The organism is Rhodococcus sp. NPDC003318 (genome assembly GCF_042879035.1).
Taxonomy (GTDB): Bacteria; Actinomycetota; Actinomycetes; order Mycobacteriales; family Mycobacteriaceae; genus Rhodococcus_G.
This window is the reverse complement of the sequence record NZ_JBIAOU010000010.1, coordinates 1-55,217: the sequence shown is the minus strand read 5'-3', so window position 1 is coordinate 55,217 and position 55,217 is coordinate 1. Positions and strand designations below refer to the sequence as shown.

The 55,217-nt window shown below is 68.0% G+C and carries 55 protein-coding genes and 2 pseudogenes (1 of these 57 running past the window's edge); 24 read left to right on the top strand and 33 right to left on the bottom strand.

The features are described from left to right. Positions 1 to 158 carry the 5' portion of a helix-turn-helix domain-containing protein gene (locus tag ACFYVR_RS16965; RefSeq protein WP_387475365.1) on the bottom strand. The gene continues 577 nt to the left of window position 1, outside the view, so only the first 158 of its 735 coding nucleotides appear in the window; the start codon lies at positions 156 to 158; the stop codon falls past the left edge of the window. A 205-nt stretch (positions 159 to 363) separates the two neighbouring features. On the opposite strand from ACFYVR_RS16965, the gene ACFYVR_RS16960 reads away from it, so the two are divergent. The 4 genes and pseudogenes from ACFYVR_RS16960 (at position 364) to ACFYVR_RS16945 (ending at position 4,864) form a co-directional block, all read left to right on the top strand. Beyond that, a complete protein-coding gene (locus tag ACFYVR_RS16960; protein WP_387475115.1) occupies positions 364 to 903 on the top strand; it encodes an AMP-binding protein in 540 nt (179 codons plus the stop codon). A gap of 72 nt (positions 904 to 975) precedes the next feature. Further along, positions 976 to 2,548: pseudogene (locus ACFYVR_RS16955) on the top strand (DUF3556 domain-containing protein). Further along, positions 2,545 to 3,957: a phytoene desaturase family protein gene (locus tag ACFYVR_RS16950; protein ID WP_387475113.1), complete on the top strand. Its 1,413-nt coding sequence runs from the start codon at positions 2,545 to 2,547 to the stop codon at positions 3,955 to 3,957. The pseudogene ACFYVR_RS16955 and the gene ACFYVR_RS16950 overlap by 4 nt, the downstream one beginning before the upstream one ends. A gap of 28 nt (positions 3,958 to 3,985) precedes the next feature. Then, positions 3,986 to 4,864, top strand: a complete 879-nt coding sequence (locus ACFYVR_RS16945) for a hypothetical protein (protein ID WP_387475111.1) — start codon at positions 3,986 to 3,988, stop codon at positions 4,862 to 4,864. 6 nt (positions 4,865 to 4,870) lie between these two features. On the opposite strand, the gene ACFYVR_RS16940 is transcribed toward ACFYVR_RS16945, so the two are convergent. Next, positions 4,871 to 5,842, bottom strand: a complete 972-nt coding sequence (locus ACFYVR_RS16940; RefSeq protein ID WP_387475109.1) for a LacI family DNA-binding transcriptional regulator — start codon at positions 5,840 to 5,842, stop codon at positions 4,871 to 4,873. Between the two features lie 93 nt (positions 5,843 to 5,935). Here ACFYVR_RS16940 and ACFYVR_RS16935 point away from each other — a divergent pair, with 93 nt between their 5' ends. The 4 genes from ACFYVR_RS16935 to ACFYVR_RS16920 all read left to right on the top strand — a co-directional run bounded on the left by ACFYVR_RS16935 (position 5,936) and on the right by ACFYVR_RS16920 (position 8,333). Beyond that, complete coding sequence (locus ACFYVR_RS16935; RefSeq protein ID WP_387475107.1) at positions 5,936 to 6,868, top strand: zinc-binding dehydrogenase; 933 nt, start codon at positions 5,936 to 5,938, stop codon at positions 6,866 to 6,868. A 71-nt stretch (positions 6,869 to 6,939) separates the two neighbouring features. Next, positions 6,940 to 7,455, top strand: a complete 516-nt coding sequence (locus tag ACFYVR_RS16930; protein WP_387475105.1) for a putative immunity protein — start codon at positions 6,940 to 6,942, stop codon at positions 7,453 to 7,455. A gap of 47 nt (positions 7,456 to 7,502) precedes the next feature. Then, positions 7,503 to 7,844 (top strand): ArsR/SmtB family transcription factor, encoded by a 342-nt coding sequence (locus tag ACFYVR_RS16925; protein ID WP_387475103.1) that lies wholly within the window; start codon positions 7,503 to 7,505, stop codon positions 7,842 to 7,844. Between the two features lie 3 nt (positions 7,845 to 7,847). Further along, the gene (locus tag ACFYVR_RS16920; RefSeq protein WP_387475101.1) at positions 7,848 to 8,333 is read left to right on the top strand and encodes an SRPBCC domain-containing protein; all 486 of its coding nucleotides are present in this window, start codon (positions 7,848 to 7,850) and stop codon (positions 8,331 to 8,333) included. Between the two features lie 99 nt (positions 8,334 to 8,432). Here the strand turns inward: ACFYVR_RS16920 and ACFYVR_RS16915 are convergent, their stop codons facing one another. The 3 genes from ACFYVR_RS16915 to ACFYVR_RS16905 form a co-directional block, all read right to left on the bottom strand. Then, positions 8,433 to 8,627 carry a hypothetical protein gene (locus ACFYVR_RS16915; protein WP_387475099.1) on the bottom strand — a complete coding sequence of 65 codons (195 nt, stop codon included), beginning with the start codon at positions 8,625 to 8,627 and terminating at the stop codon, positions 8,433 to 8,435. A gap of 95 nt (positions 8,628 to 8,722) precedes the next feature. Further along, positions 8,723 to 9,823, bottom strand: coding sequence for a HoxN/HupN/NixA family nickel/cobalt transporter (locus ACFYVR_RS16910; protein ID WP_387475097.1), 1,101 nt, complete (start codon positions 9,821 to 9,823; stop codon positions 8,723 to 8,725). Between the two features lie 250 nt (positions 9,824 to 10,073). After that, positions 10,074 to 10,286: a helix-turn-helix domain-containing protein gene (locus ACFYVR_RS16905; protein WP_387475364.1), complete on the bottom strand. Its 213-nt coding sequence runs from the start codon at positions 10,284 to 10,286 to the stop codon at positions 10,074 to 10,076. On the opposite strand from ACFYVR_RS16905, the gene ACFYVR_RS16900 reads away from it, so the two are divergent. The 4 genes from ACFYVR_RS16900 (at position 10,239) to ACFYVR_RS16885 (ending at position 12,842) form a co-directional block, all read left to right on the top strand. Next, the gene (locus ACFYVR_RS16900) at positions 10,239 to 10,481 is read left to right on the top strand and encodes a hypothetical protein (RefSeq protein WP_387475363.1); all 243 of its coding nucleotides are present in this window, start codon (positions 10,239 to 10,241) and stop codon (positions 10,479 to 10,481) included. The genes ACFYVR_RS16905 and ACFYVR_RS16900 overlap by 48 nt on opposite strands. Positions 10,482 to 10,604: 123 nt before the next feature. Further along, positions 10,605 to 10,817 (top strand): hypothetical protein, encoded by a 213-nt coding sequence (locus tag ACFYVR_RS16895; RefSeq protein WP_387475095.1) that lies wholly within the window; start codon positions 10,605 to 10,607, stop codon positions 10,815 to 10,817. Positions 10,818 to 10,852: 35 nt separating this feature from the next. Beyond that, entirely contained in the window at positions 10,853 to 11,632 is a 780-nt protein-coding gene (locus ACFYVR_RS16890) for a phenylacetaldoxime dehydratase family protein (RefSeq protein WP_387475093.1), read from the top strand. Between the two features lie 316 nt (positions 11,633 to 11,948). Beyond that, a complete protein-coding gene (locus tag ACFYVR_RS16885; RefSeq protein ID WP_387475091.1) occupies positions 11,949 to 12,842 on the top strand; it encodes a hypothetical protein in 894 nt (297 codons plus the stop codon). On the opposite strand, the gene ACFYVR_RS16880 is transcribed toward ACFYVR_RS16885, so the two are convergent. From ACFYVR_RS16880 to ACFYVR_RS16870, 3 genes are all read right to left on the bottom strand, one after another. Then, positions 12,830 to 13,708, bottom strand: a complete 879-nt coding sequence (locus ACFYVR_RS16880; protein WP_387475089.1) for a sulfurtransferase — start codon at positions 13,706 to 13,708, stop codon at positions 12,830 to 12,832. The genes ACFYVR_RS16885 and ACFYVR_RS16880 overlap by 13 nt on opposite strands. A 155-nt stretch (positions 13,709 to 13,863) precedes the next feature. Then, positions 13,864 to 14,901 (bottom strand): zinc-binding dehydrogenase, encoded by a 1,038-nt coding sequence (locus ACFYVR_RS16875; RefSeq protein WP_387475087.1) that lies wholly within the window; start codon positions 14,899 to 14,901, stop codon positions 13,864 to 13,866. A gap of 26 nt (positions 14,902 to 14,927) precedes the next feature. After that, positions 14,928 to 15,821, bottom strand: a complete 894-nt coding sequence (locus ACFYVR_RS16870; protein ID WP_387475085.1) for an aldo/keto reductase — start codon at positions 15,819 to 15,821, stop codon at positions 14,928 to 14,930. A gap of 236 nt (positions 15,822 to 16,057) precedes the next feature. Between ACFYVR_RS16870 and ACFYVR_RS16865 the strand changes: the two genes are divergently transcribed. Both ACFYVR_RS16865 and ACFYVR_RS16860 read left to right on the top strand, forming a co-directional pair. Continuing rightward, a complete protein-coding gene (locus ACFYVR_RS16865; protein ID WP_387475083.1) occupies positions 16,058 to 16,975 on the top strand; it encodes a helix-turn-helix transcriptional regulator in 918 nt (305 codons plus the stop codon). A gap of 22 nt (positions 16,976 to 16,997) precedes the next feature. Beyond that, entirely contained in the window at positions 16,998 to 17,381 is a 384-nt protein-coding gene (locus tag ACFYVR_RS16860) for an enoyl-CoA hydratase-related protein (protein ID WP_387475081.1), read from the top strand. Here ACFYVR_RS16860 and ACFYVR_RS16855 read toward each other — a convergent pair. The 6 genes from ACFYVR_RS16855 to ACFYVR_RS16830 form a co-directional block, all read right to left on the bottom strand. Continuing rightward, positions 17,330 to 19,201, bottom strand: coding sequence for an ABC transporter ATP-binding protein (locus tag ACFYVR_RS16855; protein WP_387475079.1), 1,872 nt, complete (start codon positions 19,199 to 19,201; stop codon positions 17,330 to 17,332). The genes ACFYVR_RS16860 and ACFYVR_RS16855 overlap by 52 nt on opposite strands. Continuing rightward, a complete protein-coding gene (locus ACFYVR_RS16850; protein ID WP_387475077.1) occupies positions 19,198 to 19,755 on the bottom strand; it encodes a hypothetical protein in 558 nt (185 codons plus the stop codon). Before ACFYVR_RS16850 ends, ACFYVR_RS16855 begins: the two co-directional genes overlap by 4 nt. Before the next feature lie 18 nt (positions 19,756 to 19,773). Beyond that, positions 19,774 to 22,992 (bottom strand): type 2 lanthipeptide synthetase LanM family protein, encoded by a 3,219-nt coding sequence (locus tag ACFYVR_RS16845; protein ID WP_387475075.1) that lies wholly within the window; start codon positions 22,990 to 22,992, stop codon positions 19,774 to 19,776. A gap of 11 nt (positions 22,993 to 23,003) precedes the next feature. Continuing rightward, positions 23,004 to 23,300, bottom strand: coding sequence for a hypothetical protein (locus ACFYVR_RS16840; protein WP_387475073.1), 297 nt, complete (start codon positions 23,298 to 23,300; stop codon positions 23,004 to 23,006). A 246-nt stretch (positions 23,301 to 23,546) separates the two neighbouring features. Continuing rightward, entirely contained in the window at positions 23,547 to 24,230 is a 684-nt protein-coding gene (locus ACFYVR_RS16835) for a DUF998 domain-containing protein (protein WP_387475071.1), read from the bottom strand. Between the two features lie 396 nt (positions 24,231 to 24,626). Beyond that, the gene (locus ACFYVR_RS16830) at positions 24,627 to 24,938 is read right to left on the bottom strand and encodes a hypothetical protein (protein ID WP_387475069.1); all 312 of its coding nucleotides are present in this window, start codon (positions 24,936 to 24,938) and stop codon (positions 24,627 to 24,629) included. A gap of 502 nt (positions 24,939 to 25,440) precedes the next feature. Here ACFYVR_RS16830 and ACFYVR_RS16825 point away from each other — a divergent pair. Further along, on the top strand, positions 25,441 to 25,941 hold the full coding sequence (locus ACFYVR_RS16825; RefSeq protein ID WP_387475067.1) for a hypothetical protein: 501 nt from the start codon (positions 25,441 to 25,443) through the stop codon (positions 25,939 to 25,941). 96 nt (positions 25,942 to 26,037) lie between these two features. Here ACFYVR_RS16825 and ACFYVR_RS16820 read toward each other — a convergent pair whose 3' ends face one another. From ACFYVR_RS16820 to ACFYVR_RS16805, 4 genes are all read right to left on the bottom strand, one after another. Beyond that, the gene (locus tag ACFYVR_RS16820; RefSeq protein ID WP_387475065.1) at positions 26,038 to 27,411 is read right to left on the bottom strand and encodes an MFS transporter; all 1,374 of its coding nucleotides are present in this window, start codon (positions 27,409 to 27,411) and stop codon (positions 26,038 to 26,040) included. Between the two features lie 359 nt (positions 27,412 to 27,770). Further along, on the bottom strand, positions 27,771 to 28,004 hold the full coding sequence (locus tag ACFYVR_RS16815; RefSeq protein ID WP_387475063.1) for a hypothetical protein: 234 nt from the start codon (positions 28,002 to 28,004) through the stop codon (positions 27,771 to 27,773). Then, the gene (locus tag ACFYVR_RS16810; protein WP_387475061.1) at positions 28,004 to 28,708 is read right to left on the bottom strand and encodes a nitroreductase; all 705 of its coding nucleotides are present in this window, start codon (positions 28,706 to 28,708) and stop codon (positions 28,004 to 28,006) included. Before ACFYVR_RS16810 ends, ACFYVR_RS16815 begins: the two co-directional genes overlap by 1 nt. 75 nt (positions 28,709 to 28,783) lie before the next feature. Next, the gene (locus ACFYVR_RS16805; RefSeq protein ID WP_387475059.1) at positions 28,784 to 29,752 is read right to left on the bottom strand and encodes an NADPH:quinone oxidoreductase family protein; all 969 of its coding nucleotides are present in this window, start codon (positions 29,750 to 29,752) and stop codon (positions 28,784 to 28,786) included. A 178-nt stretch (positions 29,753 to 29,930) separates the two neighbouring features. On the opposite strand from ACFYVR_RS16805, the gene ACFYVR_RS16800 reads away from it, so the two are divergent. Next, a complete protein-coding gene (locus ACFYVR_RS16800; protein WP_387475057.1) occupies positions 29,931 to 30,545 on the top strand; it encodes a TetR family transcriptional regulator in 615 nt (204 codons plus the stop codon). Positions 30,546 to 30,916: 371 nt separating this feature from the next. On the opposite strand, the gene ACFYVR_RS16795 is transcribed toward ACFYVR_RS16800, so the two are convergent. From ACFYVR_RS16795 to ACFYVR_RS16750, 10 genes are all read right to left on the bottom strand, one after another. Next, positions 30,917 to 31,273 carry a VOC family protein gene (locus ACFYVR_RS16795; protein ID WP_387475055.1) on the bottom strand — a complete coding sequence of 119 codons (357 nt, stop codon included), beginning with the start codon at positions 31,271 to 31,273 and terminating at the stop codon, positions 30,917 to 30,919. 127 nt (positions 31,274 to 31,400) lie between these two features. Next, positions 31,401 to 32,066: a methyltransferase domain-containing protein gene (locus ACFYVR_RS16790; RefSeq protein ID WP_387475053.1), complete on the bottom strand. Its 666-nt coding sequence runs from the start codon at positions 32,064 to 32,066 to the stop codon at positions 31,401 to 31,403. Between the two features lie 81 nt (positions 32,067 to 32,147). Further along, positions 32,148 to 33,179, bottom strand: coding sequence for an alpha/beta fold hydrolase (locus ACFYVR_RS16785; RefSeq protein ID WP_387475051.1), 1,032 nt, complete (start codon positions 33,177 to 33,179; stop codon positions 32,148 to 32,150). A gap of 100 nt (positions 33,180 to 33,279) precedes the next feature. After that, on the bottom strand, positions 33,280 to 33,486 hold the full coding sequence (locus tag ACFYVR_RS16780; RefSeq protein WP_387475049.1) for a hypothetical protein: 207 nt from the start codon (positions 33,484 to 33,486) through the stop codon (positions 33,280 to 33,282). A gap of 50 nt (positions 33,487 to 33,536) precedes the next feature. After that, on the bottom strand, positions 33,537 to 34,574 hold the full coding sequence (locus tag ACFYVR_RS16775) for a 2Fe-2S iron-sulfur cluster-binding protein (protein WP_387475047.1): 1,038 nt from the start codon (positions 34,572 to 34,574) through the stop codon (positions 33,537 to 33,539). 80 nt (positions 34,575 to 34,654) lie between these two features. Then, the gene (locus ACFYVR_RS16770; protein ID WP_387475045.1) at positions 34,655 to 35,359 is read right to left on the bottom strand and encodes a TetR/AcrR family transcriptional regulator; all 705 of its coding nucleotides are present in this window, start codon (positions 35,357 to 35,359) and stop codon (positions 34,655 to 34,657) included. A gap of 77 nt (positions 35,360 to 35,436) precedes the next feature. Beyond that, positions 35,437 to 36,924 carry a pyruvate, phosphate dikinase gene (locus ACFYVR_RS16765; protein ID WP_387475043.1) on the bottom strand — a complete coding sequence of 496 codons (1,488 nt, stop codon included), beginning with the start codon at positions 36,922 to 36,924 and terminating at the stop codon, positions 35,437 to 35,439. Next, complete coding sequence (locus ACFYVR_RS16760) at positions 36,921 to 37,727, bottom strand: coniferyl-alcohol dehydrogenase (protein ID WP_387475041.1); 807 nt, start codon at positions 37,725 to 37,727, stop codon at positions 36,921 to 36,923. The genes ACFYVR_RS16765 and ACFYVR_RS16760 overlap by 4 nt, the downstream gene beginning before the upstream one ends. Continuing rightward, entirely contained in the window at positions 37,724 to 39,154 is a 1,431-nt protein-coding gene (locus ACFYVR_RS16755; protein ID WP_387475039.1) for an aldehyde dehydrogenase family protein, read from the bottom strand. Before ACFYVR_RS16755 ends, ACFYVR_RS16760 begins: the two co-directional genes overlap by 4 nt. Beyond that, positions 39,147 to 40,349 carry a cytochrome P450 gene (locus ACFYVR_RS16750; RefSeq protein WP_387475037.1) on the bottom strand — a complete coding sequence of 401 codons (1,203 nt, stop codon included), beginning with the start codon at positions 40,347 to 40,349 and terminating at the stop codon, positions 39,147 to 39,149. Before ACFYVR_RS16750 ends, ACFYVR_RS16755 begins: the two co-directional genes overlap by 8 nt. Positions 40,350 to 40,497: 148 nt before the next feature. On the opposite strand from ACFYVR_RS16750, the gene ACFYVR_RS16745 reads away from it, so the two are divergent. Together ACFYVR_RS16745 and ACFYVR_RS16740 are read left to right on the top strand one after the other, a co-directional pair. After that, positions 40,498 to 42,006, top strand: a complete 1,509-nt coding sequence (locus ACFYVR_RS16745; protein WP_387475035.1) for an AMP-binding protein — start codon at positions 40,498 to 40,500, stop codon at positions 42,004 to 42,006. 41 nt (positions 42,007 to 42,047) lie between these two features. Then, the gene (locus ACFYVR_RS16740; protein WP_387475033.1) at positions 42,048 to 42,680 is read left to right on the top strand and encodes a MarR family transcriptional regulator; all 633 of its coding nucleotides are present in this window, start codon (positions 42,048 to 42,050) and stop codon (positions 42,678 to 42,680) included. A gap of 162 nt (positions 42,681 to 42,842) precedes the next feature. On the opposite strand, the gene surE is transcribed toward ACFYVR_RS16740, so the two are convergent. Then, positions 42,843 to 43,631 carry a 5'/3'-nucleotidase SurE gene (surE, locus tag ACFYVR_RS16735; RefSeq protein WP_387475031.1) on the bottom strand — a complete coding sequence of 263 codons (789 nt, stop codon included), beginning with the start codon at positions 43,629 to 43,631 and terminating at the stop codon, positions 42,843 to 42,845. A 382-nt stretch (positions 43,632 to 44,013) separates the two neighbouring features. Between surE and ACFYVR_RS16730 the strand changes: the two genes are divergently transcribed. From ACFYVR_RS16730 to ACFYVR_RS16715, 4 genes are all read left to right on the top strand, one after another. Beyond that, on the top strand, positions 44,014 to 45,768 hold the full coding sequence (locus tag ACFYVR_RS16730; protein ID WP_387475029.1) for a PEP-utilizing enzyme: 1,755 nt from the start codon (positions 44,014 to 44,016) through the stop codon (positions 45,766 to 45,768). 12 nt (positions 45,769 to 45,780) lie between these two features. Beyond that, positions 45,781 to 46,875 (top strand): phosphotransferase, encoded by a 1,095-nt coding sequence (locus ACFYVR_RS16725; RefSeq protein ID WP_387475027.1) that lies wholly within the window; start codon positions 45,781 to 45,783, stop codon positions 46,873 to 46,875. 34 nt (positions 46,876 to 46,909) lie between these two features. After that, positions 46,910 to 47,947, top strand: a complete 1,038-nt coding sequence (locus tag ACFYVR_RS16720; RefSeq protein WP_387475025.1) for a TIGR03857 family LLM class F420-dependent oxidoreductase — start codon at positions 46,910 to 46,912, stop codon at positions 47,945 to 47,947. A gap of 148 nt (positions 47,948 to 48,095) precedes the next feature. Then, a complete protein-coding gene (locus tag ACFYVR_RS16715) occupies positions 48,096 to 48,647 on the top strand; it encodes a dihydrofolate reductase family protein (RefSeq protein WP_387475023.1) in 552 nt (183 codons plus the stop codon). Between the two features lie 68 nt (positions 48,648 to 48,715). Here ACFYVR_RS16715 and ACFYVR_RS16710 read toward each other — a convergent pair whose 3' ends face one another. Then, complete coding sequence (locus ACFYVR_RS16710) at positions 48,716 to 49,432, bottom strand: DUF899 domain-containing protein (RefSeq protein WP_387475021.1); 717 nt, start codon at positions 49,430 to 49,432, stop codon at positions 48,716 to 48,718. A gap of 262 nt (positions 49,433 to 49,694) precedes the next feature. Continuing rightward, positions 49,695 to 50,105 (bottom strand): hypothetical protein, encoded by a 411-nt coding sequence (locus tag ACFYVR_RS16705; protein ID WP_387475019.1) that lies wholly within the window; start codon positions 50,103 to 50,105, stop codon positions 49,695 to 49,697. A 186-nt stretch (positions 50,106 to 50,291) separates the two neighbouring features. On the opposite strand from ACFYVR_RS16705, the gene ACFYVR_RS16700 reads away from it, so the two are divergent. Further along, the gene (locus ACFYVR_RS16700; protein ID WP_387475017.1) at positions 50,292 to 50,960 is read left to right on the top strand and encodes a hemerythrin domain-containing protein; all 669 of its coding nucleotides are present in this window, start codon (positions 50,292 to 50,294) and stop codon (positions 50,958 to 50,960) included. Here the strand turns inward: ACFYVR_RS16700 and ACFYVR_RS16695 are convergent. Then, entirely contained in the window at positions 50,938 to 53,241 is a 2,304-nt protein-coding gene (locus ACFYVR_RS16695) for an ATP-binding protein (protein ID WP_387475015.1), read from the bottom strand. The genes ACFYVR_RS16700 and ACFYVR_RS16695 overlap by 23 nt on opposite strands. A gap of 540 nt (positions 53,242 to 53,781) precedes the next feature. Further along, positions 53,782 to 54,423 carry a hypothetical protein gene (locus ACFYVR_RS16690; protein WP_387475013.1) on the bottom strand — a complete coding sequence of 214 codons (642 nt, stop codon included), beginning with the start codon at positions 54,421 to 54,423 and terminating at the stop codon, positions 53,782 to 53,784. Positions 54,424 to 55,112: 689 nt separating this feature from the next. On the opposite strand from ACFYVR_RS16690, the pseudogene ACFYVR_RS16685 reads away from it, so the two are divergent. Next, positions 55,113 to 55,217, top strand: a pseudogene (locus tag ACFYVR_RS16685) (helix-turn-helix domain-containing protein); the annotation flags it as partial.

Sequence of the window (55,217 nt, the reverse complement as noted above, 5' to 3'; positions counted from 1 at the left end):
ACCGGGTACTGGCGGGCCACTCCGTGTCCGGCGCGGAGTTCGCGGCGGGCACCGGTTACCGGCTCGACCCTCACCGTGTTCCGATGCAGTACAAGCGCTTCGGACGTCCGCGCAAAGCTGCCCCCGGTCCGGAGGAAGACGCGCAGCGTTTCGCGCATCCGCTCGGCCTCGGTGTCGGCGGCCATCGGGCCGAGCACCTCACCGACCCAGGCCCGCGTGGCGGCCAGGTCCTTCACCAGCACCGACACCACCGCCACTCCGTCGTCGTCGTAGTACACCGTGCGGCCTTCGGGTGTAAGTACCGAATCGGCAAGGCGGAGCGGGAGCGCGGGCGCCCCGACCGGGGGCCGCCCGAGCATCGCCGTGGACGAACTCGCGCGCACCGGAGAGGGCCCCGATGCGGTCGAGTTGACCGGTGACGAGCTGAGTTTGGTGATCTACACCAGCGGATCCACCGGAAGGCCCAAGGGCGTCATGCTCGACCACTCCCACGTGGAGGCGATGTCGTCGACGATGTCGGCGCACCTCGGTCTCACCGGCGACGTCGGCATCCTCGACGCGGACGGATCCCTGCGCATCGTGGATCGCTTGAAGGACATGATCATCCGCGGCGGCGAGAACATCAACCCCAAGGAGATCGAGGCGGTCGTGACCGAACTCGACGACGTGCTCGAGGCCGCTGTCGTCGGCGGACCCGACACCGTCCTGGGGGAGGTGCCGATCGCCCACGTGTCCCTCTATCCCGGCTCCACGCTCACCCCCGCCGACCTCGCCCGGCACTGCCGAGCACACCTGACCCGGGTCAAGGTGCCCGAGCGCATCGAGATCGTCGAGGCGTTGCCGAAGAATCCCGTCGGCAAGATCGACAAGCCGCGTCTGCGGCCTGGGCTGCACCCGGCCTGACCTCCACTCACCCGTCGACCTCACGCGAGCGGACCTCGCGCCGATGGCCCCTGCGAAAACCTATGATATACAATGTGTTTCACCACGGCTGACATGCCACCCGTCGACCCGGCCACCTATGACGAGACGCCGTTCACGGCACGCATGCGCGTGCTGGCCACGCACTGGGCCGAGTACGGCTTCGGCAGCCCGAAGAAGCTGCACATGCTGTACGTCTACAAACTGATCGTCTACATCGTTGGCGGCGTCGCGATCGTCGGGTTCACCACGCCCGTAGTGGGATTCGGCGACCTCGGAGCATGGTGGGGCGAACCGATCGTCTACCAGAAGCCGATGGTGTGGACGTTGCAGTTCGAGATCACCGGCCACGCATCCTCGTCCGGCCCGCTGGCCTTCAAGTTCACCCCGTTCACCGGCGGCTGGCGTTACTGGACCCGCCGCGGCACGCTGCGGCTGCCACCGTGGCCGCGGGTCGTGCCGTTCACCAAGGGCGACCACCGCACGACATGGGATGTCACAGTGTATTTCGCGCTGCTCGCGACGCTGCTGTTCCTGCTGCTTGCCGGGGTGTCGAAGTTCGGCCACCACTTCACCAACGTGATCCCGCCGATGCTCAGCAACACCCCGTGGCTGACCTCGAAGCGGTTCAAGCGGGCCCTGTACCGGGACTTCCCGAACGACCTGCGCCCCTCCAGGGTCGCCTGGGCGTCCGGACACGTCGGCGGCACCGTTCTCGAGCTGACTTCCTGTGGTGCTGCTCTTCTCGACGAACACGACCCTGACGTGGCTGGCGATCGTCGGCATCATCGCGTTCCACGTGACCATCACCTCGACCTTCCCGCTGGCCGTCCCGCTGGAGTGGAACGTCTTCTACATGTTCGCGGCGGCGTGGATCTTCGGCGGCTTCCCGGCCGGCGAGGGATTCTCGCTCGCCGACGCGAGCTCACCGTGGGTGCTGGTGGCGATCCTCGCCGCGTTCCTCACCTTCCCGATACTCGGCAACCTGCGGCCCGACCTGGTGTCGTTCCTGCCGTCGATGCGCCAGTACGCTGGGAAGTGGGCCTCTGCGACGTGGGCCTTCCGTGGCGACGACGCCGAGGACAAGCTGAACCGGCACCTGGTCAAGTACAACGACAACCAGGTCGACCAGTTGACGGCGGCGTTCGGCAAGGAGGTCGCCGAGATCTTCCTGCAGAAGGCGATGGCCTGGCGGACCATGCACAGCCAGGGGCGTGCGCTGATGTCGCTCGTGATGCGCCACCTGGACCGGTTGGAGAACTACCGGATCCGGGAGGGCGAGTTCACCTGCACCACTCTGGTCGGATGGCAGTTCGGCGACGGTCACCTGCACAACGAACAGACGATCACGGCGGTACAGAAACGCTGCAACTTCGAACCCGGGGAGTGCGTGGTGGTGTGGATCGAATCGCAGCCGATCCATCGGACCACCCTCGAGTACAAGGTGATCGACGCGGCGATCGGTGTGGTCGAGCGCGGGTACTATGACGTCAGGGACGCCGTGGAGGAGCAGCCGTGGCTGCCGAACGGGCCGATCCCGCACACCGTCACCTGGCGGATGGCCGGTTACACACCGGCGGGTGACGCCGTCGAACGTACGAAAACTGTTGTCAGGATTCAGGAATGACCGAGGCAGTCGTGGTCGGCAGCGGGCCCAACGGGCTCGCTGCCGCCGTCACCCTCGCCGCGGAAGGCATCACCGTGCGGGTGCTCGAAGCCGCGGAGGCCGTCGGCGGCGGCACCCGTTCCGCCGAGTTGACGTCACGGGGGCTCCTGCACGACGAGTGCAGCGGCTTCCATCCCCTCGCGGTGGACACCCCGTTCAGCCGTCGTTTCGACCTCGGGGCCCACGGCCTGACGTGGCGCTGGCCCCACGTGCAGTACAGCCACCCCCTCGACGGCGGGCGCGGGGCGGCGGCGTACCGGTCGGTCGCGGACACCGCCGCCGGTCTCGGCGCCGACGGCGCGGCCTGGCGTCGCGTGTTCGGCTCGCTCACCGAACGATTCGACGGCATCACCGCGGACTTCCTGCGGCCGATGCTGCACGTGCCGACGCATCCGCTGCTGTTGGCTCGATTCGGCGTCTACGCCGCGACCCCCGCCGCACTGCTCGCCCGCCGCTGGTCGACACCGGAGGCTCGGGCGCTGTTCGGCGGTGTCGCCGCACACGCGTTCCGGCCGCTCGGCACACCGATGTCTTCGGCCATCGGGGTCGCGCTCGGCACCGCGGCGCACGCCTACGGGTGGCCGGTCGCCGAGGGCGGCTCGCAGGCGATCGCCGCGGCGATGGTGTCTCTGCTCGAAAAGCACGGTGGCACAGTGCAGACGGGGGTGCGGGTGGAGTCGCTCGACGAACTCGGCGCGCCGGACATCGTCATGCTCGACACCTCCCCGGCCGCCGCTGCACGGATCGCCGGCAACCGCATGCCGGACCGTGTCGCCCGGGCCTACCGCCGGTACCGGCACGGGCCGGGCGCGTTCAAGGTGGACTACGCGGTCGAAGGCAGTGTGCCGTGGACGCACGAGCCGTCCCGGCGTGCCGGGACCGTGCACGTCAGCGGGTCCTTCGCGGAGACCGCCGCGGCGGAGCGGCTGGTGCACCGGGGTCAGATGCCGGACCGCCCCTTCGTCCTCGTCGGGCAGCAGTTCCTCGCGGACCCGTCGCGGTCGTCGGGGAACCTGCACCCGCTGTACGCGTACGCGCACGTCCCGGCCGGGTACACCGGGGACGCCACCGAGGCCGTCACCGCGCAGATCGAACGCTTCGCGCCCGGCTTCCGCGACACGGTGCGTGCGGTCCACGTGCGGTCCACGACCGAGATGTCCGTGCACAACGCCAACTACGTGGGCGGCGACATCGTCACCGGTGCCAACGATCCGTGGCAGCTGGTCTTCCGGCCCCGCGTTGCCCTCGACCCCTACGCCACCGGCATACCCGGGGTGTACCTCTGCTCGGCGGCGACGCCGCCCGGCGCAGGCGCGCACGGCCTGTGCGGCTACAACGCCGCAAGATCGGCACTCGCCGTCCTCGGGTGACCACGGACGGCGTTCGGGGACGGGCGCGATGCCACAATTGGTCGTGGACTTCGACAGCGTCGCCGACGAGCTGTACGGGCTCGAACCGTCCGAGTTCGTCGCCGCCCGCCGCGCCGCGGTGGCACGGGCCAGGGAGGCCGGTGACAAGGCGCTGGCACGCGAACTGGGTGCACTGCGGAAGCCCACGACGACGGGGTGGGCGCTGAACGCGCTCGTCCGCGCCGACCCGGACGGAGTCGACCGGCTGCTCGACCTCGGCGCGGCGCTGCGCGCGGCGCAGCAGGCCTTGCGTGCCGACGAATTGCGATCGCTCGCACAGCGGCGTGGCGCCGAACTCTCGGCCCTGACCGAGCGGACGGCGGAGGTCGCCGCCGCGCGCGGCCACGCCGTGACCGAGTCCGTGCTCCGCGAGGTCGGTCAGTCGTTGTCGGCGGCCCTCGCCGACCCCGACATCGGTGCGGACCTGCGGCGCGGCCGGATGCTCGGTGCGGTGTCCTACAGCGGATTCGGGCCCGCCGTCCTCGCCGCGGTGCCCACACCGCCCGAGGCCGACACCGACCGGGAGCCGCCGCCGGCGCACCCGGTCGACGATGCGGGACGAGCCGAGGCGCGAGCGGTCGACGACGCCGCCGCCCGGGAGGCCCGCGCCCAGGCCGAACGCGCGGCGCGTTCGCGCCTGTCGGCCGCCGAGGACGCCGCGCGGACCGCCGCCGCCGACCTCGACGCGGCCACCGAACGCGCCGAGACCGCGGTGCGCCGCGCGGAGGAACTCCGCGACGAACTGTCGCGGGCCGAGCAGGAAGGGCGGTTCGCCGACTCCGCCCGACGCTCCGCGGAGGAGACCGCCCGGCGAGCGGCCGCGGAGCTGGGCCGGGCACGCGATCACGCCGCCGAGTTCGACGCCTGAGGCAATCTAGGTCGTCCTCCGGGTGATCACCTCGGACGGTGGCTGGGTCCACGGTCCGGCGTCCAGCCCCAACGAGATCCGGGCGGCGCGGCGACCGTAGACGGTCGCGTTGATGCGCACCGTGGTGAGCGGCGGCTCCCACAGGGCGGCGTGGCGTCCCTCGTCGAAGCCGATGACGGCGAGATCCGTCGGTGCCCGGTAACCGATCCGCCGCATCGCCGCGAGCACCGCCAGCGCCACGTCGTCGTCGAACGCGGCGACGGCCGTGACGTCGGTGTCCTCCACGAGGTGCCGGACCGCCGCGGTGGACCCGCGGTCCTCGGTGGCCGCGTCGAGGGCGACCACCTCGAGGGGAGGCAGGTTCAGTTCCTCCGCGATGCGTTCCGCATGCGCGAGTCGGGTTCGGCCCAGGCCTTCGGCCTCGGCCGCCGGGAGCACGACAGCGATGCGGTGGTGACCGCGTTCGGTGAGGTAGCGCAGCTGGGTGAACGTGTGGAACGGCATGCCGACGTGGTAGCCCTCGGTGATGCCGGAGATGGGGTCGTCCTCCTCCGTACCCGTCGCGACCTTCGTCAGATCGAGGACGGCCCGTGGCGCCACGGCCGCGAGAACCGAGGGATCGATACCACCGGGGGTGGTGGTGACCAGCAGGACGTGGTCGTGGTTCCGGAGCTCGTCGGACATCCCGGTGACGAAACTGTCGAGGCTGTTGCCCGCCACCAGCGAACCGGTGTTGAGCAGCACGATCCGTGAGTGACCCGCCCGCAGGGTGCGGGCCACACCGTGCGGGATGTAACCGAGCTCGGCCGCCGCCCGGCGGACCCGGGCGCGCGTGCCCCCCGTGATCGTCTGGCCGGGGGTGTCGTTGAGGACGTAGCTCACGGTCGCCGTGGAGACGCCGGCCGCGGCGGCGACGTCACGGATCCGCACCCGCGGGGCGTCGGTGCTCGTCGATGCGCTTCGTCGTCCTCTGGCCATCGTCGCATACTAACGCTTAACCGATTAAGTGGCTACCGTCGAGATAGCGTGGGCCGGAACAGGTCGGCCCGATCGTCACAAAGAGGTGAAGCAGTGAAGGCATGGCAGTTCGAAGGTGAAGGCAAGCCGATCTCGCTGAACGAGGTGCCGGAACCGACGCCCGGTCCGGGCGAGGTCGTCATCGACGTGAAGGCGGCCGGACTGTGTCACAGCGACATCATGTACATGGAGCGGGGCGAGTCGATGCCGTTCCACCCGATGACCCAGGGGCATGAGAACGCCGGGGTCATCAGCGCGCTCGGCGAGGGTGTCGAGGGATGGAAGATCGGCGACGTCGTGGGCGTCTGCTCGTCCGGTGTGCGTCCGCCGCTCGGCATGTTCACCCACGGCGGGTTCGCCGACAAGCTCGTCGCGGACGCCCCCGACCTCGCCCGTGTCCCGGAGGGGCTCGACCTGGCGCTGGCGGCGCTCGCCACCGACGCGGGCATGACCTCGTACCACGCGATCATCAAGGAGGGTCGCGCAACGACCGGGATGAAGGTCGGTGTCATCGGCTTCGGCGGTCTCGGCCAGATCGGTGCCCGCGCGGCGGTGCTCGCGGGCGCCGAGGTGCACGTGGCCGAAACCAAGGAATCGGTGTGGGACCTCGCTCGGAACGCCGGTGCCACCGGGCTCGTGCGGGACGCCTCCGAGTGGGCCGGGCAGGGCTTCGACCTCGTCGTCGACTACGCCGGCTTCGACACCACGCAGAAGGCGCTCGACGCGATCAAGCGCGGCGGCACCGTCGTCCAGGTCGGTCTGGGCCTGCCGACGTTCACTGTCAACACACCGAACATCCTCGGCCGGACCCTTGTCGGCTCGCTCGGCGGCACGGTCCAGGACATCGAGGAGGTCTTCGACCTGTTGCTCGCCGGCGAGATCCAGCCGGCGTACACGGCGATCGCATTCGAGGAGATCGGCGACGGTCTGGAGCGGCTGCGCCGCAACGAGGTCACCGGACGCCTGGTCGCGCGCTTCGGCGACTGAGCGGGTACCCGGGTGGCGTCACCGTCGCCGGTGGCGCCGCCCGGGGTTCGTCCTGACAGGGGTGCCGAACCATGATCCTGCCGAAGGTCCGCGATCCTCGCTTCGTGACCATCCGCCGGGGCGGGACTCTCACGGATCCGGATCACCATCTCCTCGCGCTGTGGGCGGCGTCGTGCGCGGAACACGTGCTCGGCCTCTTCGAGTCGGTCCGGCCCGAGGATTTGCGGCCGCGTGAGGCGATCGAGCACGCCCGCGCGTGGGTGCGGGGCGAGGTCACGATGATGCAGGCGCGGGCGGCGGGTGGTCACGCGATGGGCGCGGCGCGCGACCTGAGTGGGGCGGCGCGTCATGCCGCGTACGCGGCCGGGCAGGCCGGGGCCGTCGCTCACGTCGCCGCGCACGAGCTCGGTGCGGCCGCCTACGCCATCAAGGCCGTCCGGGCAGCGGCTCCGAGCGGTGAGAGCGACGACGCGGGACGGCGGGAGTGCCGGTGGCAGCGTGATCAACTCCCGGACGCGATCCGCGAGCTGGTACTCGACGACCAGCGGTTGCGGAACGCCATCTGCTGGTCGGTGTTCGAATGCTGAGCACGCCGAGGCCTTGACATACAACCAATTGGTTGTATGTTTGGGGTGTGAACGGAGACGACGAGGACCGGGCCGACGCCCTGTTCCACGCGCTCGCCGACCGCACCCGGCGCGACATCATGCGTCGCGTGCTGGCCGGGGAGCATTCCGTTTCCGCACTGGCGGCGCGGTACGACATGAGCTTCGCCGCGGTGCAGAAACACGTCTCCGTGCTGCAGAAGGCCGGCCTGCTCACCAAGCGACGCAGCGGTCGGGAGCAGTTGGCCAGTGGCGACGTGGCCGCAGTCCGCTCGGTGGCATCGATGCTCACCGAGTTGGAGCAGGTGTGGCGCGGTCGCATCGCACGTATCGACGAACTCATCGCACTCGACACGACCAGGGAGGACTGAGCAATGCCTGTTACCGACGTCAAGCACGATCTCGACACCCGCACCCTCACCATCACCGCCGACTTCGCCGCGCCGGTGGAGCGGATCTGGCAGATCTACGCCGACCCGCGTCAACTGGAGAAGGTGTGGGGTCCGCCGACGTTCCCCGCGACGGTGGTGGACCACGACCTCACGCCCGGCGGCCGCGTCACCTACTTCATGACCGGCCCGGAGGGTGAGAAATTCGCCGGCTACTGGGAGGTCACGGCCGTCGACGAGCCGCGGAGCTTCTCGTTCACCGACGGCTTCGCCGACGAGGACTTCAACCCGAATCCCGAACTGCCGGTGTCGACGAACGTCTACACCTTCACCGAGCACGACGGTGGCACGCGGGCGACGTACGTCGGGACCTACGACACCGCAGAGGCACTGCAGAAGGTGCTGGACATGGGTGTGATCGAGGGGTCCAGGTCGGCGATCGACCAGATCGACGAGCTGCTCGCGTCCTGACCGCGCACCCGTCCTGCCCACACACTGCGGCCGACCGTCCCGGCAGCGGGGCGGTCGGCCGCAGTGTGCGATCGCGGCAGGATCGCCGGGGGATGCGCCTCAGTCCGGCGCCTGATCGTCCGGAACGATCGGCTCCTGCTTCGCGCGTTCCGCGGCGTTGCCCGGAACGCCCTTCTTCTCGCGCTCGTCCTCCACCCGCTTCTCCATGTCGTCGACCAACTGCTCCAACTCCTCACGCTTCGCCGTGGTGGGATCGATGTCGGGACGCCCGGTGCGGGGGTCTGCGCCGTTCACGATGACTCCCTTCGGATCGTTTGGCACCCGCCACGGGTGCCCCGCGAACGCGCGCACCAATCACCCGGCCCCGCGTCGTTCGCCGATCCGTCGGGTCAGAGTGCGGACATCGAGGTGTCGGGACCGCCTTCGACTTCCGCTTCGGCCTTCTGGTAGTGCAGTTTCCAGAGCAGGACCGCGCCCAGCCAGGTGGCGACGAAGAATCCGGCGATGACGTATCCGAACAGCTCGAAATGATCTGCCAGGGAGCCGTACCCGGCGATCCAGCCGGTGTCGACGCCGAGGTGGTCGGTGAGTGCTCCCGCCAGGTAGACCGACGCCACGAACAGTCCGATGAGGACCGTCATCGCGGTCGTGGCCAGGTTGTAGTACAGGCGGCGGCCGGGGCTGCGGTACGCCCACGAGTACGCCCGCGTCATCAGGAGGCTGTCGGCGGTGTCCATCATCGACATGCCGGCCGCGAAGAGCAGCGGCAGGGTCAGGATGGCCGCGAACGACATGCCGCCGTTGACCGCGGTCGTCGCGGACAGTGCCAGGAGCGTGACTTCGCTGGCGGTCTCGAGCCCGAGCCCGAAGAGGAATCCGAGCGGTGCCATGTGCCAGGAGGACCTGATCAGGTTCCGGGCGCGGGAGCCGAGAACACGGTTGACCAGGCCCCGGTTGAGCAGCTGCAGGTCGATCTGTTCGGCCTGCAGGGTGCCGGCGCGGTACTGGCGCCACAGCCGGGCCAGCCCGGTCAACACGACGGCGTTGAGCGCGGCGACGAGGGTGATGAATCCGACCGCGACCAGGACCGAGATGGTGCCGCCGACGCTGCGCAGCCCGGTCAGGCTGTTGTCGCTGAGATTGGCGCCGGCGAGGGCGACGAGGACGGCGAGCACCAGTACGACGGCGCTGTGGCCCATCGCGAAGAAGAAGCCGACGCCGACGGGGCGGCGACCGCGGACGAGCATCAGGCGGGTGGTGTCGTCGATGGCGGCGATGTGGTCGGCGTCGAAGGCGTGCCGCATGCCGAGGATGTAGGCGAGGGTTCCTGCCCCGGCGAACCCGCTCGCCGCGGCGAGGTTCTCGCTCTGCCACAGGTACAGGCTCCACCCGAGGACGTGCAGGATCGCGATCGCCGCGACGATCGCCGCGAGTCGCGACCGCTCGGCGACGGTCCATCGAGTACTGAGGGAGTCGATCACGGCCGCCATGGTTGTCCTTCGTGTCTGCAGCGCTAGTGCACTGGTCGCGACAGTGGATGCTATCGGTCGGTCGTCCGAGTCGATTCAGGTAGTCGCTGAATCACTCGAACTTCCGGTGTCCTAGAAGAGTAGGGGCCGGTGACGCGTGTCGTTCGACGTTGCGTGACAGCTGCCTGTGCTTTCCGCGACTTCGTCCGCACACCGAGCGGCCAAGGAACAGAGGTTATCTCGGTGGGCCGGGGAACCTGCGGGGTTTCGGTCAGCGGTGCTGTTCGCGATAGCGGCTCGGGCTCACGCCGTAGGCCGCCGTGAAGGCCCGGCTGAAGACCGAGAGGTCGACACAACCGAACTGGTTTGCTATGTCGGTCAGGGATCGGGGGGTGTTGCGTGGCGCCACCATCGCCTTGCGGCAGGCCTCGAGGCGCTGTTCCCGAATGACGGCGGCAGCCGTTGCCCCGAACCGGGCGAACACGGTCCGGCGGCACAGCCCTGGTCGTACTACGAGCACTGGCTCGTCGCACTCGAGGCCGTCCTCGCCGACAAGGGCGCCCTGCCTGACAGCACCCTCGACGAACGGACGAAAGCGGTTCTGGCCACACCTCGAGGCGCCGACCACCACGAGGCGCACCGGGAACCGGTCGCGATCTCACCCGCACTGACCCGCTGACCGGACTGCCCGCCGAGCAGTTCGACAACAATGCTTCGGCCCGCGCCGTTCGCCCCCTCGGCGCGGGCCGAACCCTCCACTCTCAGGAGTCCTCATGGAATCTGCAATCAGCAGCCATCTCACGTGCCCGCGGACGCTGACGCGGCGGGTGCCCGACGACTACCAGCCCCGTTCCCGATGTGGGTGGGACGCTCCGACGAGAGCCTGCACCGGGTGGTGATGGCGTACTTCGGCGTGCAGTTCCGCGGCGACGAGCAACGCCCGGACGCGCTCGCGGCGATGCGGGAGATCGTCGCCGGCTTCGACCTGGAGAACGGTCCCTGCACCACGACCTGACCCACCACACCGACAACCAGGGCTACGAGAACCTGATGATCGTCGCCTACTGGAAAGATGTTGCTGTCCACACCGAATGGAGCGACAGCGCGCAAGTGGCGGGGTGGTGGGCATCGGACGAACGTCTCTCCGACGGACTCGGCTACTTCCGCGAGATCGTGGCCCCGCGCGCCGAACAGTTCGAGACGCTGTACGCCTTCCAGGAGCGACTTCCCGGAGTCGGCGCCGTGATGGACGGGATCAGCGACGACATCAACGAGCACGGCTACTGGGGTTCGATGCGTGAGCGTTTCCCGATCTCCGAGCGCGACTGGATGCAGCCCTCGGGCGAGCTGCGCGTGATCAGTGGCGATCCGGCCGCGGGCGGCCGCGTGGTGGTGCAGGGCCACGACAACATCGCCCTGATCCGCTCCGGCCAGGACTGGAAGGACGCCGAATCCGAGGAACGCGGCCTGTACCTCGACGAGATCCTCCCGACGCTGCAAGAGGGCATGGACTTTCTCCGCGACAACGGCCTGGCGGTCGGCTGCTACAGCAATCGGTTCGTGCGCAACATCGACCTGGACGGGAACTTCCTCGACCTGAGCTACAACATCGGGCACTGGGGTTCGCTCGACAAGCTCGAACGCTGGGCCGAATCCCATCCCACCCATCTGCGCATCTTCACCACCTTCTTTCGTGTCGCCGAAGGACTGTCGAAACGCCGTCTCTATCACGAGGTCTCGGTGTTCGACGCCGGCGACCAGACGTACGAGTACATCAACTGCCACCCCGGGACCGGCATGCTGCGCGACGCTCGGGTGGGTGACAGCTAGAGGGGCGCAGATGCCCTGACGACGCCGCTCGACGCGGTCGGCCTCCGCTTCGGCCTGCTCGGCCTCGTCCCCTGCGAGGTCGGGGCACCGGAGAAGGGCGGAAGTCCCACATCTCCACGAGGGGGTGAGGCGGTGACGGCGGGGAGGTGGCATCGGAACTCCCCCCGAGGGCTTCGGGCCAACCCCGGTCCGCCCACATCCGGCCCTGGACCCGTGGCGCGGGCCTTGACTCGACTTCGGCCGCGGCGTTTCACTGAGGTGCACACTCGCGTTGACCGGTCCGGGGTTCGGAGGTGGAGGGATTCGCGGCACCAGGATGGTTGATCCGGGGCGTCGGCACGGGAGAGCCCGGCCGGGGACGCTCAGGTCGACTGTTGCGTTGGTCGGAGCCTGCCTGATGGCCCTCGCGACCAGCCAACCCGCCGCTGGGGATCCGGCGGGAGACGCCGTGGACACCGGATTCACGATCCCGTTCTCCGGGGCACCCGAATTCGAGCACCTGGCACCCACGCGGATGACCGGTCCGGATCAGCTCAACCAGCCCCTCGGGCAGCAGGCGGCGGACGAGATCGCGGCCCGGATCGGGCTCACCGGCGCGGACGCGCTGACCGAGCAGCGGTACCACGACCTCGTCACCGGCGGGGGAGTCGGCGGGAGCCGCGACGCTGCCGAGGTGATCGACGAGTGCGTCCGAATCCTCACCAACACCAACGGCCGTCCCCTCTACTCCGACGTCGACGGCCGGCTCACGCCGTCGGTGCTGGCAAGCTACGGGCTCTACGTGAACACCAGCGGACTGCTCGAGAGTCCCGCCAACGCGGATGCGCCGACGAGGCAGGTGAACTCGTTGATCGCCCCGGGCGGTTTCGTGGGCACCTGGTTGCGGAACAACGGCGCGACACGAACCCTGATCGCGCTCTACCGGTCCGCATACACGGTGGAAGCAGTGTACGGCTTCGCGGCGCAACAGATTTCGGGTGAGGCTCAACTGGTGACCAACACCGTCGGCGGCGAGAGCTCGCAGGTGGGCATGTCGATGGCCCCCCCGCTGTGGATCGTGAACTTCGCCCTGCTCTACATCCTGAAGCCGTCCCTGGCCGCCGCGATGCCGGCCCACTGGGCTCCCATTCCCCCCGCCGTCGCCGACGCGGTGGGGGCGAGCCCCACCGGCCAGGTTCCCTTCGGCGACTACGCGTCCTACTTCGAGTGATTCGACTCGTTCCGGGGCGCGACGCCTCCACCGGTCTCGACGGGATTGCGCGGATCCGACGACCACTGTGACCAGGAGCCGGGGAACAGTTCGACGTCGATCCCCGCCCGGGCTGCGGCGACGGCGATCACCGCGGCGGTGACACCGGATCCGCAGTACGCGCCGACGGTTCCGGTGCCGTCGGCGCCGCGGTCGCCGAACAGTGCCTTCAGCTTCTCGGCATCCGCGAAGGTGCCGTCCTCGCGCAGCACCTCGGTCGAGGGCAGATTGAGGGCGCCGGGAATGTGCCCGGCGACCGCATCCACCGGCTCGACCTCCCCGCGGTACCGTTCGGGTGCGCGGGCGTCGAGGACGACGCCACTGCGCGCGCGAGCCGCGGCCTGCTCCGCGGTGAGCGTCGGCAGCGCGCCGGCGTACAGGTCGTCGTGCGTCACCGTGATCGTGCCCTCACGCGTCGGCGCGGGCCCGGTCTGGGTGGCGGCGTCGGCGCCGACCCAGGCGGACCAGCCGCCGTCGAGGATGCGGACGTCGCCGAGCCCGGCGGCCCGCAGGACCCACCAGGCGCGGGCGGAACCGGCCCGGTTCCAGTCGTCGTACACGACGACGGTGTCCTCGGTGTCGACTCCCCAGCGGCGCAGTGCGCCCTGGAGGGCGGCGCCGGTCGGGAGCGGGTGCCGTCCGCGTCCGGTGACGGTGTGATCGCTCAGCTCGGACTCGAGGTCGACGTAGACCGCGCCCGGGATGTGTGCGGCCTCGTACGCGGCGCGCCCGTCGGGTACCGGCAGGGACCAGCGGACGTCGAGCACCGTCACACGGGCGTCGGAGTCGAGCAGTTCCACGAGTTCGGGAACGGAGACGAGAGTCATCGAGGTGTCCTGTCGGTGGGTGCGGAGGGTCATGTCGCTGTGCCGGGGTTGAGTATCCCCGCCGGGTCGAACACCGTCTCGGGTGAGCGTCGGAGGTCCGGGCCGGGGTACCGGCGCACGTCACCGCCCGTAGTCCGAACCGGCTCCGGAACCGGTCACGGTCGGACGAGCACCTTGAGTGCTTCGCGGGAGTCCATCAGCCGGTAGGCTTCGGCGACGTCGTCGAGGGTGGTTTCGGCGTCGAACACCTGGCCGGGGTCGATCTCGCCGCGCAGGACCTGGGGGATGGCGGCCTCGATGTAGGCGCGGACCGGTGCGGGACCGCCGTTGAGGGTCACGTTCTTGCCGAACAGGGAGCCGAATCCGACTGGCGCGTCCTCGTATTGGGGGACGCCGACGCGGGAGATGACGCCGCCGGGGCGGACGATGCCGTAGGCCTGCTCGTAGGCGGGCATGTGCCCGACGGCCTCGAGCACGACGTGTGAGCCCTCGCCGCCGGTGAGGTCGAGGACCTTCGCGATGCCCTCGTCGCCGCGTTCGGCGACGACGTCGGTGGCGCCGAAGCGTCGGCCGAGGTCGGTGCGGCTGGCGTGGCGGCCCATGAGGATGATCTTCTCGGCGCCGAGCTGTTTCGCGGCGAGAACGGCGGACAGCCCGACAGCACCGTCACCGATGACCGTGACGGTCTTGCCAGGGCCGACGTTGCCCATGTGCGCGGCGTGGTAGCCGGTGAGATAGACGTCGGAGAGGGTGAGCAGCGACGGGAGCAGCTTCTCGTCGACGTCGGCGGGGATCGAAACCAGGGTGCCGGACGCCTGCGGGACGCGGACCTTCTCGGCCTGTGCGCCTCCGACGCCGCCTGCGCCGTACCAGCCTCCGTGTTGGCAGGCGGTGTGGAAACCCTCGCGGCAGAACGGGCAGGTGTTGTCGGAGAACGCGAACGGGGAGATGACCAGGTCGCCGGGCGTCAGGTCGGTCACGGCCGAACCAACTTGTTCGACGACGCCGATGAATTCGTGTCCCATCGGGGAGCCCTCCCTGCCGGCGGGCATCGAGTGGTAGGGGTGCAGATCGGACCCGCACACACAGGCGAGGGTGACGCGGACGATCGCGTCGGTCGGCTCGACGATCGTGGGGTCGGGGACCTCCTCGACCCGCACGTCGCCGGCGCCGTACATGAATGTTGCTCGCATCGTCAGGTGTTCCTGTTCTGGGGTGGTCAGGCTTCGGGGATGGCGATGCCGAAGTTCTCGAGAGTGATCGCGTCGGGTTCGGGTCCGCCCCGGACGCCGGTGTCGAGGGCATCGATCGAAGCGAGTTCGGTGTCGGTGAGGGTGAAGTCGGTGACGTCGATGTTCTCCGAGATGCGGTGCGGGGTAATCGACTTGGGGATCGCGGACCGGCCCTGTTGAAGGTGCCAGCGGAGCATCACCTGGGCGGCGGTCCTGCCGTGGGCATCGCCGATCGCGCGCAGCGTCGGGTCGTCGAGAGTGCTGGTGTGGCGGCCGTCGCGGTAGAAGGTGATGCCGCCGATGGGGGACCAGGCCTGGGAGCAGATGCCGTGTTCGGCATCCGCGGCGAGCACGGCGGGCTGCCGGAAGTAGGGGTGCACCTCGATCTGGTTGACGGCAGGCACCACGGTCGCGGACGCGAGCAGACGGTCGAGGTGGTCGGGCATGAAGTTGCTGACGCCGATCGCCCGGACCTTGCCGTCGGCCAGCAGTGCCTCCAGCGCCCGGTACGCCTCGAGTGTCAGGTCGAATCGGGCGGGTAGCGGCTGGTGCAGGATCAACAGGTCGATCTGCTCCAGACCGAGCTTGCCCGCGCCCTTGTCGAAGGCGTGCAGTGTCTCGTCGTAGCCGTAGTCGCTGATCCAGACCTTGGTCTCGACGAAGAGGTCGGAGCGGTCCAGCCCGGAGCGGTGGATGGCCTCACCGACCTCGCGTTCGTTGCCGTAGGCGGCGGCCGTGTCGATGTGGCGGTAGCCGGCGCGCAGGGCGGTCAGGGTGGCGGCGATTGTCTCGTCGGGTGGGGTCTGGTAGACCCCGTAGCCGAGTGCCGGCATGGTGACGCCGTTGTTCAGCGTCAGGGTCGGAACGGATGTCACGGTCATGATCTCCACGGTAGGAAGGTTCGGCAGGGACAGGGAGGGTCTGGTGTTACCCCTTTCGCGGGAATGCCGCCGCGCCCGCGCTTCGCCCCGGGTCGGGCGGGTGGTGTGCGGGAGGACAGGCCGGTGCTGGTCATGGCGATCAGGCAACGCCGGATCCGGTCTCTGCGGGAGTGCCGGGTGTACCCGGTAATGCCAGTACCTCCCATCGGCGGGAGCCCGGACGTACCGTCGGACTCATGGATCTGAAGGCAGAGACGGGCGAGTTCCTGGCCTCGCGGCGTGCCCGGATCACACCGGACAAGGCGGGGCTGCCCGCCTACGGCGGAAACCGGCGGGTGCCGGGGCTGCGGCGCGAGGAGGTCGCGATGCTCGCCGGGGTGAGCGTCGACTACTATACCCGCCTCGAGCGGGGGAACCTCGGTGGTGTGTCCGAGTCGGTGCTCGAGGCGCTGGCCGAGGCACTGCAACTCGACGACGCCGAGCGGGTGCACCTGCTCGACCTCGCGCGGGCGGCGAACGCGTCCGGTGCCGCGCGGTCGCGGGCTCGCCGGGCGTCACCGGTGATTTTACGTCCGGTGGTGCAGCGCATCCTCGACTCCATGGAGGGTGTGCCCGCGTTCGTGCGCAACGGCCGGCTGGACGTGCTGGGTGCGAACCTGCTCGGTCGGGCGCTGTACGCGCCGATGTACGACTCGTCCGAGCGAATCGCGAATCAGCCGGTGAACACCGCGCGGTTCCACTTCCTCGACAATGATGCGGCCGGGCGGTTCTGGGGCGAACGGTGGGAGAAGATCGCGCACGACGCCGTCGCGATCCTGCGCACCGAGGCGGGGAAGAACCCGTACGACAAGGCACTCATCGCCCTGGTCGGGGAAATGTCCACGCGCAGTGAGGATTTCCGCCGGATGTGGGCGTCACACGACGTACGGCTCCATCGCAGCGGGGCGAAGGTCTTCCACCACCCTGCGGTGGGGCGGCTCGAACTCGCCTACGAGGCGTTGGAGCTGCCCGCGGACGCCGGGTTGCAGATGAACGTGTACACCGCCGTGCCCGGGTCACCGTCGGACGACGGGCTCAAGCTGCTCACCTCGTGGGCGGCAACGACGCTGGCGCCGACCGTCGTGGAGCAGGCCGATTCCCGAGAGGTCAACTGATGCAGACGCACTCCCACTGCACGTGGCCAAGCAGCTCCTCATCACCAGTGCCGGGCTGACGGCCGAACGGGCGTACCAGCTGGGCCTGGTCAACGTCGTCACCGAGCCCGGCGACGCCGTCGACCAGGCACTCGCCCTCGCCGCCGACATCTGCCGGTCGGCGCCGGTCGCGGTCCGGCAGACACTGGCCGCCATCGCATCGCAGTTCTCCGAGGCCGACGACCGCGGGTGGGACGCGACCGCGCGAGCGATCGAGGTCGTCAAGGCCTCCGAGGACATGAGCGAAGGGGTGACCGCCTTCTTCGAACGCCGCCCTCGCAATGGCGTGGGCGGTGACCGCGGGCGTGGAACAGGTCAGGCCTGCTTCCGCGCACTGATCCCGGAGGCGTTGCACAGCTCCCAGTAGCGTCCGCGCCCACCCACCAACTGGTCGTGGTCTCCGCGTTCGACGATGCGACCGCCTTCGACCACGAGAATCTGGTCGGCGGCGCGAATCGTGGACAGCCGGTGTGCGATCACGATCGCCGTGCGGCCGGTCAGCGCCTCGCGGAGCGCGGCCTGGACGGCCTCCTCGGAGGTGGAGTCGAGATGTGCGGTCGCCTCGTCGAGGATCACCACCCGCGGTTGGGCGAGCAGCACGCGTGCGATGGTGAGGCGCTGACGCTCGCCACCGGACAAGCGGTAGCCGCGTTCTCCGATCACGGTGTCCAAACCGGATGGGAAGGAGGCGATCACGGCGTCGAGGCGGGCTCGCCTCAGGGCGTCCCACAGCTGTTCGTCGGTGGCCGCGCGGTCGGCGAGTTGCAGGTTCGCGCGAACCGTGTCGTGGAACACGTGACCGTCCTGCGTCACCATTCCGACGGTTCTGCGAATCGAATCGGCGGTGAGATCGCGGACGTCGACGCCCCCGAGCCGGACCGATCCGCCGTCGACGTCGTACAGCCGGGGCACCAGCTGCGCGATCGTCGACTTGCCGGCCCCCGACGAACCCACGAGGGCCACCGTCTCGCCCGCCCCGACCCGGAACGACACATCCGTCAGCACCGGTGATTCCGGGTGACCGTCGAGCGTGTCGACGTCCTCGAGCGAAGCCAGTGACACTCGGTGCGCGGCCGGATACCCGAACCGTACGCGCGTGAACTCGACGTCGACCGGGCCGTCCGGAACGTCCCGCGCGTCAGGGGCATCGGTGAGGAGCGGGTCGAGTTCGAGGACCTCGAAGACGCGCGCGAAGCTGACGAGTCCGCTCACCACCTCCATCCGCGCGCTGGCGAGTGCCGACAGCGGGCCGTAGATGCGTGAGAGCAGCAGGGCGAGAGCCACCACGCTTCCGGCCTCGAGGTGACCGACCGTCGCGAAGTAGCCGCCCACGCCGTAGACGACGGCGAGTGTCAGCGACGAGACGAGCGTGACGATCGCGATGCACACGGCCTGCACCGACGCGATCCGAACCTCGATGTCGCGTACCCGCACCGCTCGGGCGGCGAAGGCGGACGACTCCTCGGACGGATGGCAGAGCAGCTTCACGAGCATCGCACCGGGAGCCGAGAAACGTTCCGCCATCAGGGCTCCCATGGCGGCGTTGTGGTCGGCGGCCTCGTGAACCATCGGCCGCAGCCGGGCACCGAGCCGCCGCACCGGCAGCAGGAACAGCGGGAACGACAGCAGCGCGACGAGCGTGATCGGCCACGACAGCAGAAACATCACGACGAGTGTCGCGAGCACGACCATGAGGTTGCCCAGGGCCTCGGGCAGGATGACGGCGAACGCGTGCCCCGCGCCGGTCACGTCGTGGCTCAGCCGGCTGATCAGTGCCCCGGTTCGGGTCCGGGTGAAGAACGCGATCGACAGGCGCTGAACGTGATCGAACGCGCGAGTGCGCAGGTCGTGGACGAGCGATTCGCCGATGTGCGCGGAGAGTCGCCGCGACACGAATCCCAGTGCCGCTTCCAGGACGGCGAGCACGCCGATCACCAGGGCGCTCCCGGCGATCACCCCGGGTGCGGAGCCGGCGACGACGGCATCGACGATGTGGCCGGCGAGTACGGGCGCGGCAACCGCCAGGGACGAGGTCGCGGCGACCAGGCCGGCGAACAGCGCGAGTCGGGCGCGGTACGGCCGCAGGAACGACCGGATCCGCGGCATGTCGGCTCGTGGACGGCGGTCCGTGGTCCCGGCTTCGATCAGATGGTCCATCGACTGCCAGGCGCCGGTGTCGACGCTCATGCCGCGCGTCCGAAGCACACGGTCGTGACCGAGCACGCCCTCGTCGAGGTCGGGCGCTGATGAGGGACGACGCTGCCGTGCAGTACGACGACGCCGAGGTACGGCAGGGTCACGTGCTCCTCGTGGCCGAGCCGACCGGCCCGGATCCGCTCGTGCATGGCTCTGCCGTCGAGCGGTGCGAGCTCCGGGTAGAGGATCAGCGGCTGGATCGTCGGTGACAGCGTGATGAGCGCCGCGTACCGGCACGACGGTGCGTCCCGGTGGATGCCGATGTGATCACCCACGTCGTAGTAGTTGTACGAGGTGTCGACGGGCTCGAGATCCACCCCGACATGCGTGCGGAGCAGGCCCGTGAGCACCCCGCTCCGCAGGAACGCGGCCATCGTCGGCCCGGTCTCGGAGAAGCGGAACGCCGCGGTCGACACCACGTGGTTTCCCACCAGCCGGTATCGCTGCGATTCGATCCGTTCGGCGGCCGCCTGCCGGTCCGAGGATTCTCGCGTGAGCGCGGCGATCTGCCGGTCGGTGATGGCATTGGTGAAGGTCTGGTACATGGCTGTCGCTCCTGTCGATCAGTCCCAGATCAATACGGATGGAAGAAGATCCGGCCGGGCGAGCCGGAGCAGCGCGTAGCCTGTGCCGGCGCTGCCGCGGAAGAAGCCCGGGGAGAACACGCTCTTCGGAACGGTCGGGATGAACTCGTAGCCGCCGGCGTCCTGCGCTCGCTGCAGTGCCGACGAGGCGAGTTCGCGGGCATCGTCGGCGAGGTCGGGTCGACGCAGCCCGGTCGCGGCGGCGAGCAGGAAGTCGGCGCGGCCGAAGTTCCCGCAGCACAGGCTGTCGAGGGCCACGAGCGGCCGGCCGGCCACCGCGTGGACCGCGGTCTCGATGTCCCGAACGTCGACCGCCTGCGGGCTCGTCCGGAGGATCGAGAGCCGGCTCAGCCCGTAACCCGCGGCACCGTTGCACCACCCGTCAGCCGTCTTCGCAACCGACTCGTGTGCACTGTCCCGCAAGTCACGCCAGCTCCCGAGAGCCGGATCGAACAGCCCGGACTCGTACGCCAACCCCTCCGTCGCGGCGGCCAGATACTCGGGTTTGCCGACGACCCCGTGCAGCCGGGCGAGCGCCATGGTGATGCCCGTCGTCCCATGTGCCATGCCGCCGAGCGGCACTTCGTCGGCGGGCGTCTTCCAGGCGGAGACCCGGTCGTCGATCCGCGTGCGGGAGTCGAGCAGGTGGTCGCCGCACCATGTCGCCTTGTCGAGAGCGTCGGCGTCTCCCGTCGCCTGATGCAGTTTCAGGAACCCGAGAATCGCGCCCGCCGAACCGGACAGCGCGTCGAGGTCGGCGTCCTTGTGCACGAAGTCCGGCGTCAACAGCTCCGAGAGCGCGAGCGCATCCTCGATCAGCAGGTCGTCGCGCAGGAGCTGCCCGATCGTGGTCATCGCGTAGACGACCGACCCCAGCCCGACCCCGCCGCCGAGGCCGAGCGCGGCCGGAAGCCGATCGCGATTGCCCCTGCGGTGCGCACGCAGCATCCGGCGGAACGCATACAACGACCTCGCGGCGATCGATCGGGCACGAGCGTCGTCGGCGACGAGCCCGTACCCGGCCAGGAACAACGCGATACCGCACACTCCCTCGTACAGACTCGCGTTGACCGGTTGATACGCGAAGCGCTGATTCTGCACCTGGTACTCGAGGTTCATCCACGACAGCCCATCGCCCCCGAGCTCGATCGCCCGGGTGTCGAGTTCGCGCGCAATGTGGTGGGCGTGCTCGACGAAGTCGCCGCCGGAGCGTGTCGGCATCGCCGATACCGATGACACTGCAAGGGATTTGGTGTCGTTGTTGGCGAGCTTGGCGAAGAACGAGCCACGGATCATCTGCGTCTGAAGCTCGCAGTCGGCACTGTGCATGCGCGCGATCCGGTTGCGAGTGCGCTCGAAGCCCGGTTCGGCGAAGAGTCGCTCGACGACACCTGACCCGACGGGCAGATCCGTGCTGCACGTCGTGGTCTGGAAGTGCGGAACGTCGAGTCGCTCGAGGGCCGCGATCTCCGCCGCGACGATCGGCCACTCGGCCGGCCGGTCGACCGAATGCACGAGCGCGCGGCCGAGGAACTCGAGTTCGATGCTGCGATCGAGTCCATCGCGCAGGAACCGGGGGTCGAGGGAGTGCTCGATGAGCAGTCCGTAGGTCTGCGTGTCGCGGAAGATGAACCGCACGGGCAGTCCGTCCAGCGCGGCGATCGCGCCGTGCACCCCGAGCAGCCGCGAGCGGTTCCGTTCGACGACGCGGTACATCTCGACGAACCCGTCGACGATCGAGTCGACGTGATCGTGTGGCGACACCATCGCGCCGTCGTGGAAGAGCACGTTCCGTTCGACGTCGGGGGCGCCCGCGACGCGGCAGTCGATCATGTAGTCGGTGTTGCGGAATCGCCACCCCGGACGCGTACGCTCCGCCGATGCGTCGTCCGGGCAGCCGAGGGCGCTGATGTCGACGGCGTGGTTCTTGTCGCGCCCCAAGGTCCAGGTCGGGAGCATTCCGGTACGAAGGACCGAGTCCCACAGGTGATCGACGTCCGCACTGAGCACTGCGCGTTCCTCGTCGGGAACATCGAGCCAGCCCAGCTGGTGATCGACGAGCGCTTCGAGGTCGACCAGCACGGGCTGGTCCCCGGACGCGATCAGGTTGCCGTCGTGGCAGTCGGTCGCGCCCAGGACGTACAGGAGACACAGCAGTCGGCCGGACCGGCGGTAGTAGCGCCGAACCGCGGCGGGCGAGTCCGCCGGAGCGTGCGGGGCATACTCCACCCAGCCGTAGCCCGCGCGTGCGACCACGTCGAGCACCCGCAGTCCGAACTCGTCGCGCGTCTCGCGATTCGCCCACTCGACGAGCCGGTTGAACGCGACCTCGATCCGCAGGTCGCGCGGTTTGTACACGACCTTCGAACCGTCGGAGAAGCGAACGATCACGACGCTGCGGCCACCGTGGTGGCGGTCCGACATCGATGCGTCGAAGCCGGTGACCGAGGCGCCGGGCTCGACGAGCCGACCGTACAGTGCGGGAAGATCGCATCCGAGACGAGACAGGAATTCCGTTTGGGTGTCGACCCAATCGTCGATGGTGGTCGCGACCAGGCGGGCCAGGACCGGATAGGAGCGAAACAGGGACAGCAGTCCGTCGGCGACCAGGTCCTGGACGAATCGGTGGTACCTGGTCCGCGGGGGTTGTGCGGCGGAGTCGGGAAGGAGCTTGGCGAGCAGGCGAAGTCCGACCGGTCGCCGCTCGGTGAACTCCCTGTCCAGAGTCGGAGCGGATATCTCACACAGGTACGCGAGGAGGGCGTCCACGAGATCGTCGACCGGCACGGCCTCACCGACACGAGCGACCAGTCGTTCCCGCGCCAACTCCGCGGCGGGACGCCACACGTCCTCGAAGGCGTATCGCCCGGCGGCCTCGGTTTCGGCGAAGGGGCCGCGGGATGCATCGACGACAGATTCGAGAGTTCCTGTCCAGGAAGGCAGTTCGGGATCATCGGGGGGAGGCGAGTCCGCGAGGAGATCGCGGAGGGTGTCGGTGTCGAGTCCGTCCCAGCTCAGCCTGCGCTGGAGGACCTCCGAGCTGCCGCGGCCGGCGAGTTCGAAGTAGCGCTGAAAACGCCTGGCGGCCATGTCGCGAGGTGCGTCCCGGAAACCGGAAACGGTTCGTGAGGTGACCGCCAGGCGTTCGGTCAGGGACCGCGACGCCCACACGATCGATCCGAGGTCGGCGCGATCCATCGTGGGGCCCGCTAGCTGCAGTAGCGGGTGGCGCGGCGGCCGGTGAAACACCACGGGACGGCGGCCCGGGCGCCCATCGAGGAGGCCAGCATGTTCACCGGTGTCGACTGCGCACTCAACTGCAGTTCGGCGTCCTCCAGTTCCTGCTCGAGACCCGACTCGGCGGTCAGCTCGGCGAACGCGGCCGAGACCGACGCATCGACGTCCTGGCCTCCGGCCGCGAGAAGTTCCGCGAGGAATTCCTCGGCCGTGGTAGCGCTCTCCAGCTTGTCGATCACCCTGTCATCGGTGAAAACCGTACGGGACATTGGTCTTTCCTTTCGTCTTGGACGAGCCCGATCTGGACCCGAACCAAGTTTCGGCCAATGCCCTCACCTGCAACCACCACCCCAAGGGTGCAAGCTTCGCCACCCTGAGAGTCACCCCGGGGCCGGGCCACCGAGGACCACGATGGAGTTCGAGTCCAGTTCCGAGGCGGACGGTCGAGGGTGGGAAGCGAAGCGTGAGCACCCACTTCGAGCGCCGCCCCAACACTGGCGCCGGCGGGGATGAAACTAATCGCCCGAATCGGGCGTACGGACTCGCGCAGGTTCCACGCCGGGGATGGCATCACGGCGCAGTACTGTCAGCGCGAGTACCACGATCCAAGCGAAGAGTGCGTAGGTGTTGAACCGCTCGAAGGCGCCCGCCCAGGGCGTGGAATCCTCCTCGATTCCCCCCATGGCCGACGCCGATGCCGTACCGAACCCGATGATGACAGCCAGCGTGGCGACGGAGTACAGGCGGAACCAGCCCGGGTAGGCGACGGCGGACAGAATCAGCGCCGCGGACACCACACCGACGAACACACTCGTCAAGAAGATGTGCATGGTGTCGTTGAACCCACCCTCCATCCAGCGTGAGCTCATCGCGAACGCCGTATGAGTGGGAAACCCGATCAGTCCGGTGGCAACCAAACAGAAACCGGTCCAGCGCAGGCTTTTCCGGTTCGCTGCCAGTGAGACGCCGACACCGAAGGCGGTCATCAGCAGGCTGTGAATCAGGATGATCGACACCATCAACGGCCGCACAGGCGATCCGAACGCGCTGAGTTCGCTGATCGCCTGGTCGCGGTACCGGTATCCGTCATAGAGCATCGCAGAGACGGCGTCGCCGACGACATACAGCGCCACAGCCACGATGCCGGCGAGCACCAGCGCCCGGGTGGCTTCGGTGCTGACTCCGCGGACCGATGTCACCGAAAGACTCTATCCCAGTTCGAGCGCACCTCGACGCGTTTCGGCGAGATCTGAACGTCGGGTGCTGGGCGCTCCACGCCCACATGACAACCGAGGTGACTCGACTTCAGTTCGTCGCGGCAGTGACGGGGTGGCGGGTCGCCACCCGGCCTCGAGCGCGGACCAATCGCTTCGGGTGCGACGCGCAGTCGCGGGTGCAGGTGTGTCCGAACAGCGAGCCCCGGCGCTCCCGGTCGATGGCAGTGCGATCTCCACCTTGTCGATGCCTCGGAGGGCTTGCTCCGGGTACCTCCTTCCGAGGAGACACTCGCCGCCGCCGGGGCGGTGACGAGCAGCTCCTGGGGTGGGCACCCAGCAGCACGACGGCACCGTTGCCGTCGGAAGTGCGCGCCGGCGCTACCTGACGGAGACCGTGGCGACGAGGAAGAACGGCGCCGTGGTGCCGAGGCAGAAGACGGTCACGTTTCCCTTGGCGAACCCACCGATCTTGCCGACACCGACTCCGAATGCGCCGGCGCGGATACCGAAGGCCGAATCGAAGCCGATACAGCTCCAGTTCTCGCCTGCCGGAACCGATACCGACACTTCGCCGGCGGCCCCGGCGCCCACCACCGGCGACGCGGTCGCCGACGGTGCCGCAAGCATCAGCGCGGGAGTGACCGCCGCTGCCACCACAGCCGCGCGCACTGCTGACCTTGTTGTTGCCATTGTTCTCACCTCGTCGGAGCCGGTGAGGCCGCGTCCTCCGTGACCTACGGAGTCCCTTCGGCCTCGTCTCGGTTCTCCATCTGGGCTGTTCCCCGGAGGGCCACGGCGAAAACCCTCGGGACGTGCCGATCGGTCCGGGCCGCGGGTGGGTCTGGGCGGGTCGGTCTGTTTCGCTCGGCGTGTGTGGCATCCGCGACCTGTGGGTACTACTGGGGCGAGGCCAAGGCATGTGAGGTGATCATCGATGCGAAACCCGTTCCACGACTCCGAATTCGGGTTGCTGCCCGACCTGCTCGCGGTGGCCGCGACGATGACGCTCCTGGTGGCCTTGCTGTTGTTCCTCGTGCCGTGACCGCGGCGCCACAACTGCGTCACGCGGGGGCGCAGGCGGGCATGGTCGGGGGCTGTGGCACACTTCGCCGGTGCCGGACGCCCGCGTCTGGCACTCAGGGGAGCAAGCAACATGAATAGTGGGGGGATCATGAACATTAGGCGTTTCGCCATGCGCGCAGCAGCAACTGCGGCAGCGGTGTCCGCAGTCATCGGTGCGGTCGGAGGTGCCGCTGCCACCGCGGCACCCGTGCCGTCGCTTTTTCCGGCCGGTCAGACGATTGCGGTCGTGGGCCAGAACTCGGGGTGCAGCGGGTTGATCGACTACACCCTCGACACCGACCCGGCGAAGCCGGGGGTCGTCGCCGTCATGCTCGTCTCGCGTGGCATGAACGGAATCGGGCCGGCATGGGACGCCAACCCGGTGTGCCCCATCGACTTCGACATCATGTGGGATGCAGCGTACTTCGGGTTCGGTTCCGTCGCCGGCAATCAGCGCGAGGCAGTCGAGTTCAACCCGACGACACGCCCCGGCGACTCGCTTCGCACCGAGATCTTCACGGGCGGCGGACTGCACGTTCTCAGCATCACGGCGGGCTACGTGAGTCCCGCATACAACGAACTGCGACCACAGATCTCGTTCGCCGGCGGAGGGTACATCCTCGTTCCGTAGTGGACGGCATGGGGACGTGCCGTCCAGGCACGTCCCCACGACCTCCCCACGACATCCGGGGCAACGATCCGGCAGCGGCCGTACGTCGGGTCCGGTTCAGCGCTCGCTGATCCGGGTGTCGGATCGGCGCTTCCCGTCGCGGAGGACGAGCCCGAAGAGGCAGAGCAGGGCGATCACGGCGAGGACCACGATCATCAGGCCCACTCGCCAGATGTTGTCGACCTGCCCGTCGACCAGGGCGACCATCGCCATCGGAGACATGCCACCGAGGATGGCCGCGGTCTGGTATCCGAGCGAGGCGCCCGAGTAGCGGGTTTCCGGGGGAAAGAGCTCGGAGAACAGTGCGGCCTGGGGGCCGGTCTGGATCGACATGATGATGCAGGACACGACCACCGCGATGCCGAGTCGGTACGTGTTTTCCGGGGTGGCGGAGCCGATCAGGTTCCACATGGGGATCGCCCAGATTCCCATGCCCGCGATTCCGATGCCGTAGATGAGTTTGCGGCCGTAGCGGTCGGACAGGTAGGCGGTCGTCGGGACGATGGGGATCATCACGACAGCTGCGACGAGGATCCAGGACAGCACATCCGACCGGGTCATCCCGAGGTTGATCGTTGCGACCTGCACGCTTCCGGTCATCGTGATGTAGAACATGGCGATCCCGACGAGGTAGGTACCGCCGGCCAGGAGCAACGTTCCGCCGTTGTGGCGAACTACCTCGAGGATCGGCGAACGGCGCTTGGCCGGCGCGGTCTCGAGTTTGGCCTCGACCGCTTGAAACTCCGGGGTCTCTTTGAGATACCGGTGGATCGCGAATCCCACGACCAGCATCAGCAGGCTGATCCAGAAGGGCACCCGCCATCCCCAGGACATGAAGGCGTCCGACGAGAGTGCCCAGGTCATCGCCAGGAAGACTCCGTTGCCCAGGACCATTCCGATCGGGATGCCGAGTTGCGCAAAGCTGCCGAAGAAGCCGCGGCGGTTGGGCGGGGCGTACTCCGTGACGATGAGCACGGCACCACCCCACTGCCCGCCGACGGCGAGGCCCTGCAGGAGTCGAAGGGCCACCAGCATGGCCGGCGCGAGCCACACGATGGACGTGTTGGGGACGAATCCCACCAATGTCGTCGAGACGCCCATCAAAAGGATCGACAGGACCAGGATGGGTTTCCTGCCGTACTTGTCGCCGAAATGTCCTGCCACGACGCCGCCGATCGGTCGTGCGACGAATCCGAGCGCAACGGTGGCGAAGGAGCTCATCGCCGCGACGACTTCGCTGTCGGTGGCGAAGAAGGTCTTGTTGAACACGAGTGCTGCGGCGGTCGCGTAGATGTAGAAGTCGTACCATTCGAGCGACGTCGACAGTGTCGCGGCGAATGCTGCCTTCCGGACCGCGCGGGGGCCGCCTGGGCTCCGCGTGCTGGTTGCGGGGAGCCCGGGGGCGCCTCCTGCGGCGATTCCGACGTTCATGATCGTCCTCCGTAGCGAACAACTGCGTCGCAGTTGGGTGTGCCTGTACCCCAGTGGATTTGTCCGAGTTCTGTTGTAATTGCCCGGGCTGATCGCCGCGAGGGTGCGGATCGCCACCCGGCTGTTCGGTGTCGTGTGATCGCACCCGTCGGAATGCTGCCGATCACATCCGGGAGCCGAGAGTGACCGAACTCTCGTGACGTAGGTTACGTGTCGATCCGCCTCGGGGTCAACGTCGAAATTGGTTGTGAATGAAGATCTTTCGTGGAACGCGACGAAGCCGCGGCCAGCCGTGCATTTCTCGGATGCACGGCTGGCCGCGGCCTGCTGGAGGGTGGAGCGACTGCAGCGGATGATGCTCAGCCCGGCCTGGGGGTCGTGGAGTGGGCCCGGAGGAACGAGCCTTCTCCTCGGCTTCCGCTGTGAGGCTCCAGCCCCGGCCGTCGTTGCTCGTTGAGCGCGGCGTCGAGCGCGGCGGTCATAGCCGCATCGATGGCGTTGCGTCTGGACGGGCGGTTCATGCGAATCAGCAGCACCCGGCCCTGCCGCTCGGTGACCGCCCGACCCGGCTCGGCATCGACAGGCTCGGACATCAGCTGTCGATCCAGTCGACGATCTCGTCGATCGGGGCGCGGCTGGTCCGATAGCTGTTCGAGGCGTGATCGACGTCGGGGTATCCGAAGGAGATGCCGCACACGATCGTGCGGTCCTCGTCCAGGCCGAGTTCACGTCGCAGCACACTGGGATACATCGCCACCGCGGCCTGGGCCACGGACCCGACGCCGTGGGCAGCGGCTGCGGTCAGGAAGTTGCTCACGTAGCCGCCGCAGTCCACCGCACCGTACGGGCCGAGCGCCTCGTCGGTGTGGATGATCGCACTGTGCGGGGCACCGAAGAACGCGAAGTTCTGTAGCGCCTGTTCTTGTTGACGGGCACGGTCCCTCCGCTCGATCCCCAGCGCGTTGTAGAGCTGGAAGCCGCTTGCGCGGCGACGTTCGAGATGCACCCCGCGGTACTCGCGAGGGAAGGGGATGTCGGTCTCCTCGGTGGCACCGGTCGATGCCACGGCATACATCGCGTCGCGGAGTCGTTCGGTTCCCGCGCCGCGCGTGACGGCGACCTGCCACGACTGACTGTTGCACCAGGACGCCGTCAGCTGGGCGGTCTCGAGGATCCGTCGGATCGTATGTTCGGGGACCGGCTCTGGAGTGAAGGCGCGGCAACTCGCTCTGCCTGCGAGAAGGTGTTCGAAGATGCTCGAGGCGTTCACCGGAATCTGTGCGGACTGCCGATTCACGATGGATGGTTTCTCTTCGGCGCTGACCACGTTGGACCTTTCTGTCGATGGCTGGAGGCTTGTTCGCTCGGCAGATCAGCGCAGAGCCAGGGCGACCTTGCCGGTCGCCGCCCGCTCGCTGAGTGAGAGCAGCGCGTCGGGTGCGTTCTCCATGTCGTACAACGTCGGCTCGGGGATCTCGAGCGCGCCTGAGCTGAGCAGCGGCAACAACGCATCCCACTGCTGGACAAGGAAATCCGGGTTCTCTCGGATGTACTCGCCCCATCCGACACCGACCACCGAGATGTTCCGGAGCAGCAGTCGGTTGACCTTCACTGTGGGGATCTCGCCCCCCGTGAAACCCAGGATCAGAGCGCGTCCGTTGGTGGCCAGGCTCCGGAGACTGTCGGTGAACCGATCCCCACCGACCGGATCGAGAACGATGTCGACGCCTCGGCCGCCGGTGAGCTCGAGGGCACGGTCCTTGAACCCGTCGACCAGAACGGTGTGGGTGGCGCCGTTTTCCTTGGCCACTGCAGCCTTTTCGTCGTTGCTGACCACGGCGACCGTCTCGAGGCCCAAAGCGGCCGCGAGGTGAAGTGCAGCCGTTCCGATGCCGCCGGCTGCTCCGTGAACGAGGACGGTCTCGCCCGCCCGGCACCGGGCGCGTTCGACCAGCGCGAAGTGGACGGTCAGGTGGTTCATCACAAATCCCGACGCTGCGGTCAGCGAGACATTGTCCGGCAGGGGAAACGCGTAGCCCACCGGCACGGACACCGTCTGTTGCCACGCCCCTTCAAGCGCGAGGACCGCGACTCGCTGCCCCGCGACGAGGCCACTGTCGCTCGGGGCCGACCTGACTGAGCCGGCACCTTCGACCCCGAGGACGCAGGGCAGGCCCTGGACGATCTGGTAGCTGCCGGTGGTCTGCAGAAGGTCGGGGAAGGACACCCCGCTCGCGTGCAGATCCACCACGACCCGGTCGTCGGTGAGTACGAGGTCCGGCACTTCGCCAACGCGAAGGCCGGACGGTCCGATGGATTCGACCAGTTGTACAGCTTTCATCACTTCTCCGAGTCGAGGGGATGAGGCAACAGGTGCGGACGAGCGCCTTACCCGAGGCCTCCTCCGTGCGGTGAGGAGTGGTCGTTCACGCGCTGGGACGCCGCGAACGCCACTTGATGGCGGGGTGCCACTCAGTGGCACATTAGCACCGAGTATCCCGCTTGGCTAGAATGTGTGCATGAGCAGCCCCAAGACCTCCGAGCCGCTGCAGCAGCGCCTGAAGGATCGGATGCGGTCGGAGATTGCCGAGATCACCATCGGCCTCTACCTCGACAAGGGATTCGACGAGACCACCGTCGACGAGATCTGCGATGCCGCCGGCGTTTCCCGCCGCACGCTCTTCCGCTACTACAGGAGCAAGGAGGACATCGTCGTCTCCCACCTGAGCAAACTCGCAGAGGAGGGCTGCCACTGCTTCGTGGAACGCCCGGACGACGAAGACCGTTGGGCGGCATTGCGAATGAGCATGAGTCCCTTCGAGGATTGGGCGCAGGGCAATCCCTCGCGCGCCCTGGCTCTGTTCCGGTTGATCGAGAACGCCCCCTCGCTGCGCGCGAGCTACCTGGACCGGGTCGACCGATGGCGCGCCAGCCTCGCGGCCGTCGTGAGCACCAAGTTCGATCTGGACCCTCGAACCGACCTGGAGGTCGCCGTCATCGCAGCGGCGAGCGTCGGGGCCTACCTCGCCGCGACCAGGGCATGGGCACAGTCCGACGGAACAGAATCGCTGCCCGCGCTGTTCGATCGCGCATTCGACGCCCTCCGTCCAGGGGCGTCCGCCCCCTGGGGTTGACCGCCTGTTCTGCGCTGGGGGTCAGCGGGAACGAGCGTCACGGAAGACGTACCGGGCGGCGATCCGGCAATGATCGCTGACGGTTCGAATCCGGCTGACTACCGCATCAGGTACATCAGCACCGTCAGCACGAGTGCAACGGTCGCGGCGGAGATGAGCATGCCGGGCCAGATCCGGGGTTCCGAATCGTCGAAATGGGAGCGCACGAGCCACCTCGGGGGGACTGGACTGGAATTGTTTCGACTCGTCCACGGTACCGCTGTCCGGGCTGTCGAGTGATCCAGCCGATCGTCAGCGGCCGGGCCAGGCGGGGCACTGTTCACTCGTGATGTCGCGGGCGCCCGCCTGCCGGCGCCGCGACGTCGTCGAACTCATGCCTGACTCGGGTCCAGCGGCGAGGGATGCGTGGGTTCGTACACTCCCAGTCCTCCGCCGCCGGGCAGGGTGAGGTGTGTGATCAACCCCCACCGTTCGCGTCGCGGATCCGAGCAGGCAACACCGTGTTCGGACATCCGCGCAATGAACGCCTCGACGTCATCGCACATCAGGAAGAGCTCGTGCACCCCGTCGGTGTCGGCCGGATGTACGGCGAGCTCGGCTGGTGGAAGGGCGAAGATCAACCAACCGTGCCCGGCATCGACAGAGGGATACTCGAGCACGTCGCGGAAGAACGCCCGGTCTGCCTCCGCGTTGGTGCTGTAGAGCACAACATGCGCTGCACGAATCATGTTCTGACTCCTCGGGTCGACTGCCGGGGATCGGCGTACTGCGACGCACCCACTGTGACAGACGCAGCCGTACGAGTGCCCCCGACCGAGCAGCCATTCCCCTCCAAACTCATTGCGATGCGCTGCTTCACGCTGTCGCGATGCCGGCGATGTGGGTGTTGAACGGGAGGAACGGGGTGTGAACCCGGTAGCGGTCGACGGTGACGCTCTCGAACCCGGCGGCCTGCACGAAATGTGCCAGGTCTCGTTCGCACGAACAGCCCTCGAAGGTCCAGGCCCACGGACGGCGAAGGATTCGTTGCGCGGCCCGGGTCGGTGTGCCGCTCCGGGCCACCACGTGTTCGACGAAGCGGAAGGTGCCACCGGGGCGCAGGATGCGCCGGATCTCGGCGAGCACGGCCACGGGATCCTGTACCGAGCACAGCACGAGCGAGGAGACGACGCAGTCGACACTGTGGTCGGAAAGACCCGTCTGCTCGGCTGTCCGCTCGCGCAGGTCGAGCTGTACGCCGTGCCGGCGCGCCGCGGCGTACAGCCGGCTGTGCATGTACCGGTTCGGTTCGATGGCGACGAGGGCGCCACCGGCCGGGAGATAACGGAGGTTGGCGCCGACACCCGGCCCGATCTCGACGACCTCGCGCGGAAGTCCGGCGAACACGCGTCGTTTGCGTCCGCGGAGGTTCCACTCCAGGTACGGGCCCATGACCTGGAAGAACGCGGCATTGAAGGGGCCACGACCGCCGTGGGGTTCGAAGCTGGTCCCGGACGGGGTGGTGGTAGTGCTGTCGGTCATCTCTGCTCCCGCGGTGTCTCGTTGTCTGTCGCTCTCACAACGATGCGCGACACCGTCAGGCCAGTCAGGCGTGGAACTACCTCACCCCGCCGAGTCCGGTCCGTCGCGTCGTGCGGCGTACCACGCAGCAATCTGGGCTCGCGAGCGGAACCCGAGGCGCAGGCGGATCCGTTCGACATGACCCTCGGCGGACCGTTCGTCGATGCCCAGCCGTGCGGCGAGCTCGCGGTTCGTGCACCCCTCGCTGACCAGCGCCGCGACCTCGCGCTGCCGGGGCGTCAACGTCCGGGCGCCCCGCCGCGAGACGCGCAGGCCGAGGAACCGGCGAACCGTCGCCACAAGCGCATCGGCGTCTCCGACGTACGGCAGATGCGAGCGGCCGGGCAGCACCACGAGCTGCGCACCGGCGATGCCCTCGGCAAGTGCCGCGGCCTGTCCGAGGGGAGCGGCCCGGTCGTGGGCTCGGTGCACCACCAACGTCGGGGTGCGTACCCGAACGAGAAGGTCGCCGACATCGAGGTCGTAGCTCATTGCCAGGAGCGCCCGGGCCGTGGCGGCGGTCGAGCAGGCTCGCTGGTAACGACCGAACTCCTCGCGCATCGCGGCACCGGCGTCGGGAGCGAAGATCTCGGTGAGCACGTCCGAGCCGAGGCCCCAATGCGACTCGACGAGTCCGAGGACGTGTTCCCGCGCGTTGGGCGGGGAAATCCTCGCGCCGGACACCCAGCCGCCGTAGAGGACCATCCGTCGGAGGGTGTCCGGGTGCGCTGCCGCCCACGCCACCGCGACCAGTGCGCCCATCGAGGTGCCGATCAGGTCGAAGGGCTCCGGGCCGAGGGCGGCGGCGACGGCGGCAAGCTGATCGAGCTCGTGCGCCAGCGACGGCGACCGCGTCGACGGCGCCGACAGTCCGCACCCAGCGCGGTCGTAACGCACGAGCCGGCAGCCCTGCGCCAGACTCTCGTAGAACGCTCGCTCCTCCGGCAGCTCCCAGCTCAGCCGAAGATGACTGAGCCAACCGGAGACGTAGACGAGCGGCCGGCCGGCGCCGATCGTGGCGTACGCCAGTTCGTGGCCGTCGGTCGTGGTCAACCGGCCAACGCGTTGCTGCACATCCCCATTCTGCAAGGTCGTGCGCACTGCATCAACCGTCACGCCGCCCCAGGTGTCACCCCGAGCGGGCCCGATCTTCCTGCGCCACTGGGCAATCGGGTCAGGGGACGTGCATCAGCTTCCCGGCGAGGCCGAACAGGCGACGGGCGAGCCTGATCACGGGCAGCCCCAGTGGAATCAGGATCAGCGTCACGCACAGCAATCCGCCGACGAGCCACAGCAGCGCCGCGACGATCCCCAGCACTGTGCCGAGCACGGCCGTGAGAAGTCCGAGAACTACGTCGAGCAGGCCCCGTAAGGCGCGCATGATGACCTCCTGACTCCATTATGCGCGCCCGCGGGCCGACTGACTGCGGGTCAGAACTCGATCTTGAGGTTGGTGCTGGTCGGTCTTGCTTGACAGCCGAGGATGTAGCCGTCGGCGACGTCGTCGGGATCGAGGGCATCGGTGTTGCCGGGATCGACGGTTCCTTCGACGAGTGTGCAGGCGCAGGAGCCGCACTCGCCTTCGCGGCACGAATAGGGTGCGTCGATTCCTGCGCTCACCATGACGTCGATGAGGGTCGCGTCGGCCGGCCAGGGCAGGGTGTGGGTGTCGCCGTCGAGGGTGACTTCGACGGTCGACGCTTGGGCGTCGGCAACGACTGCTTTGACAGGGGCGAAGGGGTCGCCGTCGAGGGAGCGGAACTCTTCGATGTGTATGCGGTGGCGGTCGTAGCCGATGCTGGTCAGGGTTTCCTTGACCATGGCCATGAACGCGGCAGGGCCGCACACGAAGACGTTGCTGTCGTGGTGTGCGCCGGCGAACCGGGCGAGGCTGTCCGGGGTGGGCAGCCCGGTCTCGGCTTCGATGTGGTGCTCGATGGTGAGGCGGTCCGAGTGCCTCTTGGCAAGGTCGGCGAGTTCGGTGTCGAAGATGATCGAGTCCCGGTCGCGGTTGGCGTAGTACAGGGCCACCGATCCGGCGGAGGTGGCCAGCACGGTCTTGAGGATCGACATCACCGGGGTGATGCCGCTGCCGGCGGCGAACAACTGGAAGTCGGCGTCGAGATCGTGCGGTGTGAACGTGCCGGACGGAGGTAGGACGTGCAGGCTGCTGCCTTGGGTAATGTTGTCGCACAACCAGTTCGAGCCGTATCCGTCGGACGTACGTTTGACGGTGACCTTGATTCGGTCGTCGGTTGCCGGGCAGCTGGCGATCGAGTAGCAGCGGGCGACCGAGCCTGTTCGGTCGCTCGGAATGCGGACGGTGAGGAACTGTCCGGGCCGATAGGTGAATCGGTCGGCGAGGTCCTCGGGGACGTCGAGCACGATGGAGGATGCGTCGGGCGTCTCCGCGATGACGTCGGCGACACGGATTGTGTGGCCGAGGGAGGGGTGAACGACTGAGGTCATGATGCGGGTCTTTCGTGCAGCTCAGGGTGGACGAGTCGGAGACCCGATCTCGACGAGGAGTACCCCGGATGGGAGGGCTGTCAGTCCGCGGACGGTGCCACGGGCGGAAGTGACCGATACCAGACCTCGCCGAGCGTGCGGCCGAGTTCGTCGATACGTTCACGCTTGGGTGTCGAGGCGGGCAGACCGACATGGACGTAGGCCATCTGCTCGGTCATGCAGCCGAGGGATTCGGCGAGCAGTTCGAGGTTGGTCTCCCCGATCTCCCCACGGTCGTGCAGTTTCTGCAGCCAGCGGCGGGTGCGGCCGATGAAGTCCTCACGCAGTTGCAGCCACAGCTGTTGGAACCCTTCGTTGGCGCTGGCTGCGGCTGCCTCTCGGAGCAGCCGCAGGATGTGGCGGTGCCGCGAGTAGGCGTGCAGGTAGGTGATGTTGACTTCGATGAGCGCCTCGAGTTCGCCGCTCGTGGTGGTCTTTCGGTTGGTGGCTTCGGACAGTTCCTGCAGCCCGGTGTGCATGGCGGCGAGGAAGACGTCGTCGAGGTCGTTGAAGTGGCGGTAGAAGTTGCCCTGTGCGGTCTTTGCGCGATGGGTGATGTCCGAGACACGGGTGCGGGTGTACCCGTACTCGGAGAAGCACTCGATCGCCGCGGCCACGATGCGTTCGCGGGTGAGCTCGCCGCGTTTGTTGGGGCGTTTGGGAGCTGCTGTGTTCGGCTCGACGAGTCCGACGTGTGTGTAGACGTCGTCGAGGGTGCGCGGGGCGGCCTGATTCCGGGTGGTCATCCCGCCCTCCTCTCGGTTTGCGAACAAGATATCACTAACGGTGGGCGTCGCATCGTGCTGACCTTGCGTTATGCCGGTCAGCCGTGCAGGTGGCGCAGAGCTGCGAGCGGGTGGTCGACGGGGATCGTGTCCGGGAGGTGGCCGAGCAATTCGGCTACGTACTCGTCTGCGATGTGCTCGTCGGGGGTGTGCCGAGCGTCGCCCTCGTAGACCGAGCCGGTGGCGCCGTCGACCGTGACGGTCAGGCCGGTGAGCTTCGCGACGGCGCCGGATCCGGCACCGACCACGCACGGCAGGCCGATCTCGCGGCACACCAGCGCGGCATGGGAGGTGGCGCCACCGAGTTCGGTGACGACCGCGACGGATTCGAACATGGCGGGCACGTCGTCCGGGGCGGTGGACGGTCGCACCAGAACCACGGGTGTGCCGGAAGCAGCGAGGTCGAGGGCCTCGGCGATGTCGCTGACAGCCTGACCGACGGCAACGCCGGGGCCGGCACCCAGCCCGGTGGCGAGCACCGTGCGGTCGGCGTGGACCGCGTGAGCGGTGGCGAGGCTGGCTGCCTGGTCGGCGGACACCCGGGACACCGCCTCGTCGCCGGTGATGACACCGTCACGGACGAGATCGACGGCGATGCGCACGGCGGCGCGGGGAGACCGTTTCCCGGCCCGGCACTGCAGTACGTAGAGTTTGCCGCTCTCCACGGTGAACTCGATGTCAACCAGGTCGCGGTGTTCGCGTTCGAGCACGCCGGCGATGCGTTCGAGTTCGGGATAGACCGCGGGCAGCAGTTCTTCGACGGTGACGAGTGGGTTGGGAGTCTTCTCACCGGAGACGACGTCCTCACCCTGGGCGGTGGCCAGCCACTCTCCGTAGAGGGTGTTCTCGCCGGTGGCAGGGTCGCGGCTGAACATCACACCGGTGCCGGAGCGCTCGTCGCGGTTACCGAACACCATGGCCTGCACGGTCACAGCGGTGCCTGCTCCCGCGCCGAGGTTGTGCCGGGCGCGGTAGGCCCTGACCCGCTTGTTGGTCCAGGAGTCGAACACGGCGCCGATCGCGGCGCGCAGTTGCTCGAACGGATCATTCGGCGGTGTGGCGTCCCGATCGCCGACGACGATGTCGGCGTAACTGCGGCAGAACCGGTCCCACGTGTCGCCGGCCCACTGCTGGTCGCCGGTCTCGGCCGCGAGGGCATCCCGCAGTTCCGGGGTCAGGCCGAGGTTGAGGACGGTGTCCATCATGCCGGGCATGGACTGCACGGCACCGGATCGGACCGACACCAACAACGGTGAGGGGCCGACACCGAAACGGCGCCCGGTTTCGGCTTCGAGGCCGCGCAGGTGCTCGAGGACCTGCTGCCAGATCTCGTCGGGCAGTGATCGGCCGTTGTCGTGATAGATCGAGCAGACTGTCGTGGGCAGCGCGAACGCCGGCGGCACCGGCAGTCCCATCGCGCGCATCTTGTTGACGCTGTAGGCCTTGCCGCCGAGCACGTCGCGGCTGCCGGGACGGGATCCGTCGAGAGCGATCACGTGCTCGACCGAGGTCGTGGGCTTTGTCATAGCGAGAGTCCTTCGAAAACGGGCGATTTGGCGGCAGCGCGGGTGGCGAACAGGCCGCCCTCGACGGGAATGTCGATGCCGTTGAGCCAGGACGCGGCGGGGGAGAGGGCGAAAGCGACGACCGCCGCGATCTCACGGGGGTGGCCGTGCCGGCCGACGGCGTCGTGCGAGCGCGCCATCGCCTCGGAGCCCATGCTCTCTTCGAAATCGGCCAGGATCGGCGTCTCGACCGGTCCGGGGCTGATCGACAGCGCCCGGATCCGGCGTGCGGTGAGCTTCGCCGCCAGCAGCTGGGTCCAGTCCACCAGGGCGCGTTTGGAGGTGTCGTAGGCGGCGGGCCCCTCGATCGGATGGTCGCGCAACCAGATGTCGAGTTCCGCGCGGTTGCGCACGCGCAGCAGATCGTCGATCGATGCCGGGGATTCGGTGTTGCGGTGCGCGGCAACGGAGGCGACGTTGACGATTGCCGCGGTCTCGCCCATCCGTGGAAGCAGCAGTTCGGTGAGCAGACGCGGTCCGAGGAGGTTGACGGAGAGCACGGTGGGCGCGGCGGAGGTGCCCGGAACTCCGGCGACGTTGGCCAGCCCGCTCACCCGATCCGGCAGTGCTGCGACGGCATCGTTGATCGAGTCGACGTCGGAAAGGTCACACAGCACCGTACGGACCGATTCGAGCGGGCAGTCGCGACGGTCGAGCCCGTAGACGGTGGCGCCGGTAGCGCTCAACTGGTCGGCAAGCGCGAAACCGATTCCCGATGCCGCGCCGGTGACGACGATGTTGCCGTTGACGGTGTTGTCGGTCATGACATCACCGCCGTCGCGTCGGTGAACTCCTCGATGCCGAGGTGACCGAGTTCGCGGCCGTACCCGGAATCCTTGACGCCACCGAAGGGGACTGCGGGCCGGTTGCGGGTGCGCACTCCGTTGATCTTGACCTGGCCGACGTCGAGTCGGGTCGCGACCGTGCGGGCACGGTCGACATCGGCGGACCACACCTCGGCGGAGAGCCCGTAGGCGCAGTCGTTGGCAATCCGGACGGCATCGTCGACATCGGTGTAGGTCTGCACGGCGATGACCGGACCGAAGATCTCCTCGCGGATCGCCGTCGCGTCCGCGGGCAGGCCGGTGATGACGGTCGGATCGACGAAGAATCCGGTCTCGGCGACCTCGGAGGGTTTCCCGGTGCCGGTCAGCAGATGCCCTCCGGCGTCGATCGCGTTGCCGATGTAGTCGAGGACTCGGTCACGTTGGCGGGCCGAGACGAGCGGACCCTGGCGGGTCAGCGGATCGAAGGGGTCACCGAGGCGATGCTGGGCGACCGCTGCAGTGATCAGGTCGGCGGCGTCGTCGGCGACCGTTTCGGGGATCAGCAGCCGGGTGGTGGCATTACACGCCTGACCTGAGTTGACCAGACCGGAAGCGACGGCGCCGGTGATGGCGGTGTCGAGGTCGGCGTCGGGCAGCAGCACCGCCGGTGACTTCCCGCCGAGTTCGAGGGTGCACCGCGTCAGGCTCGCGGCCGCGAGCGCGGCGACGGTGCGGCCGGCGGTGACGCTGCCGGTGAACGAGACGTGCGCCAGGTGCGGGTGCGCGGCAAGCGCGGCTCCGGTGACCGCGCCGGTGCCGGTGACCACGTTCAGCACTCCCGGCGGGCAGCCCGCCTCGTGGAACAACGACACCAGGCAATTGGCGTCGTACGGGGTCATCTCCGACGCCTTGAGAACCACGGTGGAACCGGCGGCGAGGGCGGCGGCGACCTTGGCGACGATCTGGTGCACCGGCATGTTCCACGGGGTGACGGCCCCGACGACGCCGCTGCCTCTGCGCACCAGGGTGGCGCCGTCGATGTCCTGTGACCACGGGAAGTTGCGGGCGATGCGGGCGGTGGCCCGCAGCACCTGCGCCGGCAGTTGCGCCTGGGTGATCCGGGACAGCGAGATCGGCATTCCCATCTCGCGGCTGACGATCCCCGCGAGGGTGTCCTCGTCGCGGATCAACAGTTCGGCCGTCCGTTCGAGCAGTGCGGCGCGTTCGTCGACGTCGGTGTCACGCCAGGCCGGATGCGCGGCGGCGGCCGCGCGGACCGCGTCGTGGACGATCTGCTCGCCGGCGTCGACGACATCGCCGATCACGGTCTCGGTGTACGGGTTGATCACCTCGATCGCCGGTCCGGCGGGGGTGAACCACTGGCCGTCGACCAGACACCTCGCACGCTCGAAGGTGTCAGCCATGGCGCTGCTCCAATCGGACGGGAAGCGTCTTGATGCCGCGGAAGAAGTTGCTCTGCAGCCGCTTCGGAGAATCGACGACGTCGATGTCGATGCCGCGTTCGACGAGTTTGGTGAAGAACAGCTTCGCTTCGAGCCGGGCGAGATTGGCGCCGAGGCAGGCGTGGTCACCCCAGCCGAAGCCGAGGTGTTCGTTCGGGAACCGGTCGGCGCGGAAGGTGTTCGGGTCCTCGAAAACCCGCTCATCTCGGTTCGCCGAGCAGAACCACATGACGACCTTGTCTCCGGCCCTGATGGTCTTGCCGTGCATGTCGACGTCGCGGGTGGCGGTCCGCCGCATCGAGAGCACGGGGGAGATGTACCGGACCATCTCCTCGACCGCGGTGCGGATCTTGCCGGGATTCTCCCGCAGCATCTCCCACTGCCGGGGGTTCTCGTGGAGTGCGAACACCCCACCCGAGAGCAGGTTCCGGGTGGTCTCGTTGCCTGCGACCATCAGAATCAGGTAGTAGGCATCGAGATAGCCTCGGCCGAGCGGGACACCGTCGAGCTCGGCGGCGGTGAGCACGCTGACCAGATCGTCCGCGGGGCAGGCACGCCGCTCGGCCTCGAGGCCGCGGAAGTAGGCGAACACCTCGTCACGGGCCCGCACCGCGGTCTCTGGGCCCTCGGAGTAGTCCGGGTCTTCCGACGCCATCTGGTTGGTCCAACGCAGCAGGTTCGGGCAGTCCTCGAGCGGAGCCCCCAGCAGACGTCCGATCATCACCAGGGGAAGTTGCGCGGAGATGTTCTGGACCAGGTCGATCGTTCCGGCACCGACGTTCCGATCGAGCAGATCCTCGATGACCGCGTCGATGTCCGGGATCAAGGTCTTGACCTTCGCCGGCCGCACAGCAGGGGTGACGATCTTGCGCAGCGGCCCGTGCTCAGGCGGGTCCACGTGGTGAATGCTGCGAGCACCTTCGCCTTCGGCACGACGGCTGGCGATCTGGGTTCCCGCGGTAACGGTGAAGGTCTCGTAGTCGGAGGCGACCGCCTTGACATCGGCGTATCGGGTCACCGACCAGAATCCGGGGCCGTTGGGTTCCTCGTTCCAGTGCAGGGGCTCCTCGTTGCGCAGCTGTGCGAACACTTCGTCCGCATATCCGGCCTCGAAAGCCCGCAGGTCCATCAGGTCGATACCACTGCTGGTGGTCATTGGAAGTCTCCCGTCACGGTCACGTTCGTTTGTGACATTGGCTTCACTAAAGCACAGATCATCCCGTTTGCAAACACCCCTTGTAAGATCACTGGACGCGCTTGTAGCCTGACCTTGATAGTGACGGACAATTCACAAAAGAGGTCCTGTGTACCCTCCCTCGATCGCAGCCGAGCGCCCGGATTCCCTCGCTTTCGTCATGGCCGCCTCCGGCACCTCGCTGACGTACCGACAGCTCGACGAGCAGTCCAACCAGCTCGCCCACCTGCTGCGTTCGCGCGGCGTGGAAGCCGGAGCGTCGATCGTTCTGGTGATGGAGAACCGCATCGAGTGGCCGGTGGTCGTCGCCGCCGGTATGCGCTCGGGCCTGTACGTCACCCCGGTGAACTGGCACCTGACACCCGGTGAGCTTGCCGCGCTGCTCGCCGAGGCGGAACCGGCCGCGGTGGTCACGAGCGGTTCCCTCGCCGAGGCTGTCGCCGCCGCCTTGCCAGAGGATCGTCGGACGGTGGCCCTGTGTACCGACCGGGTCGAGGGATTCGCCCACCTCGCGACCGAGATCGCGAGTCAGCCGACGACCCCCCTCGCGGACGAGCTCTTCGGCGCCCGAGTGCTCTACAGCGGCGGAACGACCGGTCGCCCCAAGGCCTTTCGGCAGAAGCTCCTCGGTGTCCATCCGTCGCAGGCGCCCACCCGACACGCCGGGCTGGTCGAGAAGCTCGGCATCGACGCAAACACCGTGCTGCTCTCTCCGGCACCGAACTACCACGCAGCGCCGTTCACCTTTCAGCTGATGACCATGGCGGCCGGGGGCACGGTGGTGTGCATGGAGCGCTTCGATGCCTCCGGAGCACTCGCCGCGATCGCCGCCCACAGCGTCACTCACTCGCAGTGGGTGCCCACGATGCTGCTGCGTCTACTCGCCCTGCCCGAGCGTCACGCCATCACGCTCTCTCCGACCCACACCACTGCCGTCACCTCCGGAGCGCCGTGCCCGGCGGAGGTCAAGAACGCGATCAACGCCTGGTGGGGGCCGATCCTGCACGAGTACTACGGCGCCTCCGAGGGATACGGACACACCTACATCTCAGCGGCCGAGGCCGCCGCCCATCCAGGCTCGGTCGGCCGCCCCCTCGGCGGCACACGGGTCCACATCACCGACGCCGCGGACCTGCCCCTCCCCGCGGGGGAGGTGGGGCGGGTCTGGTTCGAGCCGCCGGCATCGAGCGCCTACATCAACTCCACCGATACGGGTACGAGCGCCGGCTGGAAGAGTATGGGCGATCGCGGTTACCTCGACAAGGACGGATACCTGTATCTCGCCGGCCGCGAGAGCTTCATGATCATCTCGGGTGGCGTCAACATCTATCCCGAGGAGATCGAGGCCATCCTCCTTCGTCACCCAGATGTCCTTGACGTCGCAGTCTTCGGCATCCCGGATCCCGAATTCGGCGAGCAGGTGAAGGCGATGGTGGAACTGCGAGACGGCGTCGAGGCCGACGATGCCACTGCGGCCGTACTGATCGACCATTGCAGGCGCAACCTGGCAACCTTCAAGGCGCCGCGCTCGATTGACTTCGTCGATCGGCTACCCAGGCTGCCCACAGGCAAACTCAACAAGAAGGCCCTGCGCGCCCCCTATCTGACCACCTCGTGACCTCGACACCACTCGCCGAACGATCCGAACAGGAGCCAGCCATGGTTCACACCGACAACGACCAGACCACCTTCGACATCCTGCACTCACTGCGGGTGAAGGGCCTCGCCGGCGACAGCGTGCTCAGCGGGCTGTCCGGGGTGGCGGTCGAGGACCTGCCCGACGCCCTGGGTCCGCTCGTCGAGCGGGGCTACGTCGTGCGCCGCGAGGGCCGGATGCCCGGGGCGATGCTCACCGCGGCAGGTAAGGCCGAACACCTCACGCTGCTCGGACAGGATCAGGCGACCGCCGGTGGATCCGAGGCGCTCGAGACGTTCTACGACCGGTTTCTGCCCATCAACTCCGAATTCAAGAAGGTGTGCCAACGCTGGCAGATGCGCGGCGAGGAGACACCGAATGATCACAGCGATCCGGGCTACGACGCCGAGGTGATCGATCGGCTCACCGTTGTCGATGCGCAGCTGCGCGCACCGCTGCAGGAGCTGGCCGGGGAGCTGTCACGATTCGGCCGCTACCTGCCTCGGTTCACTGCAGCGCTCGAGCGGGTCCGCGGCGGCGACATCGCTGCCTTCGCCCGCCCGTTGTACGACAGCTACCACGACATCTGGATGGAACTGCACGAAGACCTGATCGTCAGCTCCGGCCGCACCCGCGGCACCGCCGACGAGGGCTGAGCCGGCCGAGGGGCGCCGAACCCTGTGGGGGCGAGGCCGGTGGCGCCGGTCCCGCCCCCACACGATTGTGGCCACTCCACAGTGTGCGTGCCGCTCGTTCGGCAGTGGTGCGGGTACCGGCGCCCGCCGCCTGCTCGCACCACTGCCCGACGAACGTCGAGGTCAGGACTCCGCGATCGAGGCCGGGCGCGGCAACCACGCTTCGACCGCGTCGGCAACATCGGAATCCGCCGCGTCGGCGACGAGCGCCGAAATCGGTGTGATCGCGACGTACCCGTCCCGCACCAGTGCGGAATCGGTCGCGGTGCCGAGGCGCTCGGTGTTGGAGAACCGCAGCAAGCGCACGGCTTCGGAAGTGCGATCGAAGGTCAGCCCCAGCAGCCCGCGAGGCGCCAGGGGGGCCATCCGCACGCCCTTGACGTCGGCGAGGTCGAGGTCGGGCACGTTGACGTTGAGTACAGCTCGTGGTGCTCCGTGCTCGATCATCCACCGCACGACGGACACCGCTACCTGACCGGCGGTGTCGAAGCGGTGCTCGGGGGGAAATCCGCAGCTGACGGCGATTGCCCGGGTGCCGAGTGTCGACGCGGTCAGTGCAGCCGCGACCGTACTCGAATTGAGGATCATCCGGCCGGTGTTCGGGCCGGGGTTGACTCCGCTGACGACCAGGTCCGGAGGAGCCCCGAACACTCCGGCGCACGCAGCGAAGACCGCGAACGCCGGTGGCGCGTCGAGGCTGAAGGCATCCACCCCGGCCAGATGGTCGTATCGGCGTTGCTCGTAGGCGATCTCGGCGCCGTGTTCGAGCGTGCCCAACGACGACCCACTTCCGCTGCACTCCTTCCGGGGCGCCGCGATGGTGATCTCGTATCCCCCTCGCTTCAAGGCGGTGGCCAGTGCGTGCAGGCCGGGGGCGTCGATGCCGTCGTCGTTGGTGACCAAAATGCGCATGTGAGCGCTCCTTCCGCGCCGGCTCCACAGGGTCGCCAGCTCGAGCTTCAGTCCCAGGATTGTGACGCAAGATTCACATATTTGTCTACCGTCGAGACTTGGGAAGTGGCCGATCGGCCCGCAGCGGACATGTCGCAGTCGACCGCATCGACGCTTCACGTAGGTCGGACAGGCGGAAAAGTGGTCGTAGTAACCGGGGAAGCGGGCGAGTGTCCCGGTAGGCGCATCTGGCCAGCGCGCGAGGCACTGCAAATCAGATCCTTGACACAGTGACGCCACTCACATAAGAATGTGAATCTAGAGTCGCTAACACGATGGCGGCGTGCGTGCTCCGGCGAGACCGGACCTCCTCCCACCACTTCTTTCTGGAAGAAGGCATCCCATGGCTGAGTGGCCCATCAACGACACCGTGTCGAAGGTGTTCCCCCTGTATTCCCGTGCGAACGTCGGCGAAATCTTCCCCGATCCGATCAGCCCGTTGAACGCCTCGGCCGGCTTCCAGCACAACCTCGAACCCGGCTGGCGGGACGCCTTCGTCGCCTGCAAGGTGTGGAACCACGACCTCTACGACGCCACGGTCGAGAAGAACATCCTCCCGGCGTTCGGCAGCTACCTGTACATCAACATGTCCCTGATGCGGCTGTTCGGCGTCCGGGTCCCCGGAATGTCACCCGAGGCGGTCGATCTGCAGTACTTCGGCGACATGCCCGGCATCCCCAGCTACGACAGCGAAAAGCGGGACTTCGACGAGAACCCCGAGTTCGAGGCCACCGCCGGAGCATGGCTCGCCGACGAGGTCATCGGTGCCACCGGGCTGCCCGAGTACGACGCCGATCGCCGCGACGTCGAACGCATTCGCGCCGACCGGCCCGACATGAGCACACTGACCGATATGCAGCTGCGCGAACGGATCACCTCGTTCGACTACATCCTGCGTCCGCTGTTCAAACGGCACATCGAAGCCAGCCTCAAGTCCGGAGTGGGACTGGGCGCCATCGCACAATTCGCCGCTGCCGTCGGCCGGCCCGAACTCGCCCTGACCCTCGTCGGTGGAATCGGCGACGTCGATTCCACCGGTCCCTCGAAGCGGATGTGGAGCCTCAGCCGCGCCGCGCAGCAGCCCGCCGTCGGCGCCGAGTTCGACCGGGGCGTGGCCGACCTGTACGAGCGTCTGGGTGCGAGCACGGATCCGACCGTCGCCGCGTTCCGCAGCGACCTGGACGCCTTCCTGGGTGACTGGGACTTCCGAGGCCCTGCCGAGTGGGAGATCCGTGCAGTGACCTGGGGTGTCAAGCCTGAACTGGCACTGGCCACCATCGACCGTATGCGGGGTGTCGGCGACGACGAAGCCCCCGAGACCAAGGGCGTTGCCCGCGCGGCGGAGCGTGAGGCCGCAGCCACGGCCATTCGCGAGCTGGTCGCCGGTGATCCCGAGGCCAGTGCTCAGTTCGAGGCAGTACTCGCCGCCGCGGCCCTGTGGCTGCGCGGACGTGAGCGTGCCCGCACCACCGCTGCCATGGTCATCCACGAAATTCGTTTGCCTGCACGTGAATTGGGACGCCGCGGTGCCGAATCCGGGGCGCTCGACAGCCTGGAGCAGATCTACATGCTCTTCGCAGACGAGCTGGACACCTACCTCGCCGACCCGTCCGCGTTCACAGAACTCCTGCGCGAGAGAGAGAAGAGCTATCTCGAACTATTCGACGTCAAGCCTCCGTTCGTGGTTTCTGGAGACGTCCCGCCGCTCGAGACCTGGGAGCTGCGCACCGGCGGCGCCGTTGAGGCCTTGACCACCGGCGACTCGCTCGTGGGCGTGTCCGGCTGTACCGGCACCGTACGCGGAATCGCCCGAGTACTCACCACTCCCGATGACCCCTCCGCACTCGAGCCGGGAGAGATCCTCATCGCGCCGATCACCGACCCCTCCTGGACGCCGCTGTTCGTGGCCGCATCCGCGGTAATTGTCGATGTCGGAGCGCCCTTCTCGCATGCGGCAATCGTCAGTCGCGAAATCGGCATTCCCTGCATCGTTTCCGCAACCGACGCGACCAAGCGCATTCCCAACGGGGCACTGATCGAGGTCGACGGCACCACCGGCGTCGTGACGGTGCTCGAGAACCAGCCGGTCGCACAGTAGAAGGAGCAGAGGATGCACGCCACCGACGTTTGTGTGAACTGGCTGGATCGAATCCTGCACGACAAGGGTGTCCTCGGCTCAGCCGGCCACGTGACGAAAACGACGATCGAACCCATAGGCACCGGTTTGGTTGCTGACAGCTATCAGATCAAGATCTCGTACTCAGAGGGCAATCTCGGGCCGGAGTCGCTCGTCGCGAAAATGACCTCCGACAGCGAGGCAAGTCGCGCGGCCGGACGCACCGAACTCAACTACGCTCGCGAGGTCGGCTTCTACAACGAGATCGCGCCGAACCTCCAGGTTCGCGTCCCGGACTGCTTCCACGCCGAAATAGATTCGAACAACACCGAGTTCGTCCTGCTCCTCGAGGACATGAGTCCTGCGCGTCCGGGCAACCAACTGGCAGGCTGCTCGGTGGCCGAAGCGAAGCTCGCGATCGAACAGGCTGCGCGGATCCACGCTCCCTATTGGGCCTCCGACGAGCTGGAGGGAAACCCGTGGCTGGACATCTCGTCGAGCTATTGGCAGCGGTTCACCGAGATGATGCCTCAGTGGTATGCGGGGTTCGTGGAGCGTTACAGCGGCAGGCTCATCGATGACGATGTCGCTCTCGGGCAGGAATTCGTCGACAACATTGCCGACTACTACCGTGCACTGTCAGCGATGCCGTACACCATCCAGCACGGTGACTACCGGCTCGACAACGTCCTGTTCGATGCGCGCGGGGGTGAAGTACCGCTGGTCGTGCTCGACTGGCAGACAGTCGTGTACGGGCCGGGCGTGGTCGATGTCGCCTACTTCGTCGGCGGCGCACTGGATGCCCCGACCCGACGAATGAACGAGGACGCCATACTGCACCACTACCATTCGGAACTCGCTGCTCTCGGAGTCGACGGCTATTCGTTCGAGCAACTTCTCGCGGACTATGCCTGCGCGACGTTCCACAACTTCATCATCGGAGTAGCGGCCGCAATGCTGGTGGAACGAACAGAACGCGGCGACGAGTTGTTTCTGTCCATGGTCACCAACTCGCTCGCCCATGCAAGGGACCGTGACGGGGTGCGACACATCGGCGCCGGCGCGCTGACAGCGGTGAACCATGCATAGTCCCGCGTCCTCCGGCTCACCACAGGCCACCACAATGACCGAATACCTGCCAGAGCTCGGCTTCTACGCACTCGGCGGGCATGTCGAGTCTCCGCGTGAGATGTACGACGAGTTGGCCCTCGCCGAGCGACTCGGCCTGGGTACAGCGTTCTTTTCCGAACGATTCAACGTCAAGGAACTCGGGTCCCTGACGGGTGCGGCCGGCGCAGTGACCGAGCGACTCAACATTGCCACAGCCGTGACCAACCACAACACCAGACACCCCATGGTGACCGCTGCATGGGCGACGACGATGCACCGCCTGACGAACGGACGATTCGTTCTCGTCCTGGGACGGGGGCTGGCGCCTCAGCTCGAGGCCTTCGGCCTGCCCCCGATCACCACTGCCCAGATGGAGGACTTCATCGGTCTGATGCGGCGGCTCTGGCGGGGAGAAACCATCCAGGAGCACGCCGGGCCGGCCGGCAACTACCCCGCCCTGCGCCTCGATCCGACCTTCGACGAGGACATCCCGATCGGCTTGACCGCCTTCGGACCGGCCACTCTCGCTCTCGCCGGGCGAGCTGCGGACATCGTCGTGCTGCACACATACTTCTCCGACGACACCGTCGTGCGGTGTGTGAATGCAGTTCGCGCTGCAGCCGAGAAGGCGGGCCGCGATCCGAAGGCTGTCAAGGTGTGGTCCTGCTTCGCGACGGTTCCAGATCACCTGCCCGATGAAGTCCAGCTGAAGAAGACCGTGGCGCGACTGGCCACCTACCTGCAGGTCTACGGCGACCTGATGGTGAAGACGAACAACTGGGACCCCGCAGCGCTCCAGAAGTTCCGTGACGATCCCGTCGTCGCCGGGCTGAACGGCTGGTGCGATGCAGTCGCAACCCGTGCCGAAATCGAGCACATCGCCGAGATTCTCCCCGCCGAGTGGCTCGAAGCCGCTGCCACCGGATCGGCAGAGGCGTGCGCCGAGAAGGTCTCGTCCCAGTTCGACCTCGGGGTCGACGGAGTCATCATGCATTGCTCCACACCCGCAGAACTCGAACCGGTGGTCGCGGCATACTCGAGGCTTCCGTGACAACCCGGCGGAACTCGTCGAACTGTACGTGCCCCGGACGGAGCGCACGGGAGCCGCAACGGAGGCTCGCCATGCGGAAAATCAGCGGATATGAGCGTCTGCTCGGCCGAACCGATGAGTTCGGCGTGTCCCGGCGGTCTACCCGGTCATGAGGAAACTGATCTACGGGTACGGTGTGTCCCTCGACGGGTACATCAACGACCGCGACGGCAACATCGACTGGACCGACCCCGACGAGGAACTGCACCAGTTCCACAACGACAGATACCGCCAGATCGAGATCTCGCTGCACGGCCGGCGGCTCTACGAGCTGATGGCCGAGTACTGGCCGCACGTGCCCGACAACGCATCGAGCATCGAACGGGAGTTCGCCGACCTCTGGACAAACAAACCCAAGGTCGTCTTCTCGCGCACACTGACCGATGTCCAGTGGAACAGCCGCCTGGTCAGTGACAACGCGGTCGAGGAGGTGCGCAAGCTCAAGGCCGGGGGGGATGGCGTCATGGAGGTCGGTGGCGCGAACCTCGCAGCCTCGCTGATCCCACACGGTCTCATCGACGAGTACCAACTGTTCCTCTCGCCCGTGGTGCTCGGCGGCGGCACACCGATGTTCCCGACATTGGAGAAGTGTCTGTCGCTCCGACTGGTCGAGACGAGGCAGTTCCCCACCGTGCTGATGCTGCGCTACCTCGCCGAGTGAGGGGTCGTTCACCGACAACGACCCGGGGATGAGCAGTAGTGGAGGCACCGCGCCGCGGACTCGCGCCGTCAGTTCGCCTGCCTACCGGGCGTCTGTGGGCGGGCGTAGAGCCTTGCCACATCGGGGGAGTCGAGCCACTTGGAGTAGGTGGGCGACGTGGGCCACCCCTCGGGGGAGTCCTGCCACTCCTCCTGGCGGCCCCACGGAAGGATGTCGATCAGGGCGAAGGTGTAGCTGAGCTGTTCGGTTCCGCGGCCGGTGGTGTGCCAGGTGCGGTAGACCTTGTCACCGTCGCGAATGAACACATTGACCGCGAAGCCGCCGCCGGGCGGAGCGTCGACGTCGGCGCCGAACGAACTCTCCGAGGACGAGTACCAGTCCATCCTGTTGCCGACCTTGGCCCTGTAGGCCAGAGCTTCTTCGATGGGCCCGTTGGTGACGATCACCATGCGGGCGTCGTAGTTGTCGAGGATGCCCAGCCGGGTCCACTGCGACGTCAGGCCGGTGCAGCCGCCGCACTGCCACTCCGCACCGTCGGACCACATGTGGTGGTAGACGATGAGCTGCGAGCGGTCCTGGAACACATCGACGAGACGGATCGGGCCGTTCGGGCCGATCAGTGTGTAATCGGGCAGTTCGACCATCGGCAGCCTCCGGCGCTGCGCTGCGATGGCGTCGAGTTCACGGGTGGCGGCCTTCTCCCGCCTCCGCAAGTCGTCGAGCGCTGCTCGCCAGGTCTGCTGGTCGACGATCGGAGGTAGGGCGTTGGCGGTCTGCTGGGTCATGGCCTCTCCCGGAGTCGAATGGATCTGTTCTCCAGTGTCGACCGGATACGGACCCGAAAGTCATCGCGTTCTTGTCTGCAGGTGCCACTGACAGTCGATCTGCGAAGGGGATCGAGTAGCCCGGATGTCGACCAGCCGCGAGTTCGACCGCCCGGACGTCCTGCCGCGCCAGCGGGTGACGCTTCTTGACCGAGGCGATCCGAATCGGGCGTTGCGACAAGGGTGGGAATGCGGTGAAGCTGGCCGTGGCCGACTTCGCGGATCAGCGCACCGAGAGCGACGACCGGACCCGGCCGGCCGTGAGGTACGTCGCGATCATCAGCAGTCCGACGTAGACGTCGTTCTCGAACCAGCCGAACACGGTCTGCTTTTCCACCGTGAACGTGGTCGGGTAGTAGAAGACGCTGATCGCCAGCAGCACGACGAGGTAGGCGAGCACGCCGATCTGGGCCCAGGCCTCCTGTCGGCGCGCGAGCCACACCGAGCCGAACCCGACGGCGTAGAAGAGCCAGGCAGCAGGTGTTGTCACGGTGAAGGTCGGGTCTTCGATGCCTGTGACCGCTGCGTACCCGGTGTGGACTGCGGACAGTGTGAATGCAGCGGCGAGCACCCACGTGACGGCGCTGGTGGTCGCGGTGGCGGCGGGTGTGGTGGTGGCGGTGGTGGTCGGCATGGCTGGCTCCTTGCATCGGGCGACCCGCGCGGTCGCTGTACGGCCTGATCCTCGGTCGGAAGCCCGGCGGGCGAGAAGCCACAGCGGCGAACTGTGGGGGCAGCGTGGGGGTCGCGTGGCTGGGCGCCGGGCGCCTGCGCCGCACAGGCTGGATGCGTACCGAACACACCCACCCTGGAGGTCCGCATGAAAGTCGTCAGCCCCGCTGCCCCGCCCCGCCCCGACGTCAACGAGATGGTCGTCATCCACCGCGTCTTCCGGCGCGAGTTCACCGTGCTGCCGAAGCTGATCCGGGCCGTCACGGAGGGTGACGCGGCGCGGGCCGGGCTGGTCGCGGAGCACCTCACGCTGATCCTCGACGGGCTGCACATGCATCACACCGGGGAGGACGCGGTGTTGTGGCCGCTGCTGCAGGTGCGTGCCGCTCCGTCGACGGCACTCGTCGAAACGATGCAACGCCAGCACGAGCTCGTCGACGGCCGCACCGAGGAGGTCCGGACGCTGAGTGCGGTCTGGGCTCAGGCCCCGACGCCGATCGGCGGTGAGCAGCTCGCGCAGCTGGTCGAAGACCTGGCGACCGCGCTCTTCGAGCACCTCGACCTCGAGGAGCGGCAGATCCTGCCGCTCGTGTCGCGTCACATCACCGCCCCGGAGTGGCAGAGCCTCGGCGACCACGGTCGCGATGCGATGTCCACCCGGCAGCTCCCGCTGATGTTCGGTGCCATCCTCGAGGAGGCCGACGCCGACGAACGGGGCCGGATGCTCGCGCAGTTGCCGGCCCCGGTGCGTCTGTTCCTGCGCACGGTGGGCGCCCGTCAGTATCGGCGTTACATCACCCGCGTGCGCGCCGCGTGAGCCCGTCCACCAAGTCGGCGAGCTCGGGCGCTGCCGCGGCGCGGCCGGCGTTCCACGCTTCCTGGAATGCGTTGTCCCCAAGGAGGTCACGCGTGGTGGCGAGGTCCTGTGCCGCGAGCTCGCGGGACACCGGGAAGCGGGGGTCGACGGCGTCGGTCACCGACAGGGACGCCGACGCAGCGAGGAGCGTGGCAGCGGCCCGCGGCTCGGCCAGCCGCACGGCGACCCCGGCCAGGGCGGGCAGCGCATAGCTCAGCGGCCAGCTCATCCGAGCGTCGAGCGACCGCGTGATGGACTCGCCGAGCAGGGCAGCTGTGCCGGCGGTGTCACCCCGCAGAGCCGTGACCGTGGCCCGTCGCGTCAGGCAGGTGGCGAGGGTGAAGTCGTTACCGAGGCTCCGCGCGATCTCGAGCGCGCGGCCGAGCACCCGGTCTGCCTCGTCCAGGTCGCCGCGGACCAGCGCGAGCTGCCCGAACGCGACCAGCGTGTGCGCCTCGACCCACGTCAGGCCGGCTCCCGACGCGCCTGCCAGCGCCTCGTCGAGCAGGTCGCGGGCCTCGTCGAGCGCTCCCACGAAGACCGCGGCGTGCCCTGCCAGCGTCGCCGCCTCGGCTGTGAGGCCGGCGTCATCGACGCGACGGGCGACCGGGACGACGGCGTCGGCCACCTCCCGCATCCGGGTGATGTCACCGGTGGCGAACAGCAGACCCATCCGGCCGACCAGCGCTCTGGCGCGAACAGCGTCGGAGGCCGGCGGTTTCGCCCGGTCGAACCAGTCGAGCCCCTCGCGGGCATGTCCTCGCAGCGCGAGGTAGAGCCACAGGGTGGCCGCCAGCTCCGCAGCATCGTCGTCACGGTCGAGTTCGAGCAGACGCAGGTACGACGAGCGGAGGTTGGCGTGATCGGCCTCCAGCCGGTCGAGCTCGACGCGCAGAGCCGGACCGCGCAGCCGCGGGCCGGCGGCGAGGGCGCAGGAGTGGTACCACCGGGCGTGGCGATCGGCTGCCGCCGCTGCACCTCCGGCGGCAACGAGTCGCTGTCCGGCGTACTGCCGCACCGGCTCGAGAAGCCGGAAGCGCGGTTGGTCATCGGTCGGCGCGCTACGGGCGACCAGAGAGTGGTCGACGAGCACGGTGAGCGGGGCGAGCACGTCGGAGACCCCTGTCACCGAGGCGGCCGCGTCGAGGGTGAAGCCGCCGGAGAAGGCCGCGAGCTGCTCGAACACCGCGGCATCGGTGGGGGTGACGAGGTCGAGGCTCCAGCCGAGCGCGGCCGTCATCGTGCGCTGGCGTTCCGCGAGGTCACGCGGCCCCGGGGGCGCCTCGTGGACCGCGAGGCGAGCGAGCAGCGCCGTCGGGGTCAGCAGGCGCGCGCCCGCCGCGGCGAGCTCGAGCGCCAGCGGCAGCCCGTCGAGGCGACGACAGATGGCCGCCAGGACCGGAGCATTGTGTGCGTCGAGCGCCAGATCAGCTCCCGCCGCGGTGGCGCGGTCCAGGAGGAGCTGGACCGCCGCGGAAGTTCGCACGTCGTCGTACAGGTCGCTCCGGGGGAGAGGCAGCGGGCCGAGACCGACCTCGTGCTCGGACCGGACGCGCAACACAGCACGACTCGTCACCAGCAACACGAGCCCGGGGCACCGGGTCAGCAGGTCGGCCACCTCGGGTGCCGCATCGAGCAGGTGCTCGAAGTTGTCCAAAAAGACCAACGCCCGGCGACCCGCGAGTGAGGCGACCAGCCGGCCGGTGACGCCGCCCGCGCCGCGCTCGGGCAGGTCGACGGCGGCAGCGAGCTGCGGCAGGACCTGTGCCGGATCCCGGACGAGGGTCAGGTCGACGGCGACGGCGACGTCGTAGGTAGGAGCCAGCTGCTCCAGCACCGCGAACGCCACCCGAGTCTTGCCGACGCCGCCCGGTCCGGTGACCGTGATCAGGCGCCTGCCGGACGACACCAGCGCCGCGATGCGCTCGATGTCGCCGTCCCTGCCGATCAGGTCGGTGGCCGGCGCGGTCACCGACCAGGTGCCTGCGCTGTGACGCGCGGGACGCGCGGAGGCGGGAACCGCGGCGCCGAGGAGGGCGCGGTCGGCGTCGTCGAGGTGGAGTGCATCGGCCAGTGCCCGCACCGTGTGCGGGTAGGGCCGCTTCCGCTCCCCACGCTCGAGCGCGCTCACGGCCTTGACCGAGAGACCGGCTCGCTCGGCGAGCTCCTCCTGGGTCAGGCTGCGGGACGTGCGCAGACGCCGCAGGACGGCACCGAAGCTGTTCTCGTTCTCCTGCGCCACGGCAGGGACGCTAGCCCACTGGCGGCACCATGACACGATTGATGGGTAAAGCCTGCGGCGTTCCGTGGGACATGGGAGGAACCCTTTGTTCGGGATCCTCCCGGGTGTTCGATGTCTCCACCAACCTCGTGGCCCTGAATGACCGGCCGACCCGAGATCAGAACGGGGTCGGGTCGTCAAGCGCTGGATGGATGAGCGCGAGACGTGGATGGAGGGGCGTTCACCGATGGTGGGACGTGCTGGGCCGCATGTGGACTGGACAGGTTGACCAGTCGGTGATCCCACTTGACGGGGGCTCTTGATCACACAAATCCGGATGAGTTCCAGCCTGGTCCAGGCTGAGGGTGACCTTTCATCTCGCGGTTGTCGTGTTCGATGCGCCACCCCAGCTTTCTCAGGCGGGCCAGCGCGTCGATCGCGACCGGGTTCACCGGGAAGGGTAACAGCGTGTGCCCGATCAACCCGGGCCACAACAGAAATGGTGGCAATGGGATCAGTCGGTCGATGGCCCGTCTGAGTGGGCGCCGACGCTGTGGTCGCTCAGGCGCGTCGTTCAGGTCGAAGTGCCCGTTGCGCCATCTGGACGATGAACGACTTCGGGGGTCGCCAGACGTCGCGGTCCTCGAATGACCATGCGTAGGTCAGGGCTCCGTCCCGGATACAGTCGAGCAGACCCGGCGCGGCGAGCTCGTGAGATGACCACTCATAGAGCTGCTGCACCCTCGGGATGATCACCCCATAGTCCAGGAGTCGGCCGAATCCGAGCTCGGCATCGAGGTAGGACCGAACCCCCTCGCCGAGCGGGTACTGGTCCGGAAGTACGCGAGACAGCTGTAGGAAAATCCCGGTCATGCCCAGTCTCGGGTCACCCAGGAACGGGGCGAGAGGGCGTAGCCATCCCAGCGAGATTCGGGGGGCCGCGACGAGGGCATGGCTGAACAGGACACGGCAGAGCACGACGTTCATGAAGAAGCGCTCAGCCTCGTTCTCGGCCGCCGCCTGGTCGCGGTGCTCGAGGTAGGCGGCGACCACGCTCCCGTTGTGCGCCCGATACCAGGCCCGCGCGGTCGGGTAGTCAGCGAAGGACATCCAGAAGTCAACCGTCTGCGAGGAGGTCGGCCCGGTAAAGTCCCCGCTCAGGGCCACAGCCTCACACCCGTCACGAAGGATGCGCTCGTTCACTGCACGCCACCATGGACTACCAGGATGGTCGCTGGACAGTGGCTGGAGCAAACCTCGCCGGAGTTGCCATCGCATGAACGACATCGCCGCCCGTTGGAACGGGAGATGCCGCGGGGCCTTGCCGTACGGGCCGTAGTAGCAGCGCTGCATAAGCGCGATCCGGCCTGCCGGATCGTCGCGCACAGAAGCGATCTGCTGCTCGGCCCAGGCCGCGGCAGGAGCCCCAGCACTCACATCAACATGATCGCACGCGCTACCAGGGCTGGATCGCATCGCGACCATCGCGGCCGGCACGCGATCCTTGCGGGGCATCGGACGCTGAGGTCGTTGACCCTCAGGGACGAGGACGTCCCGGGCATCCGGGGCCATTCCAACACGCTGTTGGTGTTTGCTCGGCGCCTCGATCCGTGGGGCCGGTACCTCGGCGAGCGGGAACCGGAACACACACCACACCGACGACTGCGTCCTGCGCCTCCAGACGTCACGAGAAGTCCTCGGCCACCGCCGGATCCGGCAGATAGCGACCCCGCCCCGGTAACGAAATCCACGGATTCCGCGGTTCAACATCGACCACACTGCGGAAACAACCACTGGTGCCGCCACGAGAACACGACTCGGCCCGCATGGGAATCGCATGGCAACCAGGCCGAGAATCCGCCGAATGCGACCGTTCGGGCGAAGCTGCGATGGGAATGGGGGCCGAACTGGCGCAGCGCCTTGGGGTGTCGCGCGGCACCGTACGGCGCTGGCGGGACCGCTTCGTCGAACTGCGTTGCGACGGCCTGCTCGACGAA

What these genes read in the sequence shown, in the direction of transcription:
- ACFYVR_RS16830 (WP_387475069.1), bottom strand. Translation starts at nt 24,938, where the DNA reads ATGGCAACAACAAGGTCAGCAGTGCGCGCGGCTGTGGTGGCAGCGGCG.
- ACFYVR_RS16865 (WP_387475083.1), top strand. Translation starts at nt 16,058, where the DNA reads ATGGATCTGAAGGCAGAGACGGGCGAGTTCCTGGCCTCGCGGCGTGCC.
- ACFYVR_RS16760 (WP_387475041.1), bottom strand. Translation starts at nt 37,727, where the DNA reads ATGACCGACAACACCGTCAACGGCAACATCGTCGTCACCGGCGCGGCA.
- ACFYVR_RS16705 (WP_387475019.1), bottom strand. Translation starts at nt 50,105, where the DNA reads ATGCCGACCACCACCGCCACCACCACACCCGCCGCCACCGCGACCACC.
- ACFYVR_RS16820 (WP_387475065.1), bottom strand. Translation starts at nt 27,411, where the DNA reads ATGAACGTCGGAATCGCCGCAGGAGGCGCCCCCGGGCTCCCCGCAACC.
- ACFYVR_RS16800 (WP_387475057.1), top strand. Translation starts at nt 29,931, where the DNA reads ATGAGCAGCCCCAAGACCTCCGAGCCGCTGCAGCAGCGCCTGAAGGAT.
- ACFYVR_RS16940 (WP_387475109.1), bottom strand. Translation starts at nt 5,842, where the DNA reads ATGGCCAGAGGACGACGAAGCGCATCGACGAGCACCGACGCCCCGCGG.
- ACFYVR_RS16730 (WP_387475029.1), top strand. Translation starts at nt 44,014, where the DNA reads ATGGCTGAGTGGCCCATCAACGACACCGTGTCGAAGGTGTTCCCCCTG.
- ACFYVR_RS16825 (WP_387475067.1), top strand. Translation starts at nt 25,441, where the DNA reads ATGCGCGCAGCAGCAACTGCGGCAGCGGTGTCCGCAGTCATCGGTGCG.
- ACFYVR_RS16880 (WP_387475089.1), bottom strand. Translation starts at nt 13,708, where the DNA reads ATGACTCTCGTCTCCGTTCCCGAACTCGTGGAACTGCTCGACTCCGAC.
- ACFYVR_RS16815 (WP_387475063.1), bottom strand. Translation starts at nt 28,004, where the DNA reads ATGTCCGAGCCTGTCGATGCCGAGCCGGGTCGGGCGGTCACCGAGCGG.
- ACFYVR_RS16710 (WP_387475021.1), bottom strand. Translation starts at nt 49,432, where the DNA reads ATGACCCAGCAGACCGCCAACGCCCTACCTCCGATCGTCGACCAGCAG.
- ACFYVR_RS16720 (WP_387475025.1), top strand. Translation starts at nt 46,910, where the DNA reads ATGACCGAATACCTGCCAGAGCTCGGCTTCTACGCACTCGGCGGGCAT.
- ACFYVR_RS16910 (WP_387475097.1), bottom strand. Translation starts at nt 9,823, where the DNA reads ATGGCGGCCGTGATCGACTCCCTCAGTACTCGATGGACCGTCGCCGAG.
- ACFYVR_RS16740 (WP_387475033.1), top strand. Translation starts at nt 42,048, where the DNA reads ATGGTTCACACCGACAACGACCAGACCACCTTCGACATCCTGCACTCA.
- ACFYVR_RS16840 (WP_387475073.1), bottom strand. Translation starts at nt 23,300, where the DNA reads ATGTCCCGTACGGTTTTCACCGATGACAGGGTGATCGACAAGCTGGAG.
- ACFYVR_RS16795 (WP_387475055.1), bottom strand. Translation starts at nt 31,273, where the DNA reads ATGATTCGTGCAGCGCATGTTGTGCTCTACAGCACCAACGCGGAGGCA.
- ACFYVR_RS16715 (WP_387475023.1), top strand. Translation starts at nt 48,096, where the DNA reads ATGAGGAAACTGATCTACGGGTACGGTGTGTCCCTCGACGGGTACATC.
- ACFYVR_RS16700 (WP_387475017.1), top strand. Translation starts at nt 50,292, where the DNA reads ATGAAAGTCGTCAGCCCCGCTGCCCCGCCCCGCCCCGACGTCAACGAG.
- surE (WP_387475031.1), bottom strand. Translation starts at nt 43,631, where the DNA reads ATGCGCATTTTGGTCACCAACGACGACGGCATCGACGCCCCCGGCCTG.
- ACFYVR_RS16755 (WP_387475039.1), bottom strand. Translation starts at nt 39,154, where the DNA reads ATGGCTGACACCTTCGAGCGTGCGAGGTGTCTGGTCGACGGCCAGTGG.
- ACFYVR_RS16870 (WP_387475085.1), bottom strand. Translation starts at nt 15,821, where the DNA reads ATGACCGTGACATCCGTTCCGACCCTGACGCTGAACAACGGCGTCACC.
- ACFYVR_RS16725 (WP_387475027.1), top strand. Translation starts at nt 45,781, where the DNA reads ATGCACGCCACCGACGTTTGTGTGAACTGGCTGGATCGAATCCTGCAC.
- ACFYVR_RS16855 (WP_387475079.1), bottom strand. Translation starts at nt 19,201, where the DNA reads ATGAGCGTCGACACCGGCGCCTGGCAGTCGATGGACCATCTGATCGAA.
- ACFYVR_RS16780 (WP_387475049.1), bottom strand. Translation starts at nt 33,486, where the DNA reads ATGCGCGCCTTACGGGGCCTGCTCGACGTAGTTCTCGGACTTCTCACG.
- ACFYVR_RS16875 (WP_387475087.1), bottom strand. Translation starts at nt 14,901, where the DNA reads ATGCGAGCAACATTCATGTACGGCGCCGGCGACGTGCGGGTCGAGGAG.
- ACFYVR_RS16805 (WP_387475059.1), bottom strand. Translation starts at nt 29,752, where the DNA reads ATGAAAGCTGTACAACTGGTCGAATCCATCGGACCGTCCGGCCTTCGC.
- ACFYVR_RS16890 (WP_387475093.1), top strand. Translation starts at nt 10,853, where the DNA reads ATGATCGTCGCCTACTGGAAAGATGTTGCTGTCCACACCGAATGGAGC.
- ACFYVR_RS16950 (WP_387475113.1), top strand. Translation starts at nt 2,545, where the DNA reads ATGACCGAGGCAGTCGTGGTCGGCAGCGGGCCCAACGGGCTCGCTGCC.
- ACFYVR_RS16920 (WP_387475101.1), top strand. Translation starts at nt 7,848, where the DNA reads ATGCCTGTTACCGACGTCAAGCACGATCTCGACACCCGCACCCTCACC.
- ACFYVR_RS16765 (WP_387475043.1), bottom strand. Translation starts at nt 36,924, where the DNA reads ATGACAAAGCCCACGACCTCGGTCGAGCACGTGATCGCTCTCGACGGA.
- ACFYVR_RS16850 (WP_387475077.1), bottom strand. Translation starts at nt 19,755, where the DNA reads ATGTACCAGACCTTCACCAATGCCATCACCGACCGGCAGATCGCCGCG.
- ACFYVR_RS16790 (WP_387475053.1), bottom strand. Translation starts at nt 32,066, where the DNA reads ATGACCGACAGCACTACCACCACCCCGTCCGGGACCAGCTTCGAACCC.
- ACFYVR_RS16945 (WP_387475111.1), top strand. Translation starts at nt 3,986, where the DNA reads ATGCCACAATTGGTCGTGGACTTCGACAGCGTCGCCGACGAGCTGTAC.
- ACFYVR_RS16775 (WP_387475047.1), bottom strand. Translation starts at nt 34,574, where the DNA reads ATGACCTCAGTCGTTCACCCCTCCCTCGGCCACACAATCCGTGTCGCC.
- ACFYVR_RS16770 (WP_387475045.1), bottom strand. Translation starts at nt 35,359, where the DNA reads ATGACCACCCGGAATCAGGCCGCCCCGCGCACCCTCGACGACGTCTAC.
- ACFYVR_RS16750 (WP_387475037.1), bottom strand. Translation starts at nt 40,349, where the DNA reads ATGACCACCAGCAGTGGTATCGACCTGATGGACCTGCGGGCTTTCGAG.
- ACFYVR_RS16930 (WP_387475105.1), top strand. Translation starts at nt 6,940, where the DNA reads ATGATCCTGCCGAAGGTCCGCGATCCTCGCTTCGTGACCATCCGCCGG.
- ACFYVR_RS16885 (WP_387475091.1), top strand. Translation starts at nt 11,949, where the DNA reads ATGGTTGATCCGGGGCGTCGGCACGGGAGAGCCCGGCCGGGGACGCTC.
- ACFYVR_RS16845 (WP_387475075.1), bottom strand. Translation starts at nt 22,992, where the DNA reads ATGGATCGCGCCGACCTCGGATCGATCGTGTGGGCGTCGCGGTCCCTG.